The 41,236-nt window shown below is 64.9% G+C and carries 37 protein-coding genes; 15 read left to right on the top strand and 22 right to left on the bottom strand.

Annotated elements, in window-relative coordinates; translation table 11 throughout:
• Together speD and ACIP0B_RS18010 are read right to left on the bottom strand one after the other, a co-directional pair.
• On the bottom strand, window positions 1-564 hold a 564-nt coding region (gene speD / locus ACIP0B_RS18015; protein WP_400834463.1), incomplete at its 3' end, for an adenosylmethionine decarboxylase.
• A gap of 237 nt (window positions 565-801) precedes the next feature.
• Window positions 802-1,224 carry an OsmC family protein gene (locus tag ACIP0B_RS18010; RefSeq protein WP_085586222.1) on the bottom strand — a complete coding sequence of 141 codons (423 nt, stop codon included), beginning with the start codon at window positions 1,222-1,224 and terminating at the stop codon, window positions 802-804.
• A 236-nt stretch (window positions 1,225-1,460) separates the two neighbouring features.
• On the opposite strand from ACIP0B_RS18010, the gene crp reads away from it, so the two are divergent.
• Window positions 1,461-2,105, top strand: a complete 645-nt coding sequence (gene crp / locus ACIP0B_RS18005; RefSeq protein ID WP_085586224.1) for a cAMP-activated global transcriptional regulator CRP — start codon at window positions 1,461-1,463, stop codon at window positions 2,103-2,105.
• A 10-nt stretch (window positions 2,106-2,115) separates the two neighbouring features.
• Here crp and ACIP0B_RS18000 read toward each other — a convergent pair whose 3' ends face one another.
• The 4 genes from ACIP0B_RS18000 to ACIP0B_RS17985 all read right to left on the bottom strand — a co-directional run bounded on the left by ACIP0B_RS18000 (window position 2,116) and on the right by ACIP0B_RS17985 (window position 5,396).
• Entirely contained in the window at window positions 2,116-2,814 is a 699-nt protein-coding gene (locus ACIP0B_RS18000) for a biotin/lipoate A/B protein ligase family protein (protein WP_400834459.1), read from the bottom strand.
• Between the two features lie 96 nt (window positions 2,815-2,910).
• A complete protein-coding gene (gene trpC / locus ACIP0B_RS17995) occupies window positions 2,911-3,747 on the bottom strand; it encodes an indole-3-glycerol phosphate synthase TrpC (protein ID WP_400834456.1) in 837 nt (278 codons plus the stop codon).
• Complete coding sequence (trpD, locus tag ACIP0B_RS17990) at window positions 3,744-4,793, bottom strand: anthranilate phosphoribosyltransferase (protein ID WP_400834453.1); 1,050 nt, start codon at window positions 4,791-4,793, stop codon at window positions 3,744-3,746. Before trpD ends, trpC begins: the two co-directional genes overlap by 4 nt.
• A 9-nt stretch (window positions 4,794-4,802) precedes the next feature.
• Window positions 4,803-5,396 carry an aminodeoxychorismate/anthranilate synthase component II gene (locus tag ACIP0B_RS17985; RefSeq protein WP_400834450.1) on the bottom strand — a complete coding sequence of 198 codons (594 nt, stop codon included), beginning with the start codon at window positions 5,394-5,396 and terminating at the stop codon, window positions 4,803-4,805.
• 428 nt (window positions 5,397-5,824) lie between these two features.
• Here ACIP0B_RS17985 and estP point away from each other — a divergent pair, with 428 nt between their 5' ends.
• Window positions 5,825-7,735 carry an esterase EstP gene (gene estP, locus ACIP0B_RS17980; protein WP_400834447.1) on the top strand — a complete coding sequence of 637 codons (1,911 nt, stop codon included), beginning with the start codon at window positions 5,825-5,827 and terminating at the stop codon, window positions 7,733-7,735.
• 205 nt (window positions 7,736-7,940) lie between these two features.
• Here estP and trpE read toward each other — a convergent pair whose 3' ends face one another.
• The 10 genes from trpE to ACIP0B_RS17930 form a co-directional block, all read right to left on the bottom strand.
• A complete protein-coding gene (gene trpE, locus ACIP0B_RS17975) occupies window positions 7,941-9,419 on the bottom strand; it encodes an anthranilate synthase component I (RefSeq protein ID WP_400834444.1) in 1,479 nt (492 codons plus the stop codon).
• Between the two features lie 72 nt (window positions 9,420-9,491).
• Window positions 9,492-10,310 carry a phosphoglycolate phosphatase gene (locus ACIP0B_RS17970; protein WP_085629932.1) on the bottom strand — a complete coding sequence of 273 codons (819 nt, stop codon included), beginning with the start codon at window positions 10,308-10,310 and terminating at the stop codon, window positions 9,492-9,494.
• Window positions 10,307-10,981: a ribulose-phosphate 3-epimerase gene (rpe, locus tag ACIP0B_RS17965; protein WP_085586240.1), complete on the bottom strand. Its 675-nt coding sequence runs from the start codon at window positions 10,979-10,981 to the stop codon at window positions 10,307-10,309. The genes ACIP0B_RS17970 and rpe overlap by 4 nt, the downstream gene beginning before the upstream one ends.
• A 112-nt stretch (window positions 10,982-11,093) precedes the next feature.
• A complete protein-coding gene (locus tag ACIP0B_RS17960; RefSeq protein ID WP_400834440.1) occupies window positions 11,094-12,242 on the bottom strand; it encodes an iron-containing alcohol dehydrogenase in 1,149 nt (382 codons plus the stop codon).
• A gap of 204 nt (window positions 12,243-12,446) precedes the next feature.
• Window positions 12,447-13,271: an ABC transporter permease gene (locus tag ACIP0B_RS17955; RefSeq protein WP_400834437.1), complete on the bottom strand. Its 825-nt coding sequence runs from the start codon at window positions 13,269-13,271 to the stop codon at window positions 12,447-12,449.
• 13 nt (window positions 13,272-13,284) lie between these two features.
• On the bottom strand, window positions 13,285-14,532 hold the full coding sequence (locus tag ACIP0B_RS17950) for an ABC transporter permease (RefSeq protein ID WP_400834434.1): 1,248 nt from the start codon (window positions 14,530-14,532) through the stop codon (window positions 13,285-13,287).
• A gap of 179 nt (window positions 14,533-14,711) precedes the next feature.
• Window positions 14,712-15,755, bottom strand: coding sequence for an ABC transporter substrate-binding protein (locus tag ACIP0B_RS17945; RefSeq protein ID WP_400834432.1), 1,044 nt, complete (start codon window positions 15,753-15,755; stop codon window positions 14,712-14,714).
• Between the two features lie 49 nt (window positions 15,756-15,804).
• Complete coding sequence (locus ACIP0B_RS17940; RefSeq protein WP_400834429.1) at window positions 15,805-16,929, bottom strand: ABC transporter ATP-binding protein; 1,125 nt, start codon at window positions 16,927-16,929, stop codon at window positions 15,805-15,807.
• A 379-nt stretch (window positions 16,930-17,308) separates the two neighbouring features.
• Complete coding sequence (locus ACIP0B_RS17935) at window positions 17,309-17,950, bottom strand: response regulator (protein WP_400834426.1); 642 nt, start codon at window positions 17,948-17,950, stop codon at window positions 17,309-17,311.
• Window positions 17,951-18,011: 61 nt separating this feature from the next.
• Window positions 18,012-20,408 (bottom strand): PAS domain S-box protein, encoded by a 2,397-nt coding sequence (locus tag ACIP0B_RS17930; RefSeq protein WP_400834423.1) that lies wholly within the window; start codon window positions 20,406-20,408, stop codon window positions 18,012-18,014.
• Window positions 20,409-20,481: 73 nt separating this feature from the next.
• On the opposite strand from ACIP0B_RS17930, the gene ACIP0B_RS17925 reads away from it, so the two are divergent.
• On the top strand, window positions 20,482-21,471 hold the full coding sequence (locus ACIP0B_RS17925; RefSeq protein ID WP_400834420.1) for an alpha/beta hydrolase family protein: 990 nt from the start codon (window positions 20,482-20,484) through the stop codon (window positions 21,469-21,471).
• A gap of 114 nt (window positions 21,472-21,585) precedes the next feature.
• Here the strand turns inward: ACIP0B_RS17925 and ACIP0B_RS17920 are convergent, their stop codons facing one another.
• From ACIP0B_RS17920 to ACIP0B_RS17910, 3 genes are read right to left on the bottom strand one after another with little or no spacing between them, the layout of a single operon-like run.
• On the bottom strand, window positions 21,586-22,353 hold the full coding sequence (locus tag ACIP0B_RS17920; protein ID WP_400834417.1) for a TerB family tellurite resistance protein: 768 nt from the start codon (window positions 22,351-22,353) through the stop codon (window positions 21,586-21,588).
• Window position 22,354: 1 nt separating this feature from the next.
• Window positions 22,355-23,026 (bottom strand): N-acetylmuramate alpha-1-phosphate uridylyltransferase MurU, encoded by a 672-nt coding sequence (murU, locus tag ACIP0B_RS17915; RefSeq protein ID WP_400834414.1) that lies wholly within the window; start codon window positions 23,024-23,026, stop codon window positions 22,355-22,357.
• Window positions 23,023-24,042: an aminoglycoside phosphotransferase family protein gene (locus ACIP0B_RS17910; RefSeq protein WP_400834411.1), complete on the bottom strand. Its 1,020-nt coding sequence runs from the start codon at window positions 24,040-24,042 to the stop codon at window positions 23,023-23,025. The genes murU and ACIP0B_RS17910 overlap by 4 nt, the downstream gene beginning before the upstream one ends.
• A 130-nt stretch (window positions 24,043-24,172) precedes the next feature.
• Here ACIP0B_RS17910 and ACIP0B_RS17905 point away from each other — a divergent pair, with 130 nt between their 5' ends.
• From ACIP0B_RS17905 to ACIP0B_RS17855, 11 genes are all read left to right on the top strand, one after another.
• Window positions 24,173-26,974, top strand: coding sequence for an LPS-assembly protein LptD (locus ACIP0B_RS17905; RefSeq protein ID WP_400834408.1), 2,802 nt, complete (start codon window positions 24,173-24,175; stop codon window positions 26,972-26,974).
• Window positions 26,955-28,271 carry a peptidylprolyl isomerase SurA gene (gene surA, locus ACIP0B_RS17900; RefSeq protein WP_400834405.1) on the top strand — a complete coding sequence of 439 codons (1,317 nt, stop codon included), beginning with the start codon at window positions 26,955-26,957 and terminating at the stop codon, window positions 28,269-28,271. The genes ACIP0B_RS17905 and surA overlap by 20 nt, the downstream gene beginning before the upstream one ends.
• Entirely contained in the window at window positions 28,268-29,257 is a 990-nt protein-coding gene (gene pdxA / locus ACIP0B_RS17895) for a 4-hydroxythreonine-4-phosphate dehydrogenase PdxA (RefSeq protein ID WP_400834402.1), read from the top strand. The genes surA and pdxA overlap by 4 nt, the downstream gene beginning before the upstream one ends.
• A complete protein-coding gene (gene rsmA / locus ACIP0B_RS17890; protein WP_400834399.1) occupies window positions 29,254-30,072 on the top strand; it encodes a 16S rRNA (adenine(1518)-N(6)/adenine(1519)-N(6))-dimethyltransferase RsmA in 819 nt (272 codons plus the stop codon). Before pdxA ends, rsmA begins: the two co-directional genes overlap by 4 nt.
• A gap of 114 nt (window positions 30,073-30,186) precedes the next feature.
• Window positions 30,187-30,567 carry a Co2+/Mg2+ efflux protein ApaG gene (gene apaG, locus ACIP0B_RS17885; RefSeq protein WP_400834396.1) on the top strand — a complete coding sequence of 127 codons (381 nt, stop codon included), beginning with the start codon at window positions 30,187-30,189 and terminating at the stop codon, window positions 30,565-30,567.
• Entirely contained in the window at window positions 30,567-31,448 is an 882-nt protein-coding gene (locus ACIP0B_RS17880; RefSeq protein WP_400834393.1) for a symmetrical bis(5'-nucleosyl)-tetraphosphatase, read from the top strand. Before apaG ends, ACIP0B_RS17880 begins: the two co-directional genes overlap by 1 nt.
• A gap of 33 nt (window positions 31,449-31,481) precedes the next feature.
• Entirely contained in the window at window positions 31,482-31,811 is a 330-nt protein-coding gene (glpE, locus tag ACIP0B_RS17875; RefSeq protein WP_400834390.1) for a thiosulfate sulfurtransferase GlpE, read from the top strand.
• Window positions 31,812-32,107: 296 nt separating this feature from the next.
• Entirely contained in the window at window positions 32,108-34,030 is a 1,923-nt protein-coding gene (locus ACIP0B_RS17870; protein WP_085586276.1) for a PrkA family serine protein kinase, read from the top strand.
• Between the two features lie 205 nt (window positions 34,031-34,235).
• Complete coding sequence (locus ACIP0B_RS17865; RefSeq protein ID WP_217894766.1) at window positions 34,236-35,507, top strand: YeaH/YhbH family protein; 1,272 nt, start codon at window positions 34,236-34,238, stop codon at window positions 35,505-35,507.
• Window positions 35,504-37,066 carry a SpoVR family protein gene (locus ACIP0B_RS17860; protein ID WP_085586278.1) on the top strand — a complete coding sequence of 521 codons (1,563 nt, stop codon included), beginning with the start codon at window positions 35,504-35,506 and terminating at the stop codon, window positions 37,064-37,066. Before ACIP0B_RS17865 ends, ACIP0B_RS17860 begins: the two co-directional genes overlap by 4 nt.
• Before the next feature lie 63 nt (window positions 37,067-37,129).
• On the top strand, window positions 37,130-38,359 hold the full coding sequence (locus ACIP0B_RS17855) for a multifunctional CCA addition/repair protein (protein ID WP_400834385.1): 1,230 nt from the start codon (window positions 37,130-37,132) through the stop codon (window positions 38,357-38,359).
• Between the two features lie 119 nt (window positions 38,360-38,478).
• On the opposite strand, the gene folK is transcribed toward ACIP0B_RS17855, so the two are convergent.
• Complete coding sequence (gene folK / locus ACIP0B_RS17850) at window positions 38,479-39,003, bottom strand: 2-amino-4-hydroxy-6-hydroxymethyldihydropteridine diphosphokinase (protein ID WP_400834382.1); 525 nt, start codon at window positions 39,001-39,003, stop codon at window positions 38,479-38,481.
• Window positions 38,994-39,350 (bottom strand): dihydroneopterin aldolase, encoded by a 357-nt coding sequence (gene folB / locus ACIP0B_RS17845; protein WP_400834379.1) that lies wholly within the window; start codon window positions 39,348-39,350, stop codon window positions 38,994-38,996. Before folB ends, folK begins: the two co-directional genes overlap by 10 nt.
• Before the next feature lie 74 nt (window positions 39,351-39,424).
• Between folB and plsY the strand changes: the two genes are divergently transcribed.
• On the top strand, window positions 39,425-39,994 hold the full coding sequence (plsY, locus tag ACIP0B_RS17840; RefSeq protein ID WP_400834376.1) for a glycerol-3-phosphate 1-O-acyltransferase PlsY: 570 nt from the start codon (window positions 39,425-39,427) through the stop codon (window positions 39,992-39,994).
• Window positions 39,995-40,014: 20 nt separating this feature from the next.
• On the opposite strand, the gene tsaD is transcribed toward plsY, so the two are convergent.
• Window positions 40,015-41,043, bottom strand: a complete 1,029-nt coding sequence (gene tsaD, locus ACIP0B_RS17835; RefSeq protein WP_400834373.1) for a tRNA (adenosine(37)-N6)-threonylcarbamoyltransferase complex transferase subunit TsaD — start codon at window positions 41,041-41,043, stop codon at window positions 40,015-40,017.
• Window positions 41,044-41,236: the final 193 nt, after the last annotated feature.

The raw sequence follows: 41,236 nt of genomic DNA, 5'->3' as shown, positions 1-41,236 counted from the left end.
CGAGTTGATCTCGTGGTCGAAGAAGTGCTTGTTGCCTTCGACGTCACGGGTGAAGCCGCGCACACGGTAATCCACGGTCACGATGTCCGAATCGAACTGGTGAATCAGGAAGTTGAGCGCTTTGAGCGGTGAAATCACGCCGCAGGTCGACACGTCGATGTCCACACGGAAGGTCGCGATGCCGGCGTCCGGATGGATTTCCGGGTAGGTGTGCACCGTGATGTGGCTCTTGTCGAGGTGGGCGAGGATGATCTCGGGCAGCGGGCCCGGAGACTCTTCGATCTGGCTGTCGGTCGGGGTCACCGGCTCTTCAGAGATCAGAATCGTGACGCTGGCGCCTTGGGGTTCATAGTCCTGACTGGCAATGTTCAGGATATTGGCACCAATGATATCGACAACTTCCGTGAGGATCTGCGTCAGGCGCTTCGCGTTGTACTCTTTGTTGATGTACTCGACGTAGGCCTGCTGGTCTTGCGGGGTTTCCGCGTAGCAGATGTCATAGATGTTGAAGCTCAAGGTCTTTGTCAGGTTGTTGAACCCGTGGAGCTTGAGTTTGCTTTTCACCGTTGAAAACTCTCTATGTATGCGGCACGGCCGCGTGATCAAGCATGCCCGTCAAGTGCGAACGACGCACCTGCGTAGGACGGTTAACACCTCTTCGCGATGGCGATTTTGGTTATCTGTTCAGGCGCATGACCCGTCTGCCGACCGGTCACTGCCGTGAAAAAAGTGGCGCATTATGCAGACGTCGGCGGGGGATCGCCAGAGTCTGCACTGCTTTTATGATAGTTGAATGTCGGCTCAGCCGAGCTCGACGATCTCGTAGTCGTGGGTGATGGCCACGCCGGCCGCGCCCAGCATGATCGAGGCCGAGCAGTACTTCTCGGCGGACAGCTCGATGGCGCGCTTGACCTGGGCTTCCTTCAGGCCACGGCCCTTGACCACGAAATGCATGTGGATCTTGGTGAAGACCTTCGGGTCTTCGGTCGCGCGCTCGGCGTCCAGGAACGCTTCGCAGCTTTCGACCGCCTGACGGGCCTTCTTCAGGATGCTGACCACGTCGAAATTGCTGCAGCCGCCGACGCCCAGCAGGAGCATCTCCATCGGGCGGACACCCAGGTTGCGGCCGCCGGCCTCCGGCGGACCGTCCATGACCACGACATGGCCGCTGCCGGATTCGCCGAGGAACATGGCTTCGCCAGCCCATTGGATGCGTGCCTTCATCGCCAAGACTCCACTGTAGAAAAAAGGGCCGCCAGCTTAGCACAGGGCTACGCTTTGACAGCGACTGCCATTCCTAGGACGGATACGGCCATGACGTAGGTAAATTCTCGAATCTTCAAGGAAGTGTCTGGTAAGCTGGCGCCAAATCACTGACGCCCGGCCAACCTTTCAACGGCCGCTGACGACGCCTCATAAGAAAACCAAACATCACCGTGCAGTCTTTTCGGGATACAACCATGGTTGGTATTACCCCCACCCCCAAAATCAAGAACCTCGACAAGCTGTTGATGCATTGCCAGCGCCGCCGACATGCGGCCAAGAGCAACATCATCTGCGCCGGCGACCGCTCCGACACGCTGTACTTCATCATCAAGGGTTCGGTGACGATCCTGATCGAGGACGACGACGGCCGGGAGATGATCATCGCCTACCTCAACGCCGGGGACTTCTTCGGCGAACTGGGGCTGTTCGAGCAGGCCGGCCAGGAGCAGGAGCGCAGCGCCTGGGTGCGGGCCAAGGTCGAATGCGAAGTCGCGGAAATCAGCTACGCGAAGTTCCGGGAACTGTCGCAACAGGATCCGGACATTCTTTACGTGCTCAGCGGACAAATCGCACAACGCCTGCGCAACACCACACGCAAGGTCGGCGATCTGGCGTTTTTCGACGTGACCGGCCGCGTGGCCCGTTGCCTGCTGGAGCTGTGCAAGCAGCCCGATGCGATGACCCATCCGGACGGCATGCAGATCAAGGTGACCCGTCAGGAAATCGGCCGGATCGTCGGTTGTTCGCGGGAGATGGTCGGCCGCGTGCTCAAGGACCTGGAAGACCGCAACCTGGTGGACGTGAAAGGCAAGACCATGGTGGTCTTCGGCACGCGCTGAGCCCGCAGGCTCAAGCGCCGTAGACCTGCGCCAGCATGTCCCGGAAGAGCGCCTCGAGACGCGTCAACGCCTGCGCATCCGGAAACTTCTCATGCAGCGCAATGTGGCTTTGCGCACGCACCCGCTGCTCCAGCCCGCAGGCCTCATTGAAGCGGTTGACGGCCGCGGCCATCGATTCGCGCTCGTCATCCATCAGCATCGCACCGTGCACCAGCCCCACCGGCCGCTGACCGCCCTGACTCTGGCGCCAGCGCTGGGCGGTGCCGACCATCTTGCGCCCGTCGAGGTTGACGTTGAACCGGCCGTCGCAGAACGCGCCGTCGATCTCGCCCAAGGAAGACGTGCCGCCCATCTCATCCAACAGCCGGCAGATCGGGTCGCACAGGCGCCGGTAGCCGGTCTCGATCCGGTTCAGGTCGCCCTCACTGCGCGGCGGTGCGTACACCAGCGCGATGTTGACGGTCGAGGCCGACTGCGGCACCGGTTCTCCGCCGGTTTCCCGCAGCAGCACCGGCCAGCCGGCCGCGGCCGACACTTCGCAGGCGTGCTCGAACCCGGGCAGGCGGTTGAGGCGGCGCGGCATGACCAGCGCCCGGTCGCTCGGGCGCCAGAACAGCAGGCCGGACTCGGAATCACCGGCGCAGACGGAGGCCAGCAAGTCCTGTTCGGCCTGCAGTCCGGATTCGATGGTCAGGGACGTGGGGATCATAAGGTTTCCATGGGACTTGTGGTCTGAGGTGAGTCTTATGCCGCCTTCGCGGGCAAGCCCGCTCCCACAGGGGGCACGGGCGCCGGCGTGGAAGGGTCAGTCGAGGGTCGAACCGCTCACAGGAACGCCGCGTTCCGGGAAGAACAGGCGCTGCAGCTCGGTGCCCGGGCTTTCGGCGCGCATGAACGCCTCGCCGACCAGGAACGCATAAACGTCGCTGATTTCCATCAGTTCGACGTCGGCACGGTTGAGGATGCCGCTCTCGGTGATCACCAGGCGGTCGCGCGGGATGCGCGGCAGCAGGTCGAGGGTGGTCTCCAGGCTGACGTCGAAGGTGTGCAGGTTACGGTTGTTGATCCCCACCAACGGCGTGTCGAGGGTCTTCAGCGCACGCTCCAGCTCATCGCCGTCGTGGACCTCCACCAGCACGTCGAGACCGACGTCCTTGGCGACCGACGCCAGCTCCTTCATCTTCACGTCATCCAGGGCGGAGACGATCAGCAGCACGCAATCGGCGCCCAGGGCGCGGGCTTCGACGATCTGGTACGGATCGATCATGAAGTCCTTGCGGATCACCGGCAGCGAACAGGCCGCGCGGGCCTGCTGCAGGTAGGCGTCGGCGCCCTGGAAGTAGTCGATGTCGGTCAGCACCGACAGGCAGGTCGCCCCGCCCTTCTCGTAGCTCTTGGCGATGTCCGCGGGCACGAAGTTTTCGCGGATCACGCCCTTGCTCGGCGAGGCCTTCTTGATCTCGGCGATGACCGCCGGCTGCTTCTTCTTGGCTTGCGAAAGCAGCGCCGTGGCGAAACCACGGGGTGCATCGGCCGTCCTGGCCAGGCCTTCCAGCTCGCTCAGGCTAACGCGGGCGCTGCGCTCGGCGACTTCCTGAAACTTGCGGGCCAGAATGTTTTCCAGAACCGTCGGTACACTCATCCCTCATTCTCCACTTTGAATACCGCGGTAAAGGCACCCAGCTCCTCGAGCTTCTCCCGAGCGAGACCGGTGTGCAGGGCGTCGTGCGCAAGCTCGACGCCCTCTTTAAGGCTGCTGGCCAGGTCGGCGGCGTACAACGCCGCACCGGCATTGAGCACGATCATTTCAGCGGCTTTCTGGCCGTTTTCGGTCTTGCGCTTGCCCAGCGCATCGCGGATCAGCGCCAGCGACGCTTCCGGGCCCTCGACCGACAGGCCGTGCAGGCTCTGGCTCTTCATGCCCAGGTCTTCCGGCTCGACCCAATACTCGCTGATCTGGCCATCCTTCAGCTCGGCCACGAAGGTCGGCGCCGCGAGGCTGAACTCGTCCAGGCCGTCCTTCGAATGCACCACCAGCACATGCTTGCTGCCCAGGCGCTGCAAGACTTCGGCCAATGGCCGGCACAGGGCCTGGGTGAACACGCCCACCACCTGATGCTTCACACCGGCCGGATTCGTAAGCGGGCCGAGCATGTTGAACAGGGTGCGCAGACCGAGCTCGCGGCGCGGGCCGGCGGCGTGCTTCATGGCCTTGTGGTGGGTCTGGGCGAACATGAAACCGATGCCGACGTTGTCGATGCAGCGGGCCACCTGGGTCGGGGTCAGGTTCAGGTAGATGCCGGCGGCCTCCAGCAGGTCGGCGCTGCCGCTCTTGCCCGACACCGCACGGTTGCCGTGCTTGGCCACGGTGCAGCCGGCCGCCGCGACGACGAACGACGAGGCGGTGGACACGTTGAAGATGTTCGCGCCGTCGCCGCCGGTGCCCACCACGTCCACCACGCGGTCGAGGGTCTTGAGCTCGACCGTGTCCGCCAGCTCGCGCATGACCGATACCGCGCCGACGATCTCGTCGATGCTCTCGCTCTTCATGCGCATGGCCATCATGAACGCGCCGATCTGCGCGTCGGTGCATTGGCCGGTCATGATTTCGCGCATCACATCGCGCATTTCTTCGGTGCTGAGGTCGAGGTGGTCGACGATGCGGCTCAGGGCTGTCTTGATGTTCATGAAAGGTCCTTAGCGCACGCCGCCGGTCTGTTTGAGGAAGTTGGCGAACAGTTCATGGCCCTGTTCGGTCAGGATCGATTCCGGGTGGAACTGCACGCCTTCGATGTTCAGGGTCTTGTGGCGCAGGCCCATGATCTCGTCCACCGAGCCGTCCTCGTGCTGCGTCCAGGCGGTCAGCTCCAGGCAGTCGGGCAAGGTCTCGCGCTTGACGATCAGGGAATGATAGCGGGTGACGGTCAGCGGCCGGTTCAGGCCTGCGAACACGCCCTTGTCCTCGTGGAATACCGGGCTAGTCTTACCGTGCATCACTTGGCGGGCACGCACCACATCGCCGCCGAAGGCCTGGCCGATGGACTGGTGGCCGAGGCAGACGCCGAGGATCGGCAGCTTGCCGGCGAAGTGCTTGATGGCCTCGATGGAGACGCCGGCTTCGGTCGGGGTGCAGGGGCCCGGGGACACCACGATGCGCTCCGGGTTGAGCGCTTCGATTTCGGCGACGGTCAGTTCGTCGTTGCGCACGACCTTGACCTCGGCCCCCAGCTCGCCGAGGTATTGCACAACGTTGTAGGTAAAGGAGTCGTAGTTGTCGATCATCAGCAACATGGCGTTTCGAACCTCTTGAATTCTGGCGTGAAGACAGCCTTCGGATGGCCTGCCCGCAGGGCGCTGCACGATGTCGGACGCGAAGGTCGCGCCGGCACAGCGGTCAATCAAACGGGCAAGGAAGGCAAAGCGGTACAGATCCGGCGGGGCCGGCAGAGAAGATTCAGGCGCGCCAACGCCAGCGGGCGTGCGCCTTGATGACTTGATCCAGGAGTTTGCTGACGATCAACACGGGGAAGGTCTCGTTCATACGTTCCGGCACAGTAACTTAGCTGGGCAGAGCGTGCAATATGATGGCGGGGCCGGCCGGCGGCCAAATCGAAGCAGGCACATCAAAACCGGGGAGTGTTCGCGACAGATGGCAAAACGCCGGATGTTTTTGGTACTGTCGTTTCGTTCACTACAACAATAAATAAACGGACTTGCCCATGATCAAACAGACGTTGTTCGTACCGCTGGCCGGATGCTTGCTCGCAATGGCCTGCGCCCAGGCGGTCGCCGCACCCAATCCCTACTCGAATTTCGTCGTCTTCGGCGACAGCCTCAGCGACGCCGGGACGTTCACCGACAGCGGCGGCCCGGCCGGCTCGGGCAAGCGCTTCACCAACCGCACCGGCCCGGCCTATCAGGACGGCAGCGGCGAATTCTATTCGCTGAACGCCACCCAACTGCTCGGCGGCCGCCTGGGCTTCACGCCGGACCAGACCGCCTCCGCCGACTCGGCGGTGCGCGCCAACCAAGGCCTGCCGGACGGCAACAACTGGGCCGTCGGCGGCTACCGCACCGACCAGATCCTGGACTCGATCACCAGCTCGTCCGCCTCCGGCGAACGCACCCGCACCGGCTACCTGCCGTCCAACGGCTTTCGCGCCGACCCGAACGCGCTGTACTACCTGACCGGCGGCGGCAACGACTTCCTCCAGGGCCGCGTCACCAGCCTCGCCCAGGCCAGCGCCGCCGCCGACCGCCTGGTCGACAGCGTGCAGACCCTGCAAGGCGCCGGCGCCCGCTACATCATGGTCTGGCTGCTGCCGGACATCGGCCTCACCCCGGCCATCAACGGCTCGCCGCTGCAGGCCTTCACCTCGCAGCTCAGCGCCCAGTTCAACACCGAGCTGGTCAGCCAACTGCAAGGCGTCAACGCCAACGTCATTCCGCTGAACATTCCGCTGCTGCTCAGCGAAGTGTTCGCCAACCCGGCCCAGTTCGGCCTGGCCACCGACCAGAACCTGGTCGCCACCTGCTTCAGCGGCAGCGGCTGCACCGAGAACGCGCGGTACGGCATCAACAGCGCCACGCCGGATCCGACCAAGCTGATCTTCAACGATTCGGTGCACCCCACCGAGGCCGGGCAGCGCCTGATCGCCGACTACGCCTACTCGCTGCTGGCCGCGCCGTGGGAGCTGACCCTGCTGCCGGAAATGGCCCAAGGCTCGCTGCGCGCGCACCAGGACGAGTTGCGCAACCAATGGCTGGCCGACTGGGAGAACTGGCAGGGCGTGGGCCAATGGCGGGCCATCGTCGCCGCCGGCGGCCAGCATCAGGACTTCGATGACCAGAGCGCCGCAGCCAGCGCCGACGGCAACGGCTACAACCTGAACATCGGCGCCAGCTACCGCCTCGACGACGCCTGGCGCGTCGGCGTCGCGGCCGGGCTCTATCACCAGAAGCTCGAGGCCGGCGACAACGACTCGGACTACAAGCTCAATTCCTACATGGGCACCGTGTTCGCCCAGTACCAGCAGAACCGCTGGTGGGGCGACCTGGCGATGACCGCCGGCCGCCTGGACTACGACAGCCTCAAGCGCAAGTTCCAGCTGGGGGTCAACGAACGCGGGGAGAAAGGCGACACCGACGGCTACGTGCTGGCCATCGGCGGCCGCGTGGGCTACGACATCGCGCCCGAGGCGAGCAGCCCGTGGCACCTGTCGCCGTTCGTCAGCGCCGACTTCGGCAAGGCGCAGGTGGATGGCTACTCGGAAAAAGGCGCGGACGCCACTGCGCTGACCTTCGACGACCAGTCACGCATTTCCCGTCGCCTGGGCCTCGGCATCCAGGGCAAGTACCAGATCACCGCGCAGACCCAAGTGTTCGGCGAGTTCGCCCATGAACGCGAGTACAACGACGACGCCCAGGACCTGACCATCAACCTCAACAGCCTGCCGAACAACCGCTTCACCCTCGAAGGCTATACCCCGCAGACCAACCTCAACCGCCTGAACCTGGGCGTGAGCCACAACCTCAGCAAGGAAGTGGCGTTGCGCGCCAGCTACAACATCCGCAAGGACGACGACTTCACCCAGCAAGGAGTGAATGTCGGGGTGAGCCTGGACTTCTGATACGCAGGCAACAAAAAAGCGGCGCCTTCTCAGGCGCCGCTTTCTTTTTGTGGCGAGGGAGCTTGCTCCCGCCGGGGCGCGAAGCGGCCCTGTTGCGATGGGCCTGCGTTGCAGGCCAGCGGGAGCAAGCTCCCTCGCCACAGGGGCATCCGGCCACGACATCCAGAAGAATGATGGCGTCACCCAGCCACAGGGCAACCCGATGTCAGTCCGGGGTCTGCTCGGCCAACGCCACGGCGCGGAACATCGCCCGGCGCTTGTTGATGGTCTCTTCCCACTCCAGCGCCGGCACCGAGTCGGCCACGATGCCGCCGCCGGCCTGCACATGCAGTTCGCCGTCCTTGATCACCGCCGTGCGGATCGCGATGGCGGTGTCCATGTTGCCGTTCCAGGCGAAGTACCCCACCGCACCGCCGTACACGCCGCGCTTGACCGGCTCCAGCTCGTCGATGATTTCCATCGCGCGGATCTTCGGCGCGCCGGACAAGGTGCCCGCCGGCAGGATCGCCCGCAGCGCGTCCATCGCGGTCAGGCCTTCCTTCAGTTGGCCGGTGACGTTGGAGACGATGTGCATCACGTTGGAGTAGCGCTCGATGACCATCTTCTCGGTGAGCTTCACCGAGCCGACCTCCGAGACGCGCCCGGTGTCGTTGCGGCCCAGGTCGATCAGCATCAGGTGCTCGGCGATTTCCTTGTCGTCCGACAGCAGGTCCTCCTCCAGCGCCAGGTCCGCCTCTTCGGTGGCCCCGCGCGGGCGGGTGCCGGCGATCGGGCGCACGGTGATCAGGTTGTCTTCGACCCGCACCAGCACTTCCGGCGAACTGCCGACCACGTGGAAGTCGCCGAAGTTGAAGAAGTACATGTACGGCGTCGGGTTGAAGCAGCGCAGCGCGCGGTACAGGTCGATCGGCGCGGCCTTGAAGTCGATCGACATGCGCTGGGACGGCACGACCTGCATGCAGTCGCCGGCCAGGATGTATTCCTTGATGGTGTCGACGGCTTTTTCGTAGTCGTCCTGGGTGAAGCTGGAGCGGAACACCGGCTCGGCCGCCTGTTGCTTGCCGAAGTCCAGGCCGCGGCGCGGGGTGATCGGCTGACGGAGCTTCTCAAGCAGCGCCTGCAGCTGCGCCTGGCCCTGCTCATAGGCGTCGGCCCGGGACGGATCGGCCAGGACGATGGCGTGCATCTTGCCGGCGAGGTTGTCGAACACCACCACGGCGTCGGAGACCATCAGCAGGATGTCCGGCACGCCCAGCGGATCCGGGTTCGGGCATTTGCCCAGGCGTTTTTCCACGTAGCGCACGCAGTCGTAGCCGAAGTAGCCCACCAGGCCGCCGTTGAAGCGCGGCAGGCCGGCGATGGTCGGCACGTTGTAGCGGGCCTTGAAGGCCTCGACGAACGCCAGCGGGTCTTCGACGTCGTGGCTTTCGGTCTCGACGCCGTCGACGGTGACGCTCACGTGGTGGTCATGGACCCGCAGCACGGTGCGGCACGGCAGGCCGATAATCGAGTAGCGGCCCCACTTCTCGCCGCCCTGCACCGATTCGAGCAGGTAGGAGTTGGGCTGGTCGGCCAGCTTCAGGTAGATCGACAGCGGCGTGTCGAAGTCGGCCAGGGTTTCGCAGGCCAGCGGGATGCGGTTGTAGCCGGCAGCGGCCAGGCGCAGGAATTCTTCGCGGATCATGGGGTGCCTCGTGGTGTGAGGTGCAAATCGGTCAGGTGTGCAAACGCGCCGGCAGGGCCGGCCAGGATCACGTCAGGCGCGCCAACGCCAACGGGCCAGGGCCTTGATGACTTTCATCCAGAGTTTGCGGGTGACCACCACGATGGCGTTTCCAGAAGGGGATTGAGAAGCGTCGGGCAACGTTATCCCAGCGGCCGGATCCAGGCAACCGGGAATTAGCGTGCGCAAATCGTCGATCACCAGCGCCGGGGATTCCTCGGCGATCGGCCGTCCGTGGTTGTAGCCGTAGGTGAGGCCGACGCACTTGACCCCCGCCGCTTTCGCCGCCAGCACATCGCTGCGCGAATCGCCGACGAACAGCGACTGCGAGGCCGGGATGCCGGCCATCTTCATGACGAAGAACAGCGCCGCCGGATCCGGTTTCTTCTGCGGCAGGGTGTCGCCGCCGATGATCCACTTGAAGTAGCGGCCGATCTTCATCTGGTCCAGCAGCGGCGCGACGAAACGCTCCGGCTTGTTGGTGATCAGGGCCATGGCCACGCCCTGCTTGTGCAGCCACTTGAGGGTGTCGCGCACGCCGGGGTAGACCACGGTCAGCTCATGGCTGGCGCCGTAGGCCTCCATGAAGACCTCCAGCGCCCGCTCGGCCTCGGCGTCGTCCACCGCCGAATGGTCCAGACCGCCGGCCAGCGCCCGGCGCACCAGCACCGGCGCGCCGTTGCCGACCCACTCGCGCACCGCCTCAAGGCCGGCGGGCTCGCGGCCGAGGGTGAGCAGCATGTTGTCCACAGCCGCCGCCAGGTCAGGAACCGAATCGATCAGCGTGCCATCCAGATCGAACATCACCAACCGCGGCAGTTGCCCCGGGAACAGCTGCTCAAAACCGCTCATGGACGGGCCGACGCCAGTTCGGAGCGCATCTTGTCGATGACTTCCTTGTAGTCCGGCGCGTTGAAGATCGCCGAGCCGGCCACGAAGGTGTCGGCGCCGGCCGCGGCGATCTCGCGGATGTTGTTGACGTTGACGCCGCCGTCGATCTCCAGGCGAATGTCGCGGCCCGACGCGTCGATGATCGCCCGCGCCTCGCGCAGCTTGTCGAGGGTGGCGGGAATGAACTTCTGCCCGCCGAAGCCTGGGTTGACGCTCATCAGCAGCACCATGTCGACCTTGTCGATCACATACTTGAGCACGTCCAGCGGGGTGGCCGGGTTGAACACCAGGCCGGACTTGCAGCCGCCCTCGCGGATCAGCTGCAGCGAACGGTCGACGTGCAGCGAGGCTTCCGGGTGGAAGGTGATGTAGGTGGCGCCGGCCTCGATGAAGTCGCCGACGATGCGGTCCACCGGGCTGACCATCAGGTGCGCGTCGATCGGTGCGGTGACGCCGTACTTGCGCAGCGCCGCGCAGACCATCGGGCCGATGGTCAGGTTCGGCACGTAGTGGTTGTCCATGACATCGAAGTGAACGAAGTCGGCGCCGGCGGCCAGGACGTTGTCCACTTCCTCGCCCAGGCGGGCGAAGTCGGCGGAGAGAATCGACGGAGCAATTACGAAGGGCTGCATGACGCACCTTTTCTGAGCCAAATCACGATGGCGCGCATTGTAGCCTCATGCTTTGGCGCGCGCACCGTGACCGCGATGATTGGGTTGTGCCATGACGGACGGCCGCCGCGCCTCAGTAAGCCGCGCGGTAGATCTTCTCGATGTCGGCGGCGCTGAGCCGGCGCGGGTTGTTGCGCATCAGGCGCTCGATCCCGGCGGCCTCCACGGCCATGGCCGGGATCGCCTCCTGCGGCACGCCGACGCTGCGCAACCCGACCGGGATCTCCACCGCCGCGCACAGGTCGGCCATCGCCTGCACGGCCTTGTCCGCCGCTTCGTTGGCGCTCAGGCCGGCGGTCTTCACCCCCATGGCTTCGGCGATATCCTGCATCCGTTCGACGCAGGCCATCTTGTTCCAGGTCATGACATGGGGCAGCAACAGCGCGTTGCTCACGCCATGGGCCACGTTGAAGCGCCCGCCCAGCGGGTAGGCCAGCGCATGCACCGCGCCGACCCCGGCATTGCCGAACGCCATGCCGGCCATCAGGCTGGCGGTGGCCATGTCTTCCCGGGCCTGCAGGTTGGCCCCGTTGGCGTAGGCCTTGGGCAACGCCTTGGCGATCAGCCTGACCGCGCCGATGGCCAGGGAATCGGTGATCGGCGAGGCATTGACCGACAGGTACGACTCGATGGCATGCACCAGGGCATCGACGCCGCTGGCGGCGGTGACCCCGCGCGGGCAGGTCAGGGTCATCTGTGGGCTGACCAGCGCCACGTCCGGCAACAGGTAGTCGCTGACGATGCCCTTTTTCAGCTGCGCGGCCTTGTCCGAGAGGATCGCGACGTTGGTCACTTCCGAGCCGGTGCCGGCGGTGGTCGGGATGGCGATCAGCGGCGGCCCCTTGCGCGGCACCTGGTCGACGCCGAACAGGTCTTCCAGCGCACCGTGGTAGCCGGCGTACGCCGCGACGCTCTTGGCGATGTCGATGGCGCTGCCGCCGCCGAGGCCGATCAGCCCGTCGTGCCCGCCCTCGCGGTAGGTGCGCATGCAGTCCTCGACGATGGCGGTTTCCGGATCCGGCTGCACCCGGTCGAAGATCTCGTAGTCGCGCCCGCCCATCTGCGCCAGCGCCAGTTCCACGGTGCCGGACCTGACCAGCGCGGCGTCGGTGACGATCAGCGGGTTGTCGACATCCAGCCGTGTCAGTTCCGCCGCCAGTTGCTCGATGGCCCCGGCGCCGGTGATCAGTTTGTGAGCGATCTTGAACGAGGAAAGACTCATTGTGCGCAGCCTCTTATAGATGTGGGAGCTGAGCACAAGCGTAGCTGGGGATTCGGGGTTGTCTGCCATTCAGCGCATGAATGGCCACCGCGCCGATGCCATCGCCGGCAGGCCGGCTCCCACAATCTTGGCTGCGGTGAATCCTGTGGGAGCCAGCCTGCTGGCGATGGCGCCAATGAAGGCGCCGCAAATCGGTAGGCGGCCTCAGACCTGGGCGGTGCGCAGTTTCTCGCTGCGCCCGCGCAGCCATTCCAGCGTCAGCAGCAGGATCACCGAGAAGGCGATCAGCAGCGTGGCGGCGGCGGCGATGGTCGGGCTGAGGTTTTCGCGGATGCCGCTGAACATCTGCCGGGGCAGGGTCGCCTGCTCGGGGCCGGCGAGGAACAGGGTCACCACCACCTCGTCGAACGACGTCGCGAAGGCGAACAGCGCCCCGGAGATCACCCCCGGCGCGATCAGCGGCAGGGTCACCCGGCGGAAGGTCACCAGCGGCGAGGCGCCGAGGCTGGCGGCGGCGCGCACCAGGTTGTGGTTGAAGCCCTGCAGGGTCGCGGACACGGTGATGATCACGAACGGCACCCCCAGCACCGCATGCACCACGATCAGCGAGAAGAAGCTGTTGCCCAGCCCCAGCGGCGCGAAGAACAGGTAGCTGGCCACGCCGATGATCACCACCGGCACCACCATCGGCGAAATCACCAGCGCCATCACCAGCGACTTGCCGGGGAAGTCCCCGCGGGTCAGGCCGATGGCCGCCAGCGTGCCGAACACCATCGCCAGCACGGTCGCGGCCGGGGCGACGATGATGCTGTTCTTGAGCGAGCGCATCCATTCGGCCGAGGCGAAGAAATCGTGGTACCACTGCAGCGAGAAGCCTTGCAGCGGGTACACCAGAAAGCTCCCCGAGTTGAACGACAGCGGCACGATCACCAGCACCGGCAGGATCAGGAACAGCAGGATCAGGCCGCAGAGGATCCGCAGGCTGTAGAACCACACCCGTTCGACGGGCGACATGTAAGGACTCAGCATTTCGGTTTTCCCCTTAGCCCAGGCGCAGGCGGCTCGCGCCCACCAGCCAGCTGTAGATCAGATAGAGCACCACGGTGGCCAGGAGCAGCAGCCCGCCGAGCGCGGTGGCCATGCCCCAGTTGATGCTGGTGTTGGTGTAGAACGCGACGAAGTAGCTGACCATCTGATCGTTCGGGCTGCCCAGCAGCGCCGGGGTGATGTAGTAGCCGATGGCGAGGATGAACACCAGCAGGCAACCGGCGCCGACGCCGGCGTAGGTCTGCGGGAAGTACACCCGCCAGAAGCTGGCGAACGGGTGGCAGCCGAGGGAGATCGCGGCGCGCATGTAGGTCGGCGAGATGCCCTTCATCACGCTGTAGATCGGCAGGATCATGAACGGCAGCAGGATGTGCACCATCGAGATGTAGACCCCGGTGCGGTTGAACACCAGTTCCAGCGGCTTGTCGATGATGCCCATGGCCATCAGCGCGCTGTTGATCAGGCCGCCCGACTGCAGCAGCACGATCCACGCCGCGACCCGCACCAGGATCGACGTCCAGAACGGCAGCAGCACCAGGATCATCAGCAGGTTGCTCTGGCGCGACGGCAGGTTCGCCAGCAGGTACGCCAGCGGATAGGCCAGCACCAGGCAGATGCCGGTGATGATCAGGCCCATCCAGAACGTGCGGGCGAAGATGTCCAGGTAGATCGCCTGATCCGGGGTGGCCGGGGCCAGTTCGCCGAGGTCGTCGATGCGGTGGTCGACCGCCGCCAGCAGGTAGAACGGGGTAAGGCTGCTCGTGTTGCGCTTCACCGCTTGCCAGTAGGCCGGATCGCCCCAGCGCTCGTCGATGCCTTCCAGCGCTTCTTTATAGGAGGCCGGTTCGGTGGCGAACGGCAGGCCCCGGGCGGTTTTGGTCAGCAGGCTGCGGTAGCCGGCCAACTCCATGTTCAAGCGCTTGGACAGATCGCCCAGCGTCTGGTTCTTGCGGGCCTCGGCGAGGTCTTCGCCGGCCGCCTTGTAGACCGGTTCGGCGGGCAGGCCACGGCCGTCCCAGCCGGCGATGGCCGCCACGGTGCGCGGCATGCCGCCGACCACTTCCGGGTTGCCGACGCTTTTGTAGAGCAGCGCCACGATCGGCACCAGGAACACCAGCAACAGAAACAGCACCAGCGGCGCGATCAGCGCCTGGGCCTTCCAGCGGTTGACCCGCTCGGCGTGCTTGAGCCGCTGCTTCAAGGTGGGGCTGTTGCCCTCGTTCAGGGGAACGGCGATGGCCATGACGTACTCCGCAAATCGATCTTTCTAATTCATCCCACCTGTGGGAGCAGGCCGGTGTGGCGAGGGAGCTCGCTCCCGCGTGAGCGCAAAGCGCTCACATGCGTTTCGGGGCCGCTGTGCAGCCCCGGCGGGAGCAAGCTCCCTCGCCACAACCACTCACCCACAAGGCCGGTGTGTGGTTACTTCGCCGCCCAGGAATTGAAGCGCTGCTCCAGCTGCTCGCCGTTGTCAGCCCAGAAGCTGACGTCGATCTGCACCTGGTTGGCGATGTTTTCCGGGGTGGTCGGCATGTCCTTCAGGACATCCTTGGCCAGCAGCGGCACCGCCTGGGTGTTGGCCGGACCGTAGGCGATGTTTTCCGAGTAGGTCTTCTGCTGCTGCGGCTGCACCGAGTAGGCGATGAACTTCTTCGCCGCTTCCGCGCGGGCCTTGTCCAGGCCTTTCGGGATGGCCCAGGCGTCGAAGTCGTAGATGCCGCCGTTCCACACGACCTTGAGGTTGGATTCCTTCTGCACCGCCGCGATCCGGCCGTTGTAGGCCGAGCTCATGACCACGTCACCGGAGGCCAGGTACTGCGGCGGCTGGGCACCCGCTTCCCACCACTGGATGTTCGGCTTCAGCTCGTCCAGCTTCTTGAACGCACGGTCCTGGCCGTTCTTGCTGGCCAGTTCCTTGTAGACGTCCTTGGGCGCGACGCCGTCGGCCATCAGGGCGAATTCGAGGGTGTACTTGGCGCCCTTGCGCAGGCCGCGCTTGCCCGGGAATTTCTTGGTGTCCCAGAAATCGGCCCAGCTGGTCGGTGCGGTCTTGAGCTTGTCGGCGTTGTAGGCCAGCACGGTCGACCACACGAAGAAGCCTACGCCGCACGGCTGGATCGCGCCTTTGACGTAGTCTTCGGTCTTGCCGAACAGCGCGGGGTCGAGCTGCTCGAACATATCTTCGTCGCAGCCGCGGGACAGCTCCGGCGACTCGACCTCCACCAGGTCCCACGACACGCTCTTGGTGTCGACCATGGCCTTGACCTTGGCCATTTCGCCGTTGTACTCGCCGGCGACGATCTTGCCGTTGCCCGCCGCTTCCCACGGGGCGTAGAAGGCTTTGACTTGCGCCGCCTTGTTCGCACCGCCAAACGACACCACCGTCAGGTCGGGACCTGCGGCCATGGCGCTTGCCGCACCCATCAGGCCCAGGGTCAGGGCGGTGAACTTCAGGGATCTCAACATTTATTGTTCTCTCCACGTGCAGGGTTGGTGTTGGTGTTGCGGGGGGCGATCAATGCGCCTCTTGAAGAGGGTCGAGCGCGCGGACGTGCTCGACCTGCCAGCCGAGCGGAACCACGTCGCCGACGCTGAGCGCAGGATCGAGCTCGGCGATCGGCTGTTTCACGAAGAAGTCGGTCTTGCCGCAGACTTCCAGGCGCACCCGGACGTGGTCGCCCAGATAGATGAATTCGGCCACCCGCCCGGAGAAGCGGTTGACGCAGCGGTCGCTGGAGCCGTTGAGGCTCACCCGCTCCGGACGGATCGACAGGGTCACCGGCTCGCCGCTCTGGCCGACGTTGACCGCCAGCGCCTCGACCTTTTCCCCGCGGCCGAGCTCGACCACGCAGCGCTCGCCGTCCTGGCTGAGCAGGCGGCCGTGGAGGCGGTTGTTCTCGCCGATGAAGTTGGCGACGAAGGTGTTCTTCGGTTCTTCGTAAAGGGTGCGCGGCGGCGCGATCTGCTGGATCTCGCCCTGATGGAACACGGCGACGCGATCGGACATGGTCAGGGCCTCGCCCTGGTCGTGGGTCACGTAGACCACGGTCACGCCGAGGCGCTGGTGCAGGTGCTTGATCTCCATCTGCATGTGTTCGCGCAGCTGTTTGTCGAGGGCGCCCAGGGGTTCGTCCATCAGCACCAGCTGCGGCTCGAACACCAAGGCGCGGGCCAGGGCCACACGCTGCTGCTGGCCGCCGGACAACTGCCCCGGATAGCGCTGGGCGAACGCATCGAGCTGAACCATGCCCAGGGCCTTTTTCACCTTGTCGGTGACGTCGCTCTTGTTCAGGCCGCGCACGGTCAGGGGAAACGCCAGGTTCTCGGCCACGGTCATGTGCGGGAACAGGGCGTAGTTCTGGAACACCATGCCGATGTCGCGCTTGTGCGGCGGCACGTTGTTGATCGCACGGCCCGCCAGCAGGATTTCCCCGGCGGTCGGCGTCTCGAAGCCGGCGAGCATCATCAGGCTGGTGGTCTTGCCCGAACCGGACGGCCCGAGCAGGGTCAGGAACTCGCCTTTGCGGATGTCCAGGTTGAGGTCTTTGACGATCAGGTTCTCGCCGTCGTAGCTCTTCTGCACTCCACGAAAGCTGACCAGCACATCGCTGGCCCCTGCGTTTGTTTCGACCTGGCTCATACCCGCACCTTTGTTGTTGATGACTGCTGTGGGATTAAGCCTAGTGGCTGCCCGCAGCCGCGCAAATCGGGGTGCAGGAGAGATTCGCCTCAGCCGGATGGAAGGTTGGGGGTAGGGATCGCCCTACAAGGATGGCGCGTTTGGGCAAACAAGCAGGCAAGCTTGCAGCTGCAAGCCTCAATCGCGGGCAGGGGTCGTGTCGCTAATGGACATGTCGGCAACCGATGCCTGTGGGAACTTCCTGCGGTGCCTTGGAGGACGCCATCGCCAGCAGGCTGGCTCCCACACTGATTTGCGGCGGGCGCAGATTCTGCATTCACCCCGCAACCCTGTGGGAGCCAGCCTGCTGGCGATGGCGGCCACCGGGAAACCGCAAAGGTCAGAGCAGCTTGTGCTCCATGGCGTACTTCACAAGTTCAGCGAGGGAGGTGATGTTGAGCTTCTGCATCAGCCGCGCCTTGTGGGTGCTGATGGTCTTGCTGCTCAAGGCCAACTGCTGGGCGATGTCGTTGACGTTGGCGCCCTGGGCCAGGCGCTCGAACACCGAGAATTCGCGTTCCGACAGCAGCGAATGCAACGGCCGGGCATCGGTCAGGCCGACTTCGAAGACCATGCGGTCGGCCAGTTCCGGATCGATGTAGCGGCCGCCCGCCGCGACCTTGCGGATGGCGGTCAGCAGCAGCGACGGGTCGCTGTCCTTGGTGGCGTAACCGGCGGCGCCGACCTTCAGCGCCCGCGCCGCCATCTGCGCCTCGTCGTGCATCGACAGCACCAGGATCGCCGGCGGGTTGTTCAGCGCGCGGATCCGCGGAATCGCCTCCAGGCCGTTGACGCCCGGCATCGAGATGTCCAGCAGCACCACCTCGCACGGCACGTTGCGCAGGGTTTCGAGCAGCTGTTCGCCGTTGCTCGCCTCCCCCGCCACTTGCAGATCCTTGGCCAGGCCGATCAATTGCTTGATGCCCTCGCGCACGATGGTGTGGTCTTCGGCTACCAGTACACGGATCACGTCGTTCTCCATTCTTGTCGTTTCAGAGCCCATCTCATTCGCGGACACGGCGCCGCACCTGCGGGGCGAGCCGTCAGGCCTCATCCACCGGCACCCGCACCACCAGGCTGGTGCCCTCCCCCGGCTCGCTGTCGAGCTGCAGGCGGCCGCCCATGATCAACACCCGCTCGCGCATGCCCACAAGGCCGAATGATGTCGGCCTGCCGGCTGCGGCGACAAATCCTACGCCATCGTCACTGACCGACAGACACAGTTCGTCGCCTTCAAGGGCCAGCGTCACTTCCACAGTATGCGCCTGGGCATGGCGCATGACATTGGTCAGCGCCTCCTGGAGAATCCGGAACAGGCCGACGGCCTTGGCGTCGCTGAGGGCCGGCAGGCTGTCCGGCACCTGCACCAGGCACGGGATCTGGGTACGGGCCTCGAAGCGCCGGGCCTGCCACTCGATGGCCGACGCGATCCCGGCGTCCAGGATCGGCGGGCGCAGCGCCGTCGCGACATCCCGCACCAACTGGAACAATTGGGCGATCAGACGCTTCATGCTGTTGAGCCGCTCGTGCAGGCCGGGATCGAGCTGTGCGTAGGCCAGTTCGCACATCGACGTCTCCAGCTTCAGCACCGTGAGCATCTGCCCCAGTTCATCGTGCACTTCCCGGGCGATGCGCGCCTTCTCCTCCTCGCGCACGCTTTCGAGGTGCGCCGACAGCTCGCGCAACTGCTCGCGGGACGCGGCCAGCTCCAGCTCGATGCGCTTGCTTTCGCTGATGTCCCAGACGATGCCGTCCCAGACATACGCGCCATCGTCCAGCCGACGGGTGATCGCCTTGATCTCGGCCCAGCGCTGTTCGCCCTGGCGGGTGAGGATGCGGCCTTGCCAGGTCCAGTCGCTGTCGGTGTCCAGCGCACGGTCCTGGGTCTGGTGATAGCTGGCCTTGTCGTCCGGATGCACCAGGCTGCGCAGGCCCATGTCGCGGTGGGCGATGGCGGCCGGGGCGTAGCCGACCAGGCTCTCGCTGCCCTCGCTGATGTAGGCGAAGTCGATTTGCCCGGTCACCGGCGCCCGCTCCAGGCGGAACACCAGCCCCGGCACGTTGGCCGCGATGCCCTTGAGCCGCGCCTCGCTTTCCTGCAGGGCCGCCAGGGCCCGGCGGCGTTCGGTGACGTCGGTGAGATAGACCACCAGGTACTCGCTGTCGCGGAACCTGAGGAAACTCAGCGACACATCCGCCGGCAGGATGCTGCCGTCGGCCCGCACGCACAGGCTTTCGAAGCTCAGCGGTTCTTCCTCGCGGGTCCTGGCGCGCCGCCACAGGTTCAGCCAGCGGTCCATGTGCAGGCCCGGCTCGAAGTCGATCAGCGGCCGCTCGATGATCCCGCCCGGCGGGTAGCCGAGCATGGTCTCCGCCGCCCGGTTGGCGTAGCGCACATGGCTGTCCCAGTTGACCCAGAGAATGCCGACGGTGCTTTGGTCGATGGAGAACTGGGTCAGGCGCAGGGCCTCTTCGCTGGCGGCGCGCAGGGCGATGTCTTCCCGCGCGGCCAGCAGGCGCTGTTCGAGGCTGTGCTGCTGGCGCCGCTGCCAGGCCACGATGGCCACGCAACTGAGCAGCAGCACCGCGAACAGCAGGCTCAGGTTCTGCCAGAACCCCGGCGACTCCGACAGCCGCGGGTACTTGGGCTGCAGCCAGCGGGTGTGCAGCCGCTCCAGGTCCTTGGCCGGGATCACCCGCAAGGCGCTTTCGACGATGCCGGCCAGTTCCGGCCAGTCCCGCCGCGTGGCCACCCGCAGCAATTGCGGCAGACCGATGTCGCCGACCACCACCAGCCCGGAAAACTCCGGCTCCACCGAGAGGCGCCCGAGCTGGGCCTCGTCGACCACCGCATAACCGGCCTGCTGACCGAGCAACAGTTGCAGGGCCTGACGCTCCATCGGCACGCCTTGCAGATTGAGGTGCGGATAATTGCTGCGCAGGTAGTCGGCCGTGGCGCTCGGCATGCGCACGGCGACGCGGGTCTGGCTGTCGAGCTTCTCCAGCTCCACCGTGCCGCCGGCCTTCTGGTCGCTGACCACCAACTGCGGCACGCGCATGTACGGATCGGAAAACAGCCACAGGCGCAGCGCCCCCGGCGTCTGGGTCAGGCCCGGCGCGATGTCGATCTCGCCGTCCCTGGCCGCGGCCTCCAGTTGCGCCAGGTCAGGGAAGTTGCGCCAGGTCAGTTCGACGTCGAGGGACTTGGCCAGCCAGTTCATCAGGTCGACGTTGGCCCCGGACAACCGCTGCAGGCGCCGGTCGTACTGCGCATACGGCGCCTGCAGCACCAGGCCGACCCGCAGCTCGCGGTGCTGCGCCAGCCATTGCCGCTCGCCGGACGACAACTGCGCGACGTGGGCCGCGGGCGCAGGCGCGGCCCAGCCCATCAAGGGAAACCACAAACAGCCGATAACCCACAGGCAGCAAAAACGCATCATCGAAGTCTCGTACACTGACAAATTCTGACCAACCCATTAGGCTGCCGGGATACTTTCTGGCCTGGAATAACCGATGCCCCCTGTCTACCGCCTGGCAATGCCAGCATTGTGCCTGTCGCTGATCCTGCCTTGTGCGTTTTCCGTCGAAGCCGCCGATCCGGCCCCTGCCGCCCAGGCGGAACAACCCGCCGAAGAGAAACCCGCCGAACGCCAGCCGTTGCCTGAGCGTAGCCAGGAAGAGTCGGCCGCACTCGAACGCAAGGTGCCGGCGCAGGAACAGCAGCAGTTGCAGGCCGGCAGCGACAGTTTCCTCGCCCTGTGGAAACCGGCCAATACCGCCGAACCCAAAGGCGCGGTGATCATTGTCCCCGGCGCCGGCGAAACCGCCGACTGGCCCCAGGCGATCGCGCCGCTGCGGCAAAAGCTGCCGGATGCGCAATGGAGCAGCCTGAGTATCACCCTGCCGGACCTGCAAAGCGACGCCATCGCACCGCGCGCGGCCGAAGCGCCCGCCGCGCCGAAGGCCGCCGAGCCGGGCAGCAAGGACTCCACCACCGCCGAGCCGATCGAACAGGCCGCCGGCGGCGAGGCCGACGTGGCCGACAAGGTCGTCGCCGAAACCACCGAGGAACAGGCCAAGGCCGACGCCGAACGGATCTTCGGCCGCATCGACGCCGCCATCGCTTACGCCGAACAGCAAAGTGCGCGCAGCATCGTCGTGATCGGCCATGGCACCGGCGCCTACTGGGCGGCGCGCTTCCTGAGCGAAAGGCAGACGGCGCAAGTGGAGAAGCTGGTGCTGGTCGCCGCGCAAACGCCGCTCAAGGCCAAGCCGGAGCTGGCGGAACTGACGCCGACCCTGAAACTGCCGACGGCCGACCTCTACTACATGGACAAGGCTTCGGACCGCAACTCGGCGCTGGAGCGCCTGCAGGCCAGCAAGCGCCTGAAGACCTCGGCGTTCAGCCAGGTGGGGCTCAAGGCCCTGCCGGACAAGAAGGCCGAGCAGGAGCAACTGTTCCGCCGGGTGCGCGGCTGGCTGAATCCGCAGAGCGCGGACTGAGAGACCGCGTCAGCCCCATCGCGGGCAGGCCCGCTCCTACAGTTGACCGTGTTCAAACTGCAGGAGCGGGCCTGTCCGCGATTCGGCCGCTGCAAACACCCCGGAACACAGTGCCTAGCGAAAATCCCGCCGCTCACGGATCAAGGTGTAGGCCGTGTGCAGCTCACGGGTCTTCTCCGTGGCTTCGCGCACTTGCGCAGGCGTCGCGCCGCTGCCGGCGACCTTGTCCGGGTGATGGCGGCTGAGCAGTCGCCGGTACGCCCGCTTGATCTGCGCCGGCTCGCTGGTCGCCGACACTCCCAGCAGACGCATCGCCTCCTGATAGCTCACCGCCGCACTGACGATGGGCCGCTTGTGCGGCTCGTAGTCCGCCGCCAACGCCTGCACCTGATGCGTCGTCCAACCCAGCCACTTGCCCCACTGCGCCAACAGTTCGCGTTCGCTCACGCCGGCCCGGCCGTCGGCCCAGACCATCCGCCAGCAGGCGCGCAGCACGCCTTCGGCCGCATGGGGCTGAGCCCCCAGACGACGCAGATAGCCGCGCAGGTTATCGTTGCCGGCCTTGCCGCGGTTGAACGCTGCAATGGCCCGGCGCTGGGCCGGTTCGCCCATGTCCAGGGCGCGCATTTCCTGGCGCGCCTGCTGGATATGCCCGTCGGTGACCCGACCGTCGCTCTTGGCCAGACGCCCGAGCAGCACGAACAGCAATTCGTCGTTGCGCAGCATCGGCCGACCGCCGAGCCTTTCGCGTAAATGCCCCCAGCTCTGCAGGTGCAGGCGCCGATCCAGCGCCTGTCCCAGCAACGCCCCAAGCATGGCCCCCGGAATGCTGGCTATCGCAAAGCCCGCACCGGCTCCAATCAGAGTCCCTGGCCACAACATATCAACGACTCGCTTCTATCAAGGTTTCGGCTTCGGCAAGTCGCTCATGGGTGCCGACATCCACCCAATGGCCGCTCAGCCGCTCGCCCGTCACCTGTCCGTCCGCCATTGCCTTGCGCAGCAACGGGGCGAGCTTGAACGCCCCCGCTGCGCAACCGTCGAACAGGTGCGGGTGCAGGACGGCGATGCCGCTGTAGGTCAGGGTCTGCGCCTGCGGCTGTCCGTCCCGCACACGGCCGTCGTCCAGGATGAAATCGCCGCACGGGTGATGGGCCGGGTTGTCCGCCAGGACCAGGTGCGCCAGGCCGGCGATCGGCTGATGCAGCACGCTGAAGTCGTAATCGGTCCAGATGTCGCCGTTGACCACCAGGAACGCCTCGTCGCCGAGCAGCGGCAGCGCCCGGAATATCCCGCCGCCGGTCTCCAGCGGCTCGCCCTCCGGCGAGTAGCGGATGCGCACGCCGTAGCGCGAGCCGTCGCCCAGGTAGTCTTCGATCTGCTGCCCGAGCCAGGCATGGTTGATCACGATGTCATCGAAGCCTGCCGCCGCCAGGGCATGCAGGTGATATTCGATCAGCGGGACGCCGCCGGCGCGCACCAGCGGTTTGGGCGTGGTCAGGGTCAAGGGGCGCATGCGCTCGCCCTTGCCCGCCGCCAGAATCATTGCCTTCATGCGCTCGCCCCGTCACGCAGGCCGGCCAGCAGCGCCCGCAGCGGTTCCAGCTCGGGACGGCGGGCGATCACTTCGTCTATATAGGCGAAGAAGCGCGGCACGTCGCCCAGATAGCGCGGCTTGCCGTCGCGGTGGCAAATGCGCGCGAAGATGCCGATGACCTTGAGGTGACGCTGCACCCCCATCAGGTCGCTGGCGCGCAGGAACGCCTCGAAATCCGGCTGCACCGGAATGCCCAGCGCCGAGGCCTGCTGCCAGTAGCCGTGCAGCCAGCCGCGCACACGTTCCTGGGGCCAGCTGAGGAAGGCGTCCTTGAACAGGCAAGTCACGTCATACGTCACCGGGCCGTACACCGCGTCCTGGAAATCCAGCACGCCGGGGTTCGGCTCGCTGAGCATCAGGTTACGCGGCATGTAGTCGCGGTGCACCAGCACTTTGGGCTGGGCCAGGGCACTGTCGATCAGCAGGTCGCTGACTTGCTGCCACAGCTGCTGCCGGGCCGGATCGAACTCGATGCCCAGCTCGCGCTTCACGTACCACTCCGGGAACAGCTCCAGCTCGCGCTTGAGCAAGGCGACGTCGTAGCTGGGCAGCGGCGCCACCATCGGCAACTGCTGAAACGCCAGCAGCGCCTGCAGGGCATCGCTGAAAAGCGCGTCGGCGTTGTCGCTGCCGATCACGTCCAGATAGGTCTTGTTGCCCAGGTCGTTGAGCAGCAAAAAGCCGCGCTCAAGGTCCTGCGCATAAATTTCCGGCACGTTGATGCCGGATTTCGCCAGCAGGAAGGCGATGTCCACGAACGGTTTGCAGTTTTCCTGCGGCGGCGGCGCGTCCATCACGATGAAGCTGCGGCCGGCGCCCTCCCAGCGGAAATAACGGCGGAAACTCGCGTCGCTGCTGGCCGCGGTCAAGGTGGCCGGGGGGACGTCGCCCCACTGGCGGTCGGCGTAAAGGGCCGACAACTGCTCATCGAGCCAAACTTTCAGGTGTTGCAAGCGTACATCTTGGTCAGGCATTGCAAGGGTCTCCGACGGCGCTAGCCGTCAAGCGGGTCATGCTTTATTATCCAGCATCTTTTTCAGACCATCGAGAGGCGTGCGGCCCACACCGCGGGCAGATGGCACGCAGGAAGCCCGGACTAATAAGATGGCATTGAAATCCCCCGCGTTTCGTAAAAAATTTCCGTTGTTGATGACCGGCAGCCTGCTGGCCATGCAACCTCTGGCCAGTTCCTTCGTCGTCGCGGCCGAGCAGTATGACTGCTCCGTCTCGGCTTCCGGTGGCTGGGCCTGTGCGCCCAAGTCCACGGCCGCTGCCTTGCCGCCGCGCCCGGTGCATGACGGCAGCGCCGTCAGCGCCACCGGCGAAGCGCCGGCCGAAAGCGGCTCCAGCCAGGAGTCGGGCCCCAAACCCGTGCTCGTCACCGAGTCCAAGGGCCGTGGCCTGAAATCCCGCAGCGAAGACTACAGTCACCTCGACTGGGTGCCGCGCGAGAAGCTCACCGCTGCGCAACTGGCAGAGACCGGTCCTTACTGCTCTGGTTCCTATATCGAACCGATTCGTCCTGGCATGAATGACAAGACGAATAAAAGTGACGCCCCGACCTTCATCGGCGCCAAGGCCTCCCGCTATCAGCAGGACTCCCAGGTCGCGAGCCTGGCCGGCGACGTGGTCATGCGTCAGGGCAGCATGCAGGTCGAGGCCGACGAGGCCAACCTGTACCAGGCCGAGAGCCGCGGCGAACTGGCGGGCAACGTGCGCATCCGCGACAACGGCGCGCTGATCGTCGGCGACCATGCCGACGTGCAGCTCGATACCGGCGAAGCGAAGGTCGACAACGCCGAGTACGTGATGCACAAGTCGCGCATCCGCGGCAACGCGCTGTACGCCAAACGGGCAGAGAACGCGATCATCCGGCTGAAGGACGGCACGTACACCACGTGCGAACCGAACAGCAACGCCTGGCAGCTCAAGGGCAACAACATCACCCTGAACCCGGCCACCGGCTTCGGCACCGCGACCAACGTGACGCTGCGGGTCAAGGACATTCCGGTCCTGTACACCCCGTACATCTACTTCCCGATCGACGACCGCCGTCAGTCGGGCTTCCTGCCGCCGACCATCGGCACCGGCAGCGACACCGGCTTCATGCTGGTCACCCCGTACTACTTCAACCTGGCGCCGAACTACGACGCCACGTTGTACCCGCGCTACATGGCCAAGCGCGGTTTGCTGATGGAAGGCGAGTTCCGCTACCTGACCAAGTCCAGCGAAGGGCAGTTCGGCGCCGCGTACCTCAATGACGAGGACACCGACCGCAGCAAGCAGACCGACTACCAGAAGAACCGCTACATGTACAACTGGCAGCACAAGGGCGGTCTCGACTCCCGTGTGTTCACCTATGTCGACTACACCAAGATCAGCGACCCGTACTACTTCCAGGACCTGGACACCGACCAGATCGGCGTGAAGAGCGCGGACTACGTGAACCAGCAGGGTTCGGTCACCTACCGCGGCGACAGTTACGTCGCGCAACTGAACGCCCAGCAGTACCAACTGGCCACCGTTTCGAACATCACGCCGTACGGGCGCCTGCCGCAGATCACCTTCAATGGTCAGCTGCCGTATCACCCGGAAGGCCTGAACTTCGATTACGAGACCGAGCTGGTCCGCTTCGACCGTGATCTGAAAAACGGCACCTTCGTCAACGAAGACGGGATCACCACGGAACCGCGCCTCGACACCAACGTTACCGGCCTCGCGCGCGCCAACGGCGACCGCCTGAACCTGAAACCGGGCGTCAGCCTGCCGATGAACTGGACCTATGGCTTCCTGAAGCCATCGCTCAAGTACCAGTACACCCAGTACCAACTGGATCTGGACAGCATCGGCAAGTCCCAGGTCGCTGCGCAGACGGCAGAGCAGAACAAGGTCAACGGCACGTTCGACAGCAACCAGAGCCGTGGCGTACCGATCGCCAGCATCGACAGCGGCCTGTACTTCGACCGCGACACGTCCTACTTCGGCAAGAACTACCGCCAGACCCTGGAACCTCGCCTGTTCTACCTCTATGTGCCGAAGGTGGATCAGGAAGACATTCCGGTGTTCGACACCAGCGAATACACCTTCAACTATTCGTCGCTGTTCCGTGACAACCGCTTCTCCGGCTCCGACCGCGTGGGCGACGAGAACAAGCTGTCGCTGGGCGTGACCAGCCGCTGGATCGAGGAAGACGGTTTCGAGCGTCAACGCATCAGCGTCGGCCAGGCCCTGTACTTCAAGGACCGTGAGGTTCAGTTGCCAGGCATTGCGTTCAGCGACCGCGACGACGCCAAGTCGAACGTTTCGCCGTATGCGCTTGAGTACGAATACCGCTGGAACCGCGACTGGCGCACCACCGCCGACTACAACTGGGATCCGGACAGCCGCAGCCCGCGCTCGGGCAGCGCGATGTTCCACTACCAGCCTGAAGACAACCCGAACAAGGTGGTCAACGTCGGCTACCGCTACCGCAACGACCAGATCCGCTACGACCAGAACACCGGCAAGTGGTCGGTGGGCGGCGGCGACTACGGCGTGCCGGGCCAGCCTGGCTACGTGAAGGACTACTACAAGATCCAGCAGCATGACTTCTCGGTCATCTGGCCGATCGTTCCGCAGTGGAGCGCCATCAGCCGCTGGCAGTACGACTACAACCGCAACCGCACGCTGGAAGCCTTCGGTGGCTTCGAGTACGACAACTGCTGCTGGAAACTGCGCCTGATCAACCGTTACTGGGTCAGCTATGACGAGTTCAGTCAGAACGCCCCGGAAAACGAAAAAGGCGACCACGGCGTCTTCCTTCAAATTGTGCTCAAGGGTCTCGGCGGTGTCATGGGCACCAAGGTAGAGAGCTTCCTCGACAAAGGCATCCAAGGTTATCGTCAACGTGAAGACCAAGCTTTCTGATTGTCTGCGCCCGCTGATGCTGGGCGCGCTGTTCCTCGGTACTTCGGCCGGCGCCGCAGTGCAGTCCATCGACAAGGTAGTGGCCATCGTCGACAACGACGTGGTCATGCAGAGCCAGCTGGACCAACGCGTCCACGAAGTGCAGAAAACCATCGCCAAGCGCGGCGGCGGCCTGCCGCCTCCGGGCGTGCTGGATCAGCAGGTGCTGGAGCGCCTGATCGTCGAGAACCTGCAGCTGCAGATCGGCGAACGCTCCGGCATCCGCATCACCGACGAAGAACTGAACCAGGCGGTAGGCACCATCGCCCAGCGCAACAACATGACCGTGGACCAGTTCCGCGTCGCGTTGACGCGTGACGGCCTGTCCTACGAGGAAGCCCGCGACCAGATCCGCCGCGAGATGGTCATCAGCCGCGTTCGCCAGCGCCGCGTGGCCGAGCGCATCCAGGTTTCGGAGCAGGAAGTGAAGAATTTCCTCGCCTCGGACCTGGGCAAGATGCAGCTCTCCGAAGAGCTGCACCTGGCCAACATCCTGATCCCGACCCCGGAAAGCGCCAGCTCCGAAGCGATTCAGAGCGCCGCCCGCCAGGCGATGGACGTCTACCAGCAGCTCAAGCAAGGCGCCGACTTCGGTCAGTTGGCCGTCGCCAAGTCCGCCAGCGACAACGCACTGGAAGGCGGCGACATGGGCTGGCGCAAGGCCGCCCAACTGCCGCCTCCGTTCGACCGCGAGCTGAGCAGCATGTCGCCTGGCGAAATCACCCAACCGGCCCGTACTCCGGGCGGCTTCATCATCCTGAAGCTGCTTGAGAAGCGCGGCGGCGAAGGCCAGGTGCGGGACGAGGTGCATGTGCGCCACATCCTGGTCAAGCCAAGCCCGGTCCGGGACGAGGCGAAGACCAAAGAGCTGGCCCAGTCGCTCTACAACCGCATCGAGGCCGGCGAAGACTTCGCCGAACTGGCGAAGAAATACTCGGAAGACCCGGGTTCCGCCCTCAACGGCGGCGACCTGAACTGGATCGACCCGAACGCGCTGGTGCCGGAGTTCCGCGCCGTGATGGCCAAGTCGCCGCAAGGCCAGCTGTCCAAGCCGTTCCAGACCCAGTACGGCTGGCACGTCCTGGAAGTCCTCGGCCGCCGCGCCACCGACAGCACCGCCCAGGCGCGCGAGCAGCAAGCGATGACCGTGCTGCGCAACCGCAAGTACGACGAAGAGCTGCAGACCTGGCTGCGTCAGATCCGTGACGAAGCCTACGTAGAAATCAAACTCCCTGGCGCAGACCAGGCAGCGCAGTGAAACCCAAGCGTTTCGCGCTGACACCCGGCGAACCGGCCGGCATCGGTCCCGACCTGTGCCTGCTGCTCGCCTCGCAGGCCCAGCCACATCCCCTGATTGCCATCACCAGCCGCGACCTGCTCCTTGAGCGGGCCGCGCAGCTGGGGCTGGCCGTCGGCCTGCTGGCCGTCACCCCCGACAACTGGCCGGACGCTCCGGCGCCGGCCGGCAGCCTGTACGTCTGGGACACTCCGCTGAGCACCCCCGTGGTCGCCGGGCAACTGGACAAGGCCAACGCCGCTTTCGTCCTCGAAACCCTGACCCGCGCCGGGCAAGGCTGCCTGAACGGCGACTTCGCCGGGATGATCACCGCGCCGGTGCACAAGGGCGTGATCAACGAATCGGGCATCGCCTTCTCCGGGCACACCGAATTCCTCGCCGACCTGACCCACACCGCCCAGGTGGTGATGATGCTCGCCACCCGCGGCCTGCGCGTGGCGCTGGTCACCACCCACCTGCCCCTGCGCGACATCGCCGATGCGATCACGCCGCAGCGGCTGGAGCGGGTCACGCGGATCCTGCACGCCGACCTGCAAGACAAATTCGGCATCGCCCGGCCACGCATCCTGGTCTGCGGGCTCAATCCGCACGCCGGCGAAGGCGGCCACCTGGGCCATGAAGAAATCGACATCATCGAACCGACACTGGAGCGCCTGCGCAGCGAAGGCATGGACCTTCGTGGCCCGCTGCCAGCCGACACTCTGTTTACCCCCAAATATCTGGAGCACTGCGATGCAGTGCTGGCGATGTACCACGACCAGGGCCTGCCCGTGCTGAAGTACAAAGGCTTCGGCGCTGCGGTCAACGTGACACTGGGCCTGCCGATCATCCGTACTTCCGTCGACCACGGCACCGCCCTGGACCTGGCCGGCAGCGGCCGGATCGACACCGGCAGCCTGCAGGTCGCCCTGGAAACCGCCTACCAGATGGCCGAGACCCGTTTATGACCGAGCAATACCAACACAAGGCGCGCAAACGCTTTGGCCAGAACTTCCTGCACGATGCCGGCATCATCGACCGCATCCTGCGCGCCATCCACGCCAAGCCCGAAGACCGCATGCTGGAGATCGGCCCTGGCCAGGGCGCGCTGACCGAAGGCCTGCTCGGCGCCGGCGCCCAGCTCGACGTGGTCGAGCTGGACAAGGACCTGATCCCGATCCTCAACAGCCAGTTCGCCGGCAAGAGCAACTTCAACCTGCACCAGGGCGACGCGCTGAAGTTCGACTTCAACACCCTCAACGCCGCGCCGAACACGCTGCGGGTGGTGGGCAACCTGCCGTACAACATCTCCACCCCGCTGATTTTCCACCTGCTGGACAACTCGCACCTGATCCGCGACATGCACTTCATGCTGCAGAAGGAAGTGGTCGAGCGCCTGGCCGCAGGCCCCGGCGGCGGCGACTGGGGCCGCCTGTCGATCATGGTGCAGTACCACTGCCGGGTCGAACACCTGTTCAACGTCGGCCCCGGCGCGTTCAACCCGCCGCCGAAAGTGGACTCGGCCATCGTGCGCCTGGTGCCCCACGCCGTGCTGCCGCACCCGGCCAAGGATCACCGGCTGCTCGAGCGCGTGGTGCGCGAGGCGTTCAACCAGCGTCGCAAGACCCTGCGCAACACCCTCAAGCAACTGCTCACCAGCGCCGAGATCGAAGCGGCGGGCGTCGACGGCAGCCTGCGCCCCGAACAGCTGGACCTGGCGGCATTCGTGCGCCTGGCCGACCAGCTCGCCGAAAAGTCCGCGCAACCGCCCCAGGCCGACTGACCGGGCCGAGCGCCATCGGGCAACTGCCGTGCTGGTCTGTTGCCCGATACTTGCCTAGACTGAACACCATCAGCCGCACCCCCTGCGTTGCGCTTCGCTCTTAAGGCCTTTTGCATGTCCGATCCCCGTTATCAGGTCGACGTCAGCGTGGTCACCCGCTACCTGGCAGACCAATCGCAACCCGAGCACGACCGCTTCGCCTTCGCCTACACCATCACCGTGCAGAACAACGGCGACCGGCCGGCCCGACTCATGTCGCGCCACTGGGTCATCACCGATGGCGACGGGCATGTCGAGGAGGTGCGCGGCGCCGGCGTGGTCGGCCAGCAACCGCGCATCGAAGCGGGCGCAAGCCACACCTACAGCAGCGGCACGGTGATGACCACCCGGGTCGGCACCATGCAGGGCTCCTATGAAATGGTCGCCGACGACGGCAAGCATTTCGACGCCATCATCAAGCCCTTCCGCCTGGCCGTGCCCGGAGCCCTGCACTGATGGCGACCTACGCCGCGGGCGACCTGCAAGGCTGCCTCGAACCGCTCAAGTGCCTGCTCCGGCAAGTCGCCTTCGACCCGGCCCTGGATCGCCTGTGGCTGGTGGGCGACCTGGTCAACCGCGGCCCGCAGTCCCTGGAGACCCTGCGTTTCCTGTACGGCCTGCGCGATTCGCTGGTGTGCGTGCTGGGCAACCATGACCTGCACCTGCTCGCCGCCGGCCAGAACATCGAGCGCATGAAGAAGAGCGACACCCTGCGCGAGATCCTCGAAGCTCCCGACGGCCCCCAGCTGCTGGAGTGGCTGCGCCGGCAGAAGCTGATGCACTACGACGAGCGGCGCGAGGTCGCCATGGTGCATGCCGGCATCCCGCCGCAGTGGTCGCTGCGCAAGGCGCTCAAGTGCGCCGAAGAGGTCGAGTCGGCCCTGCGCGACGACAACCTGTTCCCGGCCTACCTGGACGGCATGTACGGCAACGAGCCGGCGAAATGGGACAACGACCTCAAGGGCGTGCCGCGCCTGCGGGTCATCACCAACTATTTCACCCGCATGCGCTTCTGCACCCCCGAGGGCAAGCTCGACCTCAAGAGCAAGGAAGGCCTGGACACCGCCCCGCCCGGCTACAAGCCCTGGTTCCAGCACAAGGAGCGCAAGACCCGCGGCCTGCGGATCATCTTCGGCCACTGGGCGGCGCTGGAAGGCAACGTCCGCGAGCCCGGCATCTGCGCCCTCGACACCGGTTGCGTGTGGGGCGGCAGCCTGACCCTGATGAACGTCGACAGCGGCGAACGCGTGTCGTGCAAATGCGACGACCACGGCAACGTCCTGCCGACCGTCGCCCCACCCATCCAACAAACCTCGTCAGCCAGCGCCCCGCGCTAGACTGCGTCTTCAGCCGGACCACAGGAACCCGCCATGAGCGAATTCAAACGCATTCCCCCGGATCAGGCCCAGGCCCTGCGCGAGCAAGGCGCCGTGGTGGTCGACATCCGCGACCCGCAAGCCTACGCCAACGGCCATGTCGCCGGATCGCACCACCTGGACAACCACTCCGTCGCCGACTTCATCCGCAACGCCGACCTCGACGCCCCGACGGTGGTGGTCTGCTACCACGGCAACTCCAGCCAAAGCGCGGCCGCCTACCTGGTCGGCCAGGGCTTCTCCAACGTCTACAGCCTGGACGGCGGCTTCGAACTGTGGCGCACGACATATCCTGCGGAAACCGCCCAAGGCACCGCCGAATAATTTTTTTGCGACCTGCAAGCCCCGGCCCCTGCGGGCTTGCACGGTGGCGGACGAACGGTCTGCCACAACTAATTACGCATCTCGCCTTTACCTCGCCAATTCCCAACTATCCTTAAGCCCAGGCCATCCAAAACAGGGGAGAGCCGGTACACCGGCGCACGGGTCATCGGGAGTAGCTTTCGCGGTTGTCGGCGCGGAAGAGTTCTGGGGGGTAAACAACAGCTGCTCAAGCGGCTGCTTGCCAGCATCGACTGAGTGATCCGGCGTCGGCTCCACGTATCGAGCGAGGTGACGTCATGAGTATCTTTAGCCACTTCCAACAACGCTTCGAGTCCACACGCCAGGAAGAATTCTCGCTGCAGGAATACCTGGAACTGTGCAAAAAGGACCGCAGCGCCTACGTTTCCGCCGCCGAGCGTCTGTTGCTGGCCATCGGCGAACCCGAGCTGCTCGACACCTCGACCAATTCGAGGCTGTCACGCATCTTCTCCAACAAGGTGATCCGCCGCTATCCGGCCTTTGAAGACTTCCACGGGATGGAAGAATGCATCGACCAGATCGTGTCGTATTTCCGCCATGCGGCCCAGGGCCTGGAAGAGAAGAAACAGATCCTCTACCTGCTCGGCCCGGTCGGCGGCGGCAAGTCGTCCCTGGCCGAAAAGCTCAAGCAACTGATGGAAAAGGTGCCCTTCTACGCCATCAAGGGCTCGCCGGTGTTCGAATCGCCCCTGGGGCTGTTCAACGCCACCGAGGACGGCGCGATCCTCGAAGAGGACTTCGGCATCCCCCGGCGCTACCTGAACACCATCATGTCGCCCTGGGCGACCAAGCGTCTCGCCGAGTTCGGCGGTGACATCAGCCAGTTCCGCGTGGTCAAGCTGTACCCCTCGATCCTCAATCAGATCGCCGTGGCCAAGACCGAACCGGGCGACGAGAACAACCAGGACATCTCCGCGCTGGTGGGCAAGGTCGATATCCGCAAGCTGGAGGAATTCCCGCAGAACGACGCCGACGCCTACAGCTATTCCGGGGCGCTGTGCCGGGCCAACCAGGGCCTGATGGAATTCGTCGAGATGTTCAAGGCGCCCATCAAGGTGCTGCACCCGTTGCTGACCGCCACCCAGGAAGGCAACTACAACAGCACCGAAGGCCTGGGCGCGATTCCGTTCACCGGCATCCTGCTGGCCCACTCCAACGAATCGGAGTGGCACACCTTCCGCAACAACAAGAACAACGAAGCCTTCATCGACCGGATCTACATCGTCAAGGTGCCTTACTGCCTGCGGGTCAGCGACGAGGTGAAGATCTACGACAAGCTGCTGTTCAACAGCTCCCTGGCACGGGCCCACTGCGCACCGGACACCCTGAAGATGCTGGCGCAGTTCACCGTGCTGTCGCGCCTCAAGGAGCCTGAGAACTCCAACATCTATTCGAAGATGCGGGTGTACGACGGCGAAAACCTCAAGGACACCGATCCGAAGGCCAAATCGATCCAGGAATACCGCGATGCGGCGGGCGTCGACGAGGGCATGAACGGCCTGTCGACCCGGTTTGCCTTCAAGATCCTGTCCAAGGTCTTCAACTTCGACCCGCACGAGATCGCCGCCAACCCGGTGCACCTGCTCTATGTGCTGGAACAGCAGATCGAACAGGAACAGTTCCAGGCCGAGACCCGCGAACGCTACCTGCGCTACCTGAAGGAATACCTCGCACCGCGCTACATCGAGTTCATCGGCAAGGAGATCCAGACCGCCTACCTCGAGTCCTACAGCGAGTACGGCCAGAACATCTTCGACCGCTACGTGCTGTACGCGGACTTCTGGATCCAGGACCAGGAATACCGCGATCCGGAAACCGGCGAGATCCTCAACCGCGTCGCCCTCAACGAGGAACTGGAAAAGATCGAGAAACCGGCCGGCATCAGCAATCCGAAGGATTTTCGCAACGAGATCGTCAACTTCGTGCTGCGCGCCCGGGCCAACAACAACGGCAAGAACCCGACCTGGCTCAGCTACGAGAAACTGCGGGTGGTCATCGAGAAGAAAATGTTCTCGAACACCGAAGACCTGCTGCCGGTCATCAGCTTCAACGCCAAGGCCAGCAAAGAGGATCAGCAGAAGCACAACGACTTCGTCACCAGGATGGTCGAACGCGGCTACACCGACAAACAGGTACGACTGCTCTCCGAGTGGTACCTGCGGGTCAGGAAATCACAGTAACCCGCGGCCGGTCAGACCGGTTGTCGTCAGCCCGGGGCCTGTGTGCGCATTTTCTGTTACACAGGCCTCAGGAAGGTGTTCCAAAGGCGGTAGCGGGGTTCAGGCAGCACCCAAAGCGCTTGGGGGAGCGTGTACGTCCCTTGGCATTCGGTTCAATGCTGCATGAGCGCTCGGCCCTTTGCAGGACAGCTTCTAAGGAGCAGTCATGAGCTATGTGATCGACCGACGCCTCAATGGCAAGAACAAGAGCACGGTGAACCGCCAGCGCTTCCTGCGGCGCTACCGTGACCACATCAAGAAGGCTGTCGAAGAAGCCGTCAGCCGGCGCTCCATCACCGACATGGAGCACGGCGAGCAGATCAGCATCCCCGGTCGCGACATCGACGAACCGGTGCTTCACCATGGCCGCGGCGGCAAGCAGACCGTGGTGCACCCCGGCAACAAGGAGTTCACCGCCGGCGAACACATCGCCCGCCCGCCGGGAGGCGGCGGAGGCCGGGGCCCCGGCAAGGCCGGCAACTCCGGCGAGGGCATGGACGAGTTCGTCTTCCAGATCACCCAGGAGGAATTCCTCGAATTCATGTTCGAGGACCTCGAACTGCCGAACCTGGTCAAACGCAACCTGACCGGCACCGACACCTTCAAGACCGTGCGCGCCGGCATCAGCAACGAGGGCAACCCCTCGCGCATCAACATCATCCGCACTCTGCGCTCGGCCCATGCCCGGCGCATCGCGCTGTCCGGCAGCAGCCGGTCGAAACTGCGCGAAGCGAAAGAGGAACTGGCCCGGCTCAAGCGCGAAGAGCCGGACAACTTCGGCGATATCCAGGATCTGGAGGCGGAAATCGAGAAACTCAGCGCCCGCATCCATCGGGTGCCCTTCCTCGATACCTTCGACCTCAAGTACAACCTGCTGATCAAGCAGCCCAACCCCAGCTCCAAGGCGGTCATGTTCTGCCTGATGGACGTGTCCGGCTCCATGACCCAGGCGACCAAGGACATCGCCAAGCGCTTCTTCATCCTGCTGTACCTGTTCCTCAAGCGGAACTACGACAAGATCGACGTGGTGTTCATCCGCCACCACACCAGCGCCCGGGAAGTGGACGAGGAGGAGTTCTTCTACTCGCGGGAAACCGGCGGCACCATCGTCTCCAGCGCCCTGAAGCTGATGCAGGAGATCATGGCCGAGCGCTATCCGAGCAACGAATGGAACATCTATGCCGCCCAGGCCTCCGACGGCGACAACTGGAACGACGACTCGCCGATCTGCCGCGACATCCTGATCAACCAGATCATGCCGTTCGTGCAGTACTACACTTATGTGGAGATCACCCCCCGCGAGCACCAGGCCCTCTGGTACGAATACGAACGCATCGCCGAAGCCTTTTCCGACACGTTTGCCCAGCAGCAACTGGTCTCGGCCGGGGATATCTATCCGGTCTTCCGTGAACTCTTCCAGCGCAGGTTAGTGACATGACCGCCAAAGAGCAGAAGCGCCAACCCATCTCCACCGGCTCCGAATGGACGTTCGAGCTGATCCAGGCGTACGACCGCGAAATCGCCCGCATCGCGGCCCGCTATGCGCTGGACACCTACCCCAACCAGATCGAGGTGATCACCGCCGAGCAGATGATGGACGCCTACGCGTCGGTCGGCATGCCGCTGGGCTATCACCATTGGTCCTACGGCAAGCACTTCCTCAGCACCGAGAAATCCTACAGCCGCGGGCAGATGGGCCTGGCCTACGAGATCGTGATCAACTCGGATCCGTGCATCGCCTACCTGATGGAGGAGAACACCATCTGCATGCAGGCGCTGGTGGTGGCCCACGCCTGCTACGGCCACAACAGCTTCTTCAAGGGCAACTACCTGTTCCGCACCTGGACCGACGCCAGCTCGATCATCGATTACCTGGTGTTCGCCAAGCAGTACATCATGCAGTGCGAGGAGCGCCACGGCATTGACGCGGTGGAGGACCTGCTCGATTCCTGCCACGCCCTGATGAACTACGGCGTGGACCGCTACAAACGGCCTTATCCGATTTCCGCCGAGGAGGAACGCCGGCGGCAGAAGGACCGCGAAGAGCACCTGCAGAAGCAGATCAACGATCTGTGGCGCACCATTCCCAAAGGCACCGACAAGCTCAGCGACAAGGACAACGCCAGGTTCCCCGCCGAGCCGCAGGAGAACATCCTGTACTTCATCGAGAAGCACGCGCCGCTGCTGGAGCCGTGGCAACGGGAAATCGTGCGGATCGTGCGCAAGATCGCCCAGTATTTCTACCCGCAGCGCCAGACCCAGGTCATGAACGAAGGCTGGGCGACGTTCTGGCACTACACCCTGATGAACGACCTGTACGACGAAGGCCTGGTCACCGACGGCTTCATGATGGAGTTCCTGACGTCCCACACCAGCGTGGTGTTCCAGCCCGGCTTCGACAGCCCCTACTACAGCGGCATCAACCCTTATGCCCTGGGCTTTGCGATGTACCGGGACATCCGGCGCATGTGCGAGGAACCCACCGAGGAGGATCGGCGCTGGTTCCCGGAGATCGCCGGCTCCGACTGGCTGTCGACCATCAAGTTCGCCATGAGCAGCTTCAAGGACGAGAGCTTCATCCTGCAGTACCTGTCGCCCAAGGTGATCCGCGACCTCAAGCTGTTCAGCATCCTCGACGACGACCAGCGGGACGACCTGCTGGTGCCGGCCATCCACGACGAGGGCGGCTACCGGATCATCCGCGAAACCCTGGCGGCGCAGTACAACCTCGGCAACCGCGAGCCGAACGTGCAGATCTACAGCATCGACCGCCGCGGCGACCGCTCGCTGACCTTGCGTCACCAGCAGCATGACCGCAAACCCCTGGGCGACTCCACGGAAGAGGTGCTCAAGCACCTGCACCGGCTGTGGGGCTTCGACATCCACCTGGAAACCCTGCAGGGCGACCAGGTGATGAAGACCCACCACGTCCCTCCACGGAACGAACACAGCGAGGGGGACTACGGTCGGCTCGACCTGGCCGTCATTCATCTTTGATCCCGTTCCAACCTCCGAAAGTCCGGCGCAAGGGTTATCCTGTCGGGCCAACGGAGGTTTTTTATGCAGATTTACAAGGTCGGCGGCGCCGTGCGCGATCGCCTGCTGGGCAAACCGGTCACCGATATCGACTGGGTCGTGGTCGGAGCGACCACTGAAGAGATGCTCGCCCAGGGGTTTCGCCCGGTCGGCGCGGACTTCCCGGTGTTCCTTCACCCCAAGACCGGCGAGGAATACGCCCTCGCCCGCACCGAGCGCAAGAGCGGCCGCGGCTATGGCGGGTTTACGTTCCACGCCAGCCCCGAGGTCACCCTCGAAGAAGACCTGATCCGCCGCGACCTGACCATCAATGCCATGGCCGAGGACGACGGGCACAACCTGACCGACCCCTATAACGGCCAGCGCGACCTCGAAGACCGCATTCTTCGTCACGTTTCCCCGGCGTTCGCCGAAGATCCGCTACGTGTGCTGCGTGTGGCGCGTTTCGCCGCCCGTTATGCCGCACTGGGCTTCACCGTCGCGCCCGAAACCCTTGAACTGATGCGCACGCTCAGCGAATCGGGGGAGCTGGAAGCCCTGACCGCCGAACGCAGTTGGAAGGAAATTTCCCGCGCCCTGATGGAAGAGCAACCACAGGTGTTCATTCAGGTGCTGCGCGACTGCGGTGCGCTCAAGGTGCTGATGCCGGAAGTGGATGCCTTGTTCGGCGTGCCGCAACCGGAAGCCCACCACCCGGAGATCGACAGCGGCGTCCACACCTTGAGTGTGCTGGAGCAGTCGGCCCTGCACAGACAACCGCTGAGCGTGCGCTGGGCCTGCCTGCTGCACGACCTGGGCAAAGGCCTGACGCCGCAGGAGGAATGGCCGAGGCACATCGCCCACGAGCACAAAGGCCTGAAGTTGATCAAGGCGGTCAACGAACGCTTCAAGGCCCCGAAGGAGTGCCAGGAACTGGCGCTGCTGGTCGGCCAGTACCATACCCACGGGCACCGCGCCCTTGAGCTGAAAGCCACGACGCTGCTGGAGCTGCTGCAGAGCTTCGACGTCTATCGCCGGCCGCAGCGCTTCGAGGAATTCATCGCGGCCTGCGAGATGGACGCCCGCGGGCGCAAAGGCCTGGAACAGCGCAGTTACCCACAGGCGGACTACTTGCGTGGCGCCGCGACGGTGGCGCGCAGCGTGGCGGTTCAGCCGTTGCTGGAGAAGGGATTCAAAGGCCCGGAACTGGGCGAGGCGCTCAAGCGCGAACGGCTCAAGGCGTTGAAGGCGTACAAGGAGGCGGCGGCCTCCTGAAACGGGCAGTTCGAATCGTCGCACCGCCGCTCGCACAAGGAATGGCGGTGCTTACGGACTCTGTGCTCACCCAAGGCTGTGGGAGCCTGCCTGCTGAAGAGGGCGTCAGTGAAGGCGCCTCAGGCCGACAACAGATCCTCGGGGGTCAACGGCTCTCCCCGCCACTCAAAGGCCACCGGTGCCAGTTCCTGATCGATCTGCGCCTCTGCCCACAACGTGGCAAAGCTTTTTCCCGCGTCCGGATGCACCCGATCCGGCGCAATCAGCGACAACGGCCACAACACGAAAGCATTTTTCAGAATCTCCGCCCGCGGCAAGACCAGTCCGTCGAAATTGCCCGTCAGGTCGCCGTACAGCAGCACGTCGATGTCCAGCGGCAGGCCCTTGCGATCCGGCGCGTAGCGGCCGTTGTCCGCCTCGATGAACTTCAAGCGGCGGTCCAGCTCCATCAACGGCAGGTCGGTGAACGCCGAGACCACGAAATTGAAGAACGGGCCGCTCTTGATGCCCACCGGCTGGCTTTCGAACACCGCCGAACAGCGGATGTCCACCAGAAACGCGGCCAGGGCATCGAGCCCCGCGCGCAAGTGGGTTTCACGCTCGATATTGCTACCGAGGCCGAGGTAGACCTGAGTCAGCGACATCCGCGCTCGATCTCCACGCCCACGCCACCCTTGGCGGCCGGCACGGCGCCCGGCTTGGTCAGTTTCAGGCGCACCCAGGTGATCTTGAACTCGCTCATCAGCGTCTCGACCAGCCGTTCGGCGAAGGTCTCGACCAACTGGAACTGCGCCTGCTGCGCAAAGGCCTGGATCCGCGTGGAGACACTGGCGTAGTCGAGCGCCAGGGTCAGGTCGTCGCCGGCGGCGGCCGGACGGTTGTCCCAGGCGAAGCTCAGATCAAGGCGCAGGCACTGTCGGATGCCGCGCTCCCAGTCGTAGGCACCGATCACGGTGTCGACTTCCAGGCCCTCGATAAACACTCTGTCCAAGCACTTTTCTCCGTTGCACGACAAGGGCGCGTTGCGCCGTTAGAATCAGGGCGTCCTCGCCCGGAATAGTTAGCATGTTTTGGTCACTGGCGGCTTTCGCCTACCTGCTCGGCTCGCTGTCCTTCGCCATTCTGCTCAGCCGCCTGACCGGAAACCCCGATCCGCGAATGAGCGGCTCGGGCAATGCCGGCGCCACCAACATGCTGCGCCTGGCCGGTCGCAAACTGGCGATCCTGACCCTGCTCGGCGATCTGTGCAAAGGCCTGCTGCCGGTGCTGATCGCCTCGGCGGCAGGCCTGTCGCTGCAGGACCAGGCGTGGATCGGCGTCTGCGCCGTGATCGGTCACCTGTTCCCGCTGTACTTCCGTTTTCGCGGCGGCAAAGGCGTCGCCACGGCGGCCGGCATGCTGCTGGGGCTGTATCCGCCCGCCGCGCTGCTGGCCGTATGCGCCTGGCTGCTGACGTTCTACCTGACCCGCACCAGCTCGCTGGCGGCCCTCATTGCCACCCCCCTCACCCTGCCGCTGCTGGCTTGGCAGGAACCGGCGGCGCTGCTGCCGATGAGCACGCTCACGCTGCTGATCGTCTGGCGGCACCGGGGCAATCTACGCGACCTGTTCGCCGGGCGCGAACGGCATTTCTGAATGCCGCCCATGAACGGCGCTCATCCCAGCGCGGACAACTGCTCCATCGGCCAGCGCGCCTGCACGCTGATCGCCAGGCTTTCCTGCTGGCCGGCCTGCAGCCGCTGGCAACCGGCGAATGCGATCATCGCGCCGTTGTCGGTGCAGAACTGCGGACGGGCATAGAACACGCTGCCTTTCATGTCGCCGAGCATTTTCTCCAGCGACGCACGCAACGCCCGGTTGGCGCTGACGCCGCCGGCGATCACCAGGCGCTTCATGCCGGCCTGCTTGAGGGCACGCTTGCACTTGATGGTCAAAGTCTCCACCACGGCCTGCTGGAACGCCAGCGCGATGTCGCAACGGGCTTGCTCGCCGTCGTCCCCGGCGCTGACGCTCTGCTGCCAGGTGTTGAGGGCGAAGGTCTTCAGGCCGCTGAAGCTGAAGTCCAGGCCCGGGCGGTCGCACATCGGGCGCGGAAAGGTGAACCGGCCGGCTACGCCCCGTTCCGCCGCCTTGGCGATCTCGGGCCCGCCCGGATAGTTCAGGCCCATCATCTTGGCGGTCTTGTCGAAGGCTTCGCCGGCGGCATCGTCGAGGGTCTCGCCGAGCAAGGTGTACTGGCCGATACCGTCCACCTGGACCAGCTGCGTATGACCGCCGGAGACCAGCAAGGCGACGAACGGAAACTCCGGCGGTTGCGCCTCGAGCATCGGCGCCAGCAAGTGGCCTTCCATGTGGTGCACGCCCAGCGCCGGAATGCCCCAGGCAAAGGCCAGCGCCTGGGCGCAGGAAGCGCCCACCAGCAGGGCACCGACCAGGCCGGGGCCTGCGGTGTAGGCGATCGCGTCGATCTCGGTCGGCACGCAGCCGGCCTCGGCCAGCACCTGGCGGATCAGCGGCAGCATGCGCTTGACGTGATCGCGGGAAGCCAGCTCCGGCACCACGCCGCCGTAGACGCGGTGCAGGTCGATCTGGCTGAACAGCGCGTCGGCCAAGAGGCCGCGTTCACTGTCGTAGAGCGCGACGCCGGTTTCGTCGCAGGACGTTTCCAATCCCAGTACTAGCATGGGTTCTGGCCTTGTTTAGGCTGAATTCGAAGGCGCGCATGATAGTCGCCGCGTGATGCCCCGACCAGCGGTTTTCGATCAGAGGCTTTGCATTCCGAGCGTTGAGGGGTTAACCTCCGCAACCCTGAAAAACCGACGTCTTCAAGTGCTCTTTTGCCGCGTGGAGGTTGACCCCGGTAAGGACTGAAGGTAG

It is taken from the genome of Pseudomonas sp. NPDC089534 (genome assembly GCF_044749305.1).
Lineage (GTDB): Bacteria > Pseudomonadota > Gammaproteobacteria > Pseudomonadales > Pseudomonadaceae > Aquipseudomonas > Aquipseudomonas ekonensis.
This window is presented reverse-complemented; position numbering and strand designations above follow the sequence as displayed.

Bases quoted from the DNA above. Each gene is read 5' to 3' on its own strand.
- ACIP0B_RS17910 (WP_400834411.1), bottom strand. From the start codon at position 24,042: ATGCCTGACCAAGATGTACGCTTGCAACACCTGAAAGTTTGGCTCGAT.
- trpC (WP_400834456.1), bottom strand. From the start codon at position 3,747: ATGAGTGTACCGACGGTTCTGGAAAACATTCTGGCCCGCAAGTTTCAG.
- ACIP0B_RS17940 (WP_400834429.1), bottom strand. From the start codon at position 16,929: ATGAGCCAGGTCGAAACAAACGCAGGGGCCAGCGATGTGCTGGTCAGC.
- ACIP0B_RS17950 (WP_400834434.1), bottom strand. From the start codon at position 14,532: ATGGCCATCGCCGTTCCCCTGAACGAGGGCAACAGCCCCACCTTGAAG.
- ACIP0B_RS17970 (WP_085629932.1), bottom strand. From the start codon at position 10,310: ATGAGCGGTTTTGAGCAGCTGTTCCCGGGGCAACTGCCGCGGTTGGTG.
- ACIP0B_RS17935 (WP_400834426.1), bottom strand. From the start codon at position 17,950: ATGGAGAACGACGTGATCCGTGTACTGGTAGCCGAAGACCACACCATC.
- estP (WP_400834447.1), top strand. From the start codon at position 5,825: ATGATCAAACAGACGTTGTTCGTACCGCTGGCCGGATGCTTGCTCGCA.
- tsaD (WP_400834373.1), bottom strand. From the start codon at position 41,043: ATGCTAGTACTGGGATTGGAAACGTCCTGCGACGAAACCGGCGTCGCG.
- apaG (WP_400834396.1), top strand. From the start codon at position 30,187: ATGTCCGATCCCCGTTATCAGGTCGACGTCAGCGTGGTCACCCGCTAC.
- ACIP0B_RS18000 (WP_400834459.1), bottom strand. From the start codon at position 2,814: ATGATCCCCACGTCCCTGACCATCGAATCCGGACTGCAGGCCGAACAG.
- crp (WP_085586224.1), top strand. From the start codon at position 1,461: ATGGTTGGTATTACCCCCACCCCCAAAATCAAGAACCTCGACAAGCTG.
- ACIP0B_RS17930 (WP_400834423.1), bottom strand. From the start codon at position 20,408: ATGATGCGTTTTTGCTGCCTGTGGGTTATCGGCTGTTTGTGGTTTCCC.
- ACIP0B_RS17925 (WP_400834420.1), top strand. From the start codon at position 20,482: ATGCCCCCTGTCTACCGCCTGGCAATGCCAGCATTGTGCCTGTCGCTG.
- glpE (WP_400834390.1), top strand. From the start codon at position 31,482: ATGAGCGAATTCAAACGCATTCCCCCGGATCAGGCCCAGGCCCTGCGC.
- trpE (WP_400834444.1), bottom strand. From the start codon at position 9,419: ATGATCCGCGAAGAATTCCTGCGCCTGGCCGCTGCCGGCTACAACCGC.
- rpe (WP_085586240.1), bottom strand. From the start codon at position 10,981: ATGCAGCCCTTCGTAATTGCTCCGTCGATTCTCTCCGCCGACTTCGCC.
- ACIP0B_RS17855 (WP_400834385.1), top strand. From the start codon at position 37,130: ATGCAGATTTACAAGGTCGGCGGCGCCGTGCGCGATCGCCTGCTGGGC.
- ACIP0B_RS17880 (WP_400834393.1), top strand. From the start codon at position 30,567: ATGGCGACCTACGCCGCGGGCGACCTGCAAGGCTGCCTCGAACCGCTC.
- ACIP0B_RS17955 (WP_400834437.1), bottom strand. From the start codon at position 13,271: ATGCTGAGTCCTTACATGTCGCCCGTCGAACGGGTGTGGTTCTACAGC.
- ACIP0B_RS17985 (WP_400834450.1), bottom strand. From the start codon at position 5,396: ATGTTGCTGATGATCGACAACTACGACTCCTTTACCTACAACGTTGTG.
- plsY (WP_400834376.1), top strand. From the start codon at position 39,425: ATGTTTTGGTCACTGGCGGCTTTCGCCTACCTGCTCGGCTCGCTGTCC.
- ACIP0B_RS18010 (WP_085586222.1), bottom strand. From the start codon at position 1,224: ATGAAGGCACGCATCCAATGGGCTGGCGAAGCCATGTTCCTCGGCGAA.
- trpD (WP_400834453.1), bottom strand. From the start codon at position 4,793: ATGAACATCAAGACAGCCCTGAGCCGCATCGTCGACCACCTCGACCTC.
- ACIP0B_RS17945 (WP_400834432.1), bottom strand. From the start codon at position 15,755: ATGTTGAGATCCCTGAAGTTCACCGCCCTGACCCTGGGCCTGATGGGT.
- rsmA (WP_400834399.1), top strand. From the start codon at position 29,254: ATGACCGAGCAATACCAACACAAGGCGCGCAAACGCTTTGGCCAGAAC.
- murU (WP_400834414.1), bottom strand. From the start codon at position 23,026: ATGAAGGCAATGATTCTGGCGGCGGGCAAGGGCGAGCGCATGCGCCCC.
- ACIP0B_RS17920 (WP_400834417.1), bottom strand. From the start codon at position 22,353: ATGTTGTGGCCAGGGACTCTGATTGGAGCCGGTGCGGGCTTTGCGATA.
- ACIP0B_RS17960 (WP_400834440.1), bottom strand. From the start codon at position 12,242: ATGAGTCTTTCCTCGTTCAAGATCGCTCACAAACTGATCACCGGCGCC.
- ACIP0B_RS17905 (WP_400834408.1), top strand. From the start codon at position 24,173: ATGGCATTGAAATCCCCCGCGTTTCGTAAAAAATTTCCGTTGTTGATG.
- ACIP0B_RS17865 (WP_217894766.1), top strand. From the start codon at position 34,236: ATGAGCTATGTGATCGACCGACGCCTCAATGGCAAGAACAAGAGCACG.
- ACIP0B_RS17860 (WP_085586278.1), top strand. From the start codon at position 35,504: ATGACCGCCAAAGAGCAGAAGCGCCAACCCATCTCCACCGGCTCCGAA.
- ACIP0B_RS17870 (WP_085586276.1), top strand. From the start codon at position 32,108: ATGAGTATCTTTAGCCACTTCCAACAACGCTTCGAGTCCACACGCCAG.
- folK (WP_400834382.1), bottom strand. From the start codon at position 39,003: ATGTCGCTGACTCAGGTCTACCTCGGCCTCGGTAGCAATATCGAGCGT.